Source organism: Halomonas sp. AOP5-B2-8 (assembly GCF_052376475.1).
GTDB classification, from domain to species: domain Bacteria; phylum Pseudomonadota; class Gammaproteobacteria; order Pseudomonadales; family Halomonadaceae; genus Vreelandella; species Vreelandella casei.
The window spans coordinates 115,344-173,014 of record NZ_JBQSVS010000001.1; the positions used below are offsets into that span (position 1 = coordinate 115,344).

Here is a 57,671-nt window from a genome sequence, read left to right on the forward strand (position 1 = left end):
CAGCACATCCCGCAGGTGCTGCAATGAAAAGTCATCTTTAAGGATCTTCGCGGTGGACACACCTAACGCATCCATTTGGCCAGCCACCCAGGCACGGTTCCCCGCCAATACAGCAAAACTATTAACACCAGGCTGCTGCTCTTCCCGCTGGTAGCGACGCACAAGCGCATCCATCGCAGAGCGAAATGAAGGCGGCGCAGGCAAGGTACCTTTACGGGCAGGGTGAGAAGCTTGTACCCAAGCTAATCGTTCAGGTTTCAGAAGAAAATCACAAAAAGAGGGGATAACAAGCTCACTCATCGGTAAAGCCGTAGCAAATAGAAACAAGGAGGGAAAAGAGGGCCGATATTAAACCACTAAATAATCGGGAAAAATCCAGCCCTAAATATTTACAGCTAATGTGTTGCTAATGCGGAATATATTTTGGGAAATTTTTCAAAAAGATCATCAGAATAATTTCTCATTGGGTCATTGCTGCGAATAATGTCCAACAACACTTGATCTGACGGATCCACGTTTTTTAAAAGCAAAGAGCGTGTTGAAAAAAGCGCCCTACTCTCAGCACAACCATTAAAACACCAGTGCCATGGTTCAAAAATCACCCCAAAAATATTATCTTTTTTATAAGACTCATAAAAACCATACGTATGCGCATGCTTCTTAAGCCACTTATAAGAGTCTGAACGAGATAAACGCCCGCCCGCCATTTGCTTTGGCAAACGAATATCAATTGCAAAGCCAGTATGATGTTCACTATGGCCAGGTAAAGCAACTCTGGTAAGAGTTTTAACAGTACCTAGCTCTTTTTTCAAACGATAGTATTCAAAAGTTCTGGTTTGACGCTTGTAAGAGCGATAGCCAATCTTAATAATAACTGGAGCAACGCCATCTCTATGCATAGCATTGCTCATTTCTAGAAAAGCAGAGGCAGCATGTTTATGTAGCCAGACACCATCATTCAAACAAACTAAGTTTTCAGTAGCCACCTCTTGGTAACGAAGATGACCAAAGCGAATTGATGAGTCACTCAAGTCGAATTGTTCAAGGCCTTCGCTATCAATAACGCTTGATTGGATCATACTTAAAGGGCCTTTAAACTCGCAGTTTCAAGAATCGACATAACCAAAGTATCAAAATCTGTGCCCGCATGATTAGCCGCTTGAGGAACTAAACTACGCTCTGTCATACCTGGGCAGGTATTGATTTCAATGAGCCATGGCATACCTGAATCGTCGATAATAACATCAACACGACCCCAGCCTTCACAGCCAATCATATCGTATGCTTTTCTGGATAGAACTTTGAGACGATCTTCTGCTGTTGAATCAAGACCACAGGGTAAGTTGTAAATAGTACCAGATGACAGGTATTTCGCTTCGTAATCATAGAAATCATTGAAAGGCACCATACCTATCACTGGTAATGCCTCACCAGAGACAACAGCAACCGTATACTCATTACCCTTAACAAACTCCTCCACCATTACAAGCTTATCGTATTGCACGGCATCATTATAAGCCTCCAGCAGCTCATTCTGATTTTTTGCTTTTACAATACCGATACTAGAGCCTTCATGGATTGGTTTAACCATCACAGGGAAAGTGAAGGTATCACATACTTTCTCCAGCTCTTCTTTTGAGTGAAGAAGCGTAGATTTAGGCGTATACAAGCCCCCCATTGACCAGACTTGTTTGGTCTTATATTTATCCATGCCAATAGCTGAAGCCATAACACCACTACCAGTGTAAGGCTTACCAAGCCACTCCAAAACTCCTTGGATACAGCCATCTTCACCACCACGGCCGTGCAACGCAACAAACGCCACATCAAACTCAGCACCTAGTAGCTGCTGTACAGCATTACTCTGCAGGTCAATACCAAAAGCGTCAACACCTGACCGTAGCAAGGCATTTAAAATAGCGGTACCACTTTTAAGGGACACTTCTCTTTCAGCAGAGATTCCGCCCATCAACACAGCAACTTTTCTTTTTTTTAGTATCGAATAAATACTCATAATTTATTTTCCATATTTTTTAACAATAAAACTAACTAATTTATTTAACCCAACTCCATTAGAAGATTTAAAAAGCACATTATCATTATTTTCAAGATCTCTTCTCAGGACTGGAAGGATTTGTCTATAGGATGTGAAAGCAGCTCCTCGAAGTTCAGTTTGAATCTCAGGCCACAAGTGTGCCATATTCTCCCCAACAAGGTATACTCTGTCAAAACCTAGAGAATTTATTTTTTCTGATAGATCTTTATGACGAGAGAGCGAGTTTTCTCCTAGCTCCAGCATATCTCCTAAAACTAAAACTTTCCTTCCAGCGGAAATTTCTCGCAAAGAAAAACTCTCAATAGATGATCGCATTGAGAGTGGATTCGCATTATAGCTTTCGTTAATAATCTTAATCTCTGCCTTTGGCAACTGAACAATGTGCTCATCCCCTCGTCCTCTAGGAGGAGAAAGTTTTTTTAAAAATGGAATACACTTTTCAAGCTCAATCCCCAGAGACGCACTGACAGCCAAGGCACCAATTAAGTTAATAGCATTATGCCTACCTAAAAGAGAAGTATTAAAAGTGCATTTTTTCCCCTCCAGTGTTGCATAGATGGTTCCAGTTTTAGCATCGTAGTTATCTAACCTATAATCAGAGCCTGGTGACTCACCGTAAGTAACAATTTTCACTTCACTACCAACCAAACTCTTTACTCTAGAGAAATAAGGAATGTCTCTATTTACAATAGCAGTTCCGCCCAAATTAATATTCCCGAATATTCTAGCCTTAATATCAAAAACACTGCTGACGTCTCCATACTCTTCTAAGTGGCCTTCCCCGACAGAGGTTAAGATAGCAACGTCAGGTCTAACGATAAATCTTGAAGCACTCAAAGCCTGTCCAGAAATTTCAAACACTCCATAATCATATCCACTTGATAAAAAAATCTTTTTTAAAATAGGATATGATATATTCCCAGATGAAACTTCAATAGTGCCAAAGTTCTTCAATATTGAACCCAAAACTCTCTTTGTTGTTGTCTTCCCCACAGTTCCAGTTATAGCTACTAATTTCCCTTTTTCTTTCTCAGATTTGTAATTAGAAATTTTTACTACTGAATCAAAAACAGAATCAACCACAATTTTATCAAAACCTTCTAACAAATTAGCATCAAAATCTGTATCAATAAGAAAGACGCACTTTTCCTTATCATCTAAATCAGAAATTTCAACTCCACCTCTTTTGCCGTCAAAAAAAGTCGTAACACCAGTCGGGACTACGAGCTTTTTACTTTCTCTAGGCAACTTATCATAGGTTTCTTTATCAAATCCAACAGCAAATATACTTTCGTTTGAAACAAAATCGATAAAGCATCCTTCACCCAAAAATCTCTTAAGAGCACCTGAGCTAGAGAAATTCATTAGAGCACCTCTCTTAGTTTGTTAAACTTTTCAAAGTTTTTACCTAGGATAAGGTCATCAAGTAGGCGTCTTCTAGCTTTTATAAATTCTTTACCAAGCCTGAAATCATATTCCTTATTAAATTTATCCCACTGACCAGGTCTAGGTGTAAACTCTCCTAATATCATCCCACTTTCCCCTTTTAGCATATCTATTCGCATATAAGGGGCAGGAATATTTAGACTAATATCTTCAACATATTTTACTTCTTCTTCTGTTACACCATCCCCTACCCAAGTCTCGTTTTCAAAATGACCTGTATTCTTTAAATGCTGCCCATCCCGTGACCAGAAACAATGCCTAACATTACTTCCTCGAACAATTTCAAGAATAGCAAAAACTCTACCGTAGAAAGTATAAAATTTTAGATCCCTTGCGGGGGTTTTATTTTCGATATCTTCAAGAACAAACTCTTCAATTGACCACTTTCCCTTTATTCCAAAAATATTGCCTTTATTGTATAAAACCTTATCGTTTACGTAAGATACCATTTCATCCCAAGAAGAAAATTTAACATCCTCTCGAAGGAGAACAACTTCACTAGAAGAATAGTAGAATATAACACCTCGCGAGCCCGTTCCAGCAGCAGGCTTTATTACTGCAGGTTTCTTCGGCTCTTCAATTTCATGAAATGAAAACATACGACCATCATTATTAGGTCGCTTTATACCTATGAGATCTGCAAATCTGTATGCTTTTTTCTTATCATCAAGCTCCCAAGAATAATCTGGAATCCCAAAACGTCTTTCTGCTGATCCTTGCATCATCAAGGTATGGAATGATACTGACCTCTCCAAAAGCATTTTTCTTTTTTCGATGTGCCGTAACATGCCATGAGTTATATGATCCGGATTTGCACATGAAATAAGTTGGTTAACCTTATCTTTGCTATAGCGATTTGTACCTAGCATTTTCCCTCTAGTAATACGTGTCCGATAGAACTCTCGCGAAGACTTGTTAAGTTTTTCTTGTATAATAGCAGGCACTCTATCAGAAAGGTCTTTATTACTGGGATTCTCCATTAGCTTTTCAAACATTAAGGATATTTCTTTATAATCATGAGACTCTTGCTCCTCGCCTTCCCCTCCCCTCTCCTCTACCACTGCCACATTAAAGTTTGTTAACTGATTATCCGACATTATATCTTTTGTTAGAAACTCTAGTTTTTTTTGTTTTAAATTCACACTAACAACTGAGCTAAAAGGCCTTACGCCTTTAGAAGCGTATCGTCCAGGTGAGTTAAAAACAAAGTTACCTATCGAGAAGTAAATTTTCTTTCCAGAGCACTCTTCAACTTCATCTTTTTTATGAGATCCATGAGCTACTATTGTATCAGCACCAGCATTAATTACATCACGACACCACTGTTTTTTTATTTCATCTACCTCTTGATAATCAACACCTTGCCAATGTGGACATACCACCACTATAGCCTTGGGATCAATTTCTTTAATTTTTTGGATCTGCTTTTTAACTGCAGAAAGACTAGTGTTAGCAATCCCTGGTTTTTCTTTTTCTGCAAAAAAACCATATTCTCGGTAACGCTTTCCTGATCGCATGCAATTAAATATATACACCTTCTCTCCCGACTCAGGCACAGTGATAATATAAGGCTTTCTAGCTTCATATATATTGCGACCAGCCCCTATTGTTGCTATTCCATTAGCATGCAACAAGTCTATCATTTCAATAAGTTTATCTTCACCAAAATCCATAGCATGGTTATTGGCCAGTGTTACTGCTGTCGTGCCTAATTTTTTTAAAACTTCAATTGTAACATCGGGATCATCAAACCCTGGATACTCCTTTCCCTCAATAGGCGCGCCGGGGTTATTAGTCAATACAGTCTCTAAATTAATAATTACTTCGTCACTATCCTCTAACAAGGGAGCGACTCCTTCAAAAAAAGAGAACGGATCATTTTGCAAGCGCGAATATGCTTCAGAATATTTATTCTTGCTTTTTTCCAGATAGTAATAACCGAGACTAGTATCGCCACAGAACGTAATTTTGAAAGGCTTCGTCATTTTAAATTAACTCCATTCGTCAAATTTTATTGGCAAGTAACACTAGTGGGCACTTCATTTATGCCCAAGCCATTTGCATAAATCCACGTTAGACTAGCAAGCGCCCAAGTAGGCCCACTTAGCTCGAAGTGGACTCGCCCAGTCACTTCATCTAACTCATCAAGTTTCAATGCAAGCTCTAATACATTAGCAACGTCGGTTAGCTCCTGCTTTAACCGCTGCCCGTTACTTACGCCTGAAAGCTCGACGTGTATCGTGGCTTCCTTTGATAAGTCAGGCATGTTGCACTCTGCTACCTGCTCTAAAATTGCTTGCGTGGTATCAAAATGATCGCCGATGAGTTTGTAGCATTTAAGGTGTTCAGAAAGTGCGATGACCACATGATTATCATCGCTGGCAGGTTCAGCGTGGTTGTTAACGATTAAATCAACACGCAAAAAGTCCATTCCCTGCAGTACCTTTGCCACCTTACGGCCGACTGCTTTGTAGCTTTCATGGATATCAGCGCTTTGCTGCCATTGCTTGGCACCGGCAGGCTTGGTCAGTGCCGCCACAACTTTACCAAACGCCACAATAAGCCGTAGCTGCTGACCTTCCTGCTGTTTTTCAACCATATAGCGCACGCTTAACGGCAGGAACTTACGGCCGTGCTCGTCTATGTGGTCTTCTGAAAGCCGTGTCATGGCATAAGGCGATGCAGACAAATCACTGGCTTTTTGCTTTTTAAGCTCACGAGACTGTCTGAAAAGAAATTCCAGCTCAGCATCGTTTTTAATATCTTTGATGTACTCTTCAAATAACGTATTGCGTATGACAGGCTTAAGCACAACAGGGTAGCCAATTTTTCGTGCGTAACGAATATGGTCACGTATTGAGCGGCCCGAAAACGATGCAGCTTTTACAACCTTAACCCCTGATCGTTCTAGCCTGGCACGCCATGCGCGAATATCCTGGCAAAAATTAACTTCGGGCAACAAGTTACGGCCACTTACACCACATACATAACCGCTTGGCTTAATGTTTTCTGCCCCTGCTTCTGGCGTGGGTATTTGCTGGTAATAATAGGCCAGCTGACGGGGCAGCAGTAGTGATTGCGCGCTGTTGGGCATACGCATAGCGTGTACTAGCAACCCTTCCCGCGTAATGCCGGGCAGCTTGCCAAGTAGATCGGTGAAGTTATTGAGACTTGCATCCATCACGGGTTAGCCTTCAGGGAATTAGAGTGAATTCATCATAGTGGGTTACATCGAGATGCGTTGTACGAACCGAGGTTGGCAACGCTTCAGATGGCCCTCGAATACACGCGGTTGTTAGCGCGGTGATTCCCACTAGCGATCCTTGCAGCACCGCTTCCACTTGCCTTGGCCCGATGTTTTTCACGTAACCTGTTAGGCCGCTACGCTGCGCATGACGGGCAAACCATTTACGATAGCCAACGCCGGTTACTTTGCCGCGGATGTTCACCTGTACGGCAATATTGTCTTCAGGTAATGGCGTAAGCGGTAACTTATTCTTGATCAGCACTTCTTCAATGGCATCTCTTGGCACGTTTACCGGTTCACCAAACATGGTGTAACAGGCGGTACCAATAGCGGCGTGTGCATTTAGCTCACAGATACCTATATCGGTTTCACCAACGGGCTTACGGTGGTCTTCGATCAAGAAATCAATACCGCAATAATCCAGCCCAGGAACCGCTTTTACAGCGTCTTCCGCTACCTTGATAATGCTCGGGTGCATTTCATGCAGAATATTAACGCTATCGCCCCCTTGGGAGAGGTTACAAGAGCCGGAAAGTATGACCTGCTTGCCCGCCGTAGGTACGCTATGTAGCGTTAGCCCCTGTTTATCCAGCTGATATCGGGTAGCTTCACTGAATACAATGGGCCGTGATTTCAGGTGCGGGATATTTTGGCGGTAACGGTTTTTGATCAGTATTAATTCGGCAATATTGTGCTTACCATCGCCGGTTACGTTGGCTGGCGCCCTTAGTGTCGCAGCACGCACCGTGCCACCAATCACCATAATGCGGTAATCTTCACCGAATATATGTTTTTCTACGATAAAATCATCGTGGCCTAGCTTACTGCTCTCAAGCACATGAAAAGCACTTTTTAGCTCTGTATCGCTAGTAATGTTTGGTACTACACCAATACCACGCACCCCGGTCGCTGGTTTTACAACAACAGGATAACCAATCAAGTTGGCAAATTTTGTAGCGTTCTCGTAGTCACCTGCAGGGAACATTCTCCCACGGGGAACCGGAAAGCCTAGTGGCGCTAAAAATTCACGCGTCGCTTCTTTGTGAGTACATAGTGAAATAGCATCAATACTCACCAACGGCGAACGACTTAATTTGAAATAGAATCGCTGGCCATTGTTATCCGCTGTAAAAACGCCTTTACCAGTACGCAGGATGTTGTAGCCCTGGCGTACGCACTCACGCTCCATTAAGTGGCTTTTTGCGTCCATCGTTCCTAACGGAAGCATAAGCACGGTGTCGTTAGAACTGTTGGGTGATAGCGGCTCTGAAGGGGTCTGAGGCTTACCCTTGATAGTGGGTTGATAGGTATACGTTGGCGGCTCTGCTTCGGGCAGATAGAGAACATTTTCTGCCCTATGGAACAGAGCCTCAACCAGTGTAGTATCGGAGGCAGCTTTTTCAGCCGCCTCTTGTTGTGCTAACGCTTCAAACACCTTTTCTAACAGGTGGTAAGTGCCAGTCACCGCAGACTGTATTTTGCCCCACTGGCGCTTATCACTAAGTCCAGCGTTATCAATCAAGCCATCGGTAGCCTCTACCCATTTCCTTGCATCACTGGGCACGCTACCGCTGTGTAATATTTCCGCCGTTAACTGGCTACCCATCAAACGCGATGCGACGGTCTCAAGATAGTCCCAGTAGCGGGCTGCCATCGGTTTACCGTTGCGCTGCCCCAGTCCCCCTTCAATAGCCGCTACGCGCTCCTCACCCGCACCAGTAACGACCACTTTCAGGTAGAAGTTGATCTGTTTGCCACCATTTGTCGGAACATTATGTGCAACAGGCTCATTATAGGGCTTGTCATAGGCAATTAGCTCAATGCGTGTAACATAAAAGAGGTCTGGCGACATTTACAACACCATTAATGATTCGAGTTGAGGGTGGCTTCTAGCGCTTTGTCAGAGTAACTGTAGCGCTCTTGTTCGGCTAGATCGCGGTTAATGAACCGATCATCATAGGTACTTTCGAGCAGCGCTTTACGTACTTCGCGCTTGCTGGTGCGGCCTTTGTCACTATACGCAAAAAGCTCGATTGAACGCTTACGCACCCCTGAACGGCACAGGTTAGTTGCAAAACCTGGCCCTTCTGGGATTTGAAGCTTGCTATTCTCAAGCGTAACGCATGGGTACACTAAACGCGTTTTGCCCTCTTTCTTAAACGAGGTTGAGAAATAGCGATTAAAGCGCATGGCACTCGCCAACGATACCATAGCGATGGTATTGAGGTTTGTGGTGCCATTAACACCGGCTAGGAAAATGCCACCTTTAAAGCCATGCTGCTCTGCTTCTTTTTCGGCCTCCAGCACTTCGTGGTAACCGCCTGCTTTTTGGGGAGTAATTTTAAGCTCAACATGCGGTAGGTAAAGAGCGAGGCGGCTAATAGATTCACGGCCCCATACTGGCTTGGATAGCATAATACTGACTGGCGTGCCTTCCATTTTGGCGAATGCTTGCTGATAAAAAGCATCGGCTGCTTCTTGGAAGGGATCTTCGACGATAATTTTCACATTTTGCTTAGCTGCCAAGCCAGTAAGGGCTACTTCAGCGCAGAAGTTGTTCCACTCGTCTGTTGACCAACGCTGCCCAGCATTAAGAATAATGCCGTTAAGATCATGAGTATTATTAGAAAGAGCGAATAGTAGTGAGTTCACTAGAGCACTGGCATCTTTTCCGGTGATGCGCTTACCACGACGAATCCAGCCACTCACTTGTTTTCCTTTAGCGATAGAGCGTATCAATCGCTCAGGATTCTTGAGAGGATCATTGTATACATTGCGCTCAACAGCGACCGGTTTATCTGAACTAGTTAACTGTGCAACGCTAATACCACGCTTTTTGGCAATCAAATCTAGCAGTGCACATTCAGTTGCAAAACAAACAGTAGGACTTGGGCGTTGCTGACTTGCGCCATTGCCACTAATGCCAAAAATATCGCCGATGACATTTTGGACGATATCATTAACGTGTTCGATAGGCGCTTGGGATGTAAAGTCTAGCTGCTTGCCGATGAGGCGTCTTGCCATTTTGCGAGCATAGCGCAGTGTGCTGTTTAGCGATTCGCCGCTGGCTCTTGTTGGCCGTGCTTCACCCAAGCCTATTAAAGGAGCTCCGTCATACTCTCCTGTTATTCTTATAAAAATCGAGTAATCGTCTGGCTTGCGTGCCTGTGCTTCTTGTGTTTCTTGTGCTTCTTGTGTGCTTTTCTCACGTTCGGAACGACTTAGCGGTTTATTTTTTAAAAGGACTACTTCTGTATTACTAATTTTCATGCTACCACCTTTAATAAAATTGGAGATCACACTTAATCAGAAGCCGACAATATCAATCAACTCCACAACTATTGGATGATATTATATTTAGCGTATAGCTCAGCAACCTGATAGTTACTGAACAATGGCTCGTGCATCTGAAAAAGTCTTACTTGGCTATAACTATTCCCTTCTAACACAACAAAATCTTTGTCTTGAAGTATTAGATCAAAGCCGCAGTACTTTAAGTACGGCAACTTATTAAACAAGGCCAGTAGTTTATTTTTATGTATTCGCCAATTAGGAATATGAGCGCCCGTGATTTTTTCGCCAGTATCAGGGTGCGTCGTCCACCGCCTGCCGGTAAACCGACCGGCTGCCGCTACCGCATGGCCTAACTCCCCACTATCTTTATTTATTTCTATACTTAACCCACCCAGTGAAAAGTTATCAATGGGGTAAGATTCACTATTACCTACTCTCAATACAGCACGCACTATACATGGCTCCCCATTGGTTGGGTTACGAACCACTAGCGCACGCACGGTATTAACAGTAAGTGGATAAAGCCGCTTCGAAAAGTCTCCTTGCTGTACATATTCATTGATAATAAAGGGCACCCGCTGGCGACTAAATACTTCGCCAAGTTCTTCTGTTTTAACGTTAAAGCGTGGAGTAATGGCATCATTCGTTTCCACTGCTGCATGGCGTTTATCGATACGTATGAAGTACACACTGCCGCCACCGCCACCACCTAAAGGTTTGGCCACTAACATTAACGGGCCTGCCCGACCAGCTTCGATTTCTTGCCATAGGTCCGTATGAGGAATCACCCGGCCCTGTCGGCATACCGCCACCGTACGTGGCACATTGCAATATTGGCCAAATACTTGGTCAAACAGTATTTTGTTGTTAAAAACAACGCTATAGGGGCCATTCACAAGGCGGGTAAGCCAGCGCTGAACATCGCTTAGGTAAGTGTCGATATTGTCGCGGTTAAGTCCATATAACCTTGCTTTTTCAGGTAGAAAGCCACGTTCATAAAAAAACTGAGCTTCTTCCGGGCTTAGTTTTTCCAGGTCTGGGTCGGCATGGAAGTCAAGCGTAAAGCGTTTTAGTAACGCTAGCTGTTCCGTTTCCTTAAGGCTTTCCATCAAACGTTTGTGGTGGTCTTTCGGTAGCATTGTGTCACTAGTAGCTACAGAAGCTTGATCAGTAGAAAGGATCTTGGACGACTGTTTGGGGGCCCAGAAGGTGGTGTTAGGGTTCATATTCCAAACTCACGCATGAAGTCGATGGCTGTTTGGGTTTGCATTAGCGGGCCATGTACTTGAAAGTCTTCTACCGAAGGAGTGGCAGTTAAGCGAATCAACCTTGGCTTCGGTGTAGAGATATCGATATCGACTTGAATAAATGAGTAAAGCGATTCTTTTTGAATAGGGAAAATAATGTTCTTCTGGGCTTGTTGCCATGCTGCTTTATAGTCATATCGCTTCCAGGGAATAGGCTTGCTAGGGCCTACAACAACACCACTGGTGTTAAAGCGGACCACGCTACGGGTACGGCCGCTGTTGGGCGATAGCTCCATGCTTAAGGCCATGCCTACGCTAGCAGCAGTGGCTTTTTTGGTAGCCACTACTGAAAGCGGTACCAATCCGGCCCCCGCCGGGTCTAGCATTAAAATGACTTTAAGTATCGCGCCTGTGGGTTGCTCTTGTTTCGCCATCATAGGTAGGCGGTGGTTGTAAAGCTGCCACTGGAGCTCTGTGTCTTCCAGCACGGGCTGCATAGGGCCATTCGTCTGGGCTAGGAGGTTAACCTGCAAATCGCTGATATAGGCATCTACCCGTGTACCAGGCAACTTATAGAGCCTTTTTCGACTAGGTAGAAAACCACGATTATGTAGGTACTCGGCCTCTTGCTGGATGAGTTTTCCTTGCTGCGCCCTAAAGGCTAGGCTAAATTCTCGCCATGCCTCGACGCTATTTTGGTTATCCAGTCTTTTAATGCGGCCAATGTGGCTTAGATCTGCGCTTCTGCGTGTTTTGTAAATAACTCGATGGTGCTGAGCACTGCCCTGGCTGTACAGCATGCTTTGTACTCCCCCTAAAAAGGGGGTCGACCTACGGTCTTCATGGCGACCAAAGCGTAAATAATGCAGCAGTGGATTACTTGAAGCTTCCCGGACATCGTCGTACTCATCCAGGTACCACTGAGTATGAAACCCAGGCCCAGGGTTGTGCATTTGCGATATACCAGCCGCCAAGAAATAGCCTAACGGATCCTTTACGGCACTTGGTTCGTTCAGCAGCTCAGGGTAATTAGCCAGATACCATTCTGAATGAAAGTATCCGCTTTGCTCAATTTCTGCCCGAATCTTAGCCTCCTGGTAGCCTAGCTTCTCTTTAAGGCGCCATTGAAGCGTTTTGAATAGTGTTGCAATTAGTTGCGCAGGCATAGCTAACCACTGACCTTATTCACATGGTCGGCAATGCCGGGGTGCTCAAGTAGTGGTTGGTGCATTTGATGTGCCGCCATTGCATCCGTGTTGGTTCCAAAAAAAGATAACCCTGTCTCAGTTACTACAAAGCTTAAACTGCAAATGTGCAAGTATGATGACTCATCAAAAAATTTAAGCAGCGCTGCTTTAATAGCCTCCCAATTTGGCAAGTACTCACCTATTAGGGACTGGCCTGTTTCGGGATGTTGTAAACAGCTTTCTACTTTATGTTGTTGCGCAAGTGTAAGGCATGCCGTTATAAGCCCTGTTTGAGGAGTAATGCTGGCGCTAAGCGCACCATCTTCCACTTTCGCCGGAGAGCTGGCGTGGGTTTCACTATTTCCTATCGTCAAGCTGGCAGCCGCTATTTCAGGAAGGCCATCGTTCGATTCGCGCACCAGTAATACATGAAGCAAATGATAGCCGTAAGGGCTTACCGCGGTTAGCCAGCGATGCTGCGTAGGTGCAGCAGCAATGATTAATGTCTCGTCAGTTTCTTGCGCTTCGCTAGCTAACTGTTCAATGAATGTTTTTTGAAATTCTAGAGAGCTACTATGCTTGCTTAATTTGACTGTCCTATAGGGCCCGTAGCTACCCGGATCTAAAGAGTGTATCTGCACTGTCTCTGGAAATGTGGTTTCGTCTTTCCACCATGGTGGCTCTAACCACTGGACCCCACTTTTTGTGATAAGGCAGTAGTTCTTTTCCACTTCAAAGTAATTTGCCATTACATGGCTACATAAAACTCTGTTTGACAGAACCGTTTGATATGTTTTATTTATCGATTGAAGTCTATGTATCTGGTAGTCGCTTAAATAGGCGTTAAGGTCATTTTCCGTTAAGTCGTACAGGGCTGCTCGGCTTCTGTAGAACCCATTGTGAAACAGCTGACGGCTCTGCTCTTCGTTGTGAGTTGGCGCATTTTCTTCCCAGAACCTGAGAGTGAAGTTTTTCCAAGCGTGTAGAGAGGCGATGTCATCGGCGTGCGCAATACTGTCTTTATGTGTTGGGAGCATGTTTAATAGCCATCTGTAAAAAATTCATTCGTCGTCGTTGGCTTCTTGAAGAGCTTTAAGTGCTGCCTTATGTGTCCGTAATATTTTAAGCTTGGCATTCACATCACGTTTTAATTCAATTAACTCTTTGGGTGGCACGCCGTTGCTTTCACTGGCTTCTTTATAAATTGCTTTGGCTGCCCTGAAATTTTTCCTAGCGGTGAGCAGGTCTTGTCGCGTTTGCTTAAGTTTTTCAGACTCTCCCAAACCATATGCCTGGTGGTAGGCTTCAATTGCATCGTCGATTTTGTCAAACCAAGTGGCTTCGCCCTTGTTGATAAAGATGCCTGCCTGGCATAGCTCCCTAAGTATTCCCTCGCTATGCGAGACCATAATCAGACTGGCTTTTCCGGTCTTTTCTCGAAAGGCGGCTTTTGCTTTGGCTTTAAAGTTTTTATCGCCCACCGCAGTGGCTTCATCTGAGATGTAAACGTCAAAATCAAACGCTAGCGATAGTCCAAATGAGATACGAGCGCGCATCCCCGATGAAAATGTTCTTACTGGCTCATCAAAGGCTTTGCCTATCTCAGCGAAGTCTTCAACATATTTGATAACGCGTTTTACATCTTCACTGGAGCTGCCATGAACACGGGCCACAAACTTTACGTTTTGCCTGGCAGTCATGTTTTGCTGCATGCCTCCTGAAAGCCCAACTGGCCAGGAAACTTTGGTATGGCGAATCACCTCACCTCTTTCAGGCTTATCCATACCTGCTATTAAGCGCAGCAAGGTCGACTTGCCTGCACCGTTTGCACCTATCAGGCCAACGCTGACCTTGGGTGGGATGGTGAGATTGATATCTTTCAATACCCAGTCGCTACCGTGATGGTTATGGTAGCGCTTGTAGAGACTGCGAATTTCAATCATTTGCATTCTTAGTGATGGCTAGGGGATGAACGCTGCGCCTGTTAGGAGTGACCTTCATTTCTAACACTTAACACCTCACCGTCACACTCCTGCCTTTTCGCTGATAGAGGCTTTCGAGCTCTTCTTTGAGTGCTGCGCGGGCGGTTTGTTCACCGTGTACTAGGCGGATAGTGTGGGGCCAACGGCGCATACGCTTTACGAAGTCGAGCAGATTCTTTTGGTCTGCATGGGCGGAGTAACCACTGACCGAGGCAACGCCGGCTCTTATATCAATGCGTTGCCCATCGATATCGACCCACCCGCCTTGCGGGCCGTATTTCTGAATATCGCGCCCTGGAGTACCTGTGCCTTGATATCCAACAAACAACACTTGGTGGCGTACATCACCTAGCATGGCTTTCAGGTAATTCATAATGCGCCCGCCTGCACACATACCACTAGCAGCAATCACCACTGCTGGCCGGCCTGTTTTGGCTAAGTACTCGACAGTTTGCTCATGTTCTGCGTGACTATCAACGGTGTAGAGATTCGCAAAGTTAAGCGGGTGACGACCACTGCGCAGGCGGCGTTGGGCTTCTTTATCCCAGTAAGGTTTTAGCTCACGATATACCTTGGTAAAGCGTGCAGCTAGCGGCGAGTCCACAATGATTTCTAGTGAGGCCCAGCGCGATGAGTGCGCATGATGAATAATGGTTTCTAACTCATAGAGAAGCTCTTGCGTGCGGCCTATGCTGAAAGCTGGCACCATCACGGTACCGCCGTTAACGAGCGCGGTTTCTATCGCATTCTTTAATACCGCCTGGCGCTGGCGGCGATCAGGGTGAGTGCGGTTACCGTAGGTGCTTTCTAGCACTAGCTGATCACAACCGTAAGGCGATTGTGGCGCAGGCAACAATGGCGCATGAGGCGCACCCAAGTCACCAGAGAATACAACGCGCTCTTTTTCACCGGTAACGGCATCCTGATAAGCCACTTCAGCGTAACAAGAGCCTAAAATGTGCCCTGCCCGCTTCAGCTTTACGCGCGTTATTCCTACATTGTCAAAGGCAACACTGTGCCACTTGCCATAGGGCACGCTAACAACCTGCTGCCTTAACTGTTCCTGAAAGCGATTGATCAGTTTCGCATCGCGGGTAAAGCCTATTTTTAGCGCATCTTCAATCACAAGGGGCAATAGCGTGGCAGAAGGCTCTGAGCAAATAATCGGACCTGTGAAACCAGCCGCTAGTAAATAGGGCAGTCGCCCTACATGATCAATATGCACATGGGTGATGATCAGGGCTTTAACCGTTGAGATATCGAATTCAATTTTTAGCTGTTCGAAGCTATCTTTAGCGGCATCTTTTCCCTGAAAGAGACCACAATCAACAAGGAGAGAGTGTTCGTTATTCAGTATTAACTGGTGGCAGCTACCGGTCACACCGATAGCGCCACCATGATGAAGAATATCGAGCATGAGGCTACGAAAGATCGCTCCTTTTTAGTCTCGGTGATCTTTAATAATCATGAGCAGCATACTGAAGATAAAGGCAAGGAAGATGGCAATGATGGCGAAGACGCTGCTGTTGTAGAGCCGGTTTGGTTCTGTGGGATATTCCGGCAGCAGTGGGCTTTGCAGTACGCTTACCTGCTTAAGCTGGCGAGCGGCTTCTAAGCGAGTATTTTCTAGCGCAGCAAGTGCGCTGGAGTAGGTTTCCTGAGCAAACTGTGCTTGCAGTTCTAGCGTTTCATATTCAGCAGAAACACTGTTCAGCGAGCCACCCGATGCCTGTGCTATACGATCACGTTGTTCAATAATTTGGTCGCGTAGCGCGGTGATATTACGCTCAACTTGGCGCAACTCTGGTGATTGTTCGCTTTGGAAACTGGCGAGTGCGTTACGCTGCGCCTGGAAGCGTGCCAAGTCAGCTTCAAGTGTTGACACCACCTGATTAATACTTGCCACGGTATCAGTGGGCGAGACTAGACCAAACTCATTTTGGTACGCCAGCAAGGCGGCACGGGTTTCTTTAAAGCGCTCATCGAGTCGCACCATTTGCTGCTCTAAAAAGTGGACCTGCTCTTCGGCTAGACGATGACCCATTTCATTCATATGGTCTTCGCCAGCTTGCAGTAGCAGCGTGGTCATTTGATGGGCAAACTCTGGTGTATAACCCTGTACAGAAATATTAAGAACACCTGCGTACTCATCGAGCTCTATATTTACGCGGCGTAGATAGTATTTATGCAGGTCTTCAATCGGCGCGTCTCGATCATATAGCCTTGCGAAAATATCGCCGTGTTCGGTGTAGTGCTCTCGGATGTTTAGGTCTTCGTCTAGGAGGCGCAGCATATCCACTGACAATAAGTGCTCACGCAGCAACAAGAGATCTTTAGTATTACCAGCGCCGCCTCCCATTATTGATGACAGGCTAATTTCAGGGGCCGCCACTTGCGGGCTTTCCAGCACCACCGTGGCACGCGAAACATAACGCTCCTCTGCCCATACAAACCAGTAAAACGAAACTAAAATAATGGCGATAGCAGCCACGGCCCAGTGCGGCGACTTTTTTACAAAACTACCTATAGAACGTTGCATGGATTATTTTGCCTTTAAGCGATCAATAAAGCGCAGGTGCATTAACAGCCCCAGGGCAATAAGGGTGAATGTAAACAGCCAGAAATAGAGCATGCTAGTTCCGTGAACCACTTGATAATCCTCAAAAAAACCAAGACGAAGAGTTTCTAAACCATGGGGAATAGGGTTCAGCATGAGGTATTTTAGCAGCCAGTGAGGAAGACTATTGAGTGGCATAATCACCCCAGATAAAATCATTAGCGGCAGCGAGAGCATACGAATCACTTTGCCCACTTCTGGCACTAGAGTTGCTGCAACAGAGGTGACGAGCCCCAAACCCAAACCTAAACTCCAAAGTGATAACCAAGCTGCCAAGACTCTTATGGCATTATCGGGATACATATCCAACCCCAACATTAGCCCACCGCCAATAAAAATGAGGAATACAAAACTTCGTAACGCCCCTTCAAGAAAGCCACGTACCAGGACTGGATCGATGGGCTGCACTTGACGATAAGCAAATAATGATTTGTTGCCATCTATCGCGCCCATACCACGCATCATGCCCTCACGTACCAACCCAAACCCAAGCAGGCCAGCAATTAGCCAGGGTATAAACTCAGCATTAACAACAAGCCGGTCACCACGTATAAAACTTCGTACAGCAATCATAATACCGACGAATGCGACTGGCTCAAAAATCATCCAAAACCATCCCATGCGGTCACCCATCGTTCTGGAAAGGGCTTCACGCACGAACATGGCATACCACACACTACGGGTTACTTGCCACGGTGTGCGGGCACGCCGTGGCTCACTGCTTATATTTTCCATAGCGCTACTTTGTAAAGGAGTGAGGTGTGAGGTGTGAGGTGTGAGGTGTGAGGTGTGAGGTATTGACTCCCTCACACCTCACTATTTCCTTTTTTACAGATCTAAAGCGACTCGAGTTGTCACAGCGATTTGGAAAAGTATTCGGGTTAGCGTAGCCGCTAGCTGCAGATTATGTATGGGTGCGGCAGGCATCACCAAAATCTCATCACCCGGCCGTAGCGGTGAATTGCTGGCATGCTCGACTGCACCGTTCTGGCGGACCAATAAAATTTGGTCTTCATCAGCGCGCACAGTAAAGCCGCCAGCGCCTTGGACGTAATCGATCACGCTCATGCCGGGACGGTAAACAACGGCTTGGGGCACCAGGATTTCACCACTGATAAGTACGGAATCACTTATTTCAGGAATGGTAATGACATCACCATCCTGCAGGCGTATATCAGAGATACCGTCACTGTTAGCTACAACCAGTCGGCCGCTGGGCTCTAGGTCGCGAGCCCTTGAGATAAAACGCTCTATCAATTCGGCTTCTTGCAGGCGGATTTTCGCCTCTTCATCGGTCCGCGACTCTGCGCCCAAGTAGGTAGTTTCTAAGCGCCGTAAGCTGTCTTCAAGGGCCTCGGCTTGCTGCTGGCGCACGCTTTCACGCTGTAGAGAAACACTTTCTACTGCGGTCATGTTTTCCGGCACAGCTATAGCGTCCAGTAACTCACTTAAACGCGCATTGCGTGGCAGTGCATAGCGTGATGGCCCGTAGTAGCTGCCTTCCACTTCCACAACGATAGTCTCGCTACGCTGGTCTGCGCTGAATAGCACTTCATCGCCACTACGAATCATTTGGCCGTAGAACATGTCGATGGGGAAGTACTGAGCAATGGGCCCATCTTCACGGTCGCCGCGGAGTAGTACGTGGGAAACGCCGCTTTTAAGTCGTGCCAAATTAATTAGCTCAGCACCGCTTAGCTGATTGCCGACCAACTCATAACGGTGGGCACGATGCACGTCACCGCCTACTGCAATCGCGGGGCCACGCTCTTCTACCACAATGGTGTCGCCATCTTGGAACTGCGGGCGGGCAATGATGCCATCGATTAGAAAGTCATATAGGTCAACGGTTGCAACGGTGCGGTCATCACGCACCACCCTCACTTGGCGATAGCTACCAAGGTCTTGGTCAATCCCCCCGGACTGATCAAGGAAATACAGCAACGAGTCGTTGGGCGTACCTGCATAGCGGCCAGGATTTTCTACATAGCCCGTTACGTATACCGCAACTGGCTGCACGCCTTGCAGATTTGTATAGACCTCTACGTTATCCGGATAGACGGAGGTAATAGCACTGCGGACGCTGTTATCCACTTCCTGGCTGCTTTGCCCTTCTACATTTATCGGGCCAGAACCAGGAATAAAGATATTGCCCTGAGCATCTACCGGTAGCACGCGGTCAAACTCAAACGCCCCCCAGGCACGGACGGTGACTTGGTCGCCGGGTTTAATGCGGTAGTCTGGGTTAAGGCCATCGCCCATGGCGCCACGAAAGCCGCCAGTAAATAGATTAGCGCCAAATGGCGGCAAAGTATCGGTATCTTGCAGCGGCAACGTCACAGGGCCATAAGTACCGCTGCGCCAATCTGCACGAGGCGTATCGTTCACTTCGTCTTGCTGCTGTGCCCCCCCTTGCTGACTACTCTCAGACGGTAAAATAGTATCGGACAGGCTAAGAGACTGCGCCCAGGCTGCGCCGCCCATGACCGCGCTTAAAAAAGTAATAGACACGATTGCTGCGGTTTGCTTGAACATTAATAGCGCCCTTCAACTGTTTGCATGCCTATCTGCGTCACTACGCGTTGATTTACCCAGCCGTTGGGCGTTGCACAGACAAGAGCGCTGTTAGCACTGCCTCCTGCTGCAACTACGCGAAGCTTACGGCATTCACGCCCGCTGGCAGCTAAGTAAGACTCATCAGCAATAATCTCGACGTTATCACCCCACGGGCTGCGCGCCACGTTAAGAACTCCACTGGCCGGTGCTTGCGAGAGAAAATTATTGAGGCTTTCGTTTTCTAATAACGTCGCCGCATCATTATTCAGGACGTATCGCGCTTCTTGCTGATTACTACCAGAAGGGTAGCTTGTAGCACAGCCACTTATAGCGACCACACTCAGTGCTGTCAGCAGCATGCGCGCTGGCGATACAAATGAACGTTGGGATATTGGCATAATTGATTCCAGATGAAAGGCACGCTACCGCCCAGGGATTGAAACGGGCATATTCCCTTGCCCTACTCGATCTGTGCGGTTGAATGGGGTGGTGCACTATGTTCACACCAGGCTACCATTGTAGAGGATTACTGCCACCGCCTCCACATCGACAGCAGTTGTACTGACACTCATTTAAATTATGAAAACACTAACCCTTCAGAGAAAGAAAAACCGACCATTTTTCAATGATCGGCTGTCTATGGCCTGCTGAATAGGAACGCTTTCTTTACGAATGGTTCTCTTTCATTGGTAAGCGCCTTAGCCTTCCTGAATGAATACCCCACAAAATTGCCAACAAAAAGGCATATATCATGACGCCGCTATTATGGGTCATAAACACCTGCGACAAACCAAAATCGATATATGTTACGGGCAATAATACACCCGCCGTTGCTAACGCTCGGTCTGATAAACCATTCGCAGTGAGCCCTTTTGAAAACAGCCTTAACGGGATTAAATAAAGCGCAATCAGGACTGCCAGCCCTAGCAGGCCACGCTTAGCAAAAGCATCAATGAACTCATTGTGTGCATGGCCATACTCACCTATTTCACGTGATATGAAGCCTTGGTCGGATAATGCTAGCATCTCGTTCTTGTAGCCGTTGTATCCCCAACCAAGTAGCGGCTTTTCTTGGATAAGATGCGCCGCCCCACGCCACATTTCAAAACGCGCGCCTACTGATGTCGTGCGGTTCTCACCGGAAATATAAAGACTGACATCATTAAATGCTTCGTGAACACGCCCTTGCACACCTATTTGCGGCACGGCATACACAACGATAGCGCCTACAATAACAGCCGCTACCACCGCCGTTTTTAGCCTGACGGACAGATTTCTGCCATAGGCGCGGTAAAGCACTAATAAAACAATAGGGAAACCCACCCAGCCGCCTCGGCTACCTGAGAACAAAGATCCAAGAATGCCTGCTAGCGCCCCTAGCATTAAAAAGCACACCCACACGTGGCGATGTCGCTGCACAGTGGCCCACCCAAGTCCTGCTAAGCACATGACGCCAAGCAGCATGCTAAGGTTGCCAAATTGAATTACATACGTGTATCCCTGGGCCCGATCCACGCCTTCAAATAACTTTTGCCATCCTGCCCAGCTACCCGCGGCAATGGCACCAACAGCAAGACCACTCCATAGAAAAGCTCGCCTAGGCGGGAAGCGCAGCACCCACCAAAGCGCAGGTATCGCTAAAATAAAACGACTTGGCTTATCTAGCCCTCGACTACCCTGGCCATCCCACCAAACCTCTGCTAACGCAACGAGCGCATAGGCCAAAACAGCGCCCACTATCCAAGCATCTCCCTTTGAGAAACGCGGAACGCGCATGGTAAACAGCAGACCAAGCCCGCCTAACAGCAGCAACACTGCTCCCACTGAATAACCGCTAGGAATGACCAGCGCGATCGCACCGAACAGGAAAACGGCAACGCTAGTGTAAAACTCAGGAAAACGCGCTTGTACACTCATCGTAGAGGCACTCATGGATGGTCTCTCATCAAAATTCCTTACGGTACATACCAACAAGCAATCACAGCCAAAACTTAGCTGCCTTGCTATGCCTTATTTGAGAATTGCTGCCAACGCCACGTATCGATCATCATATCCTCGAGCGTTTTAACGGGTCGCCATCCTAAATCACGCTCGACTTTGCTGGCACTAGCCCAAAAAGCTGCTAAATCGCCTTCTCGCCGAGGAGCGTAGCGATGAGGGACTTCAACGCCTGTTGAGGCTACAAAGGCATCCACCATTTGCTTAACCGATATACCGCTTCCCGCGCCGAGGTTGTAACAATGAACGCCTGGGCTATCTAGCACCTTTAAAGCCACTCTATGCCCTATGGCTAAATCGACTACATGTAAATAGTCACGCACACAGGTACCATCATCAGTGGCATAGTCATCACCATAGATTGAGAGTTCCGGCAATGTTCCCGCCGCGACCTGGCTAATATAGGGCATTAAATTATTAGGAGTGCCCTGGGGAAGCTCACCGATATAGCCCGAAGGGTGCGCCCCAATAGGATTGAAATAGCGCAAAAGGCCCACCGACCACTGAGGGTCACTCGCGGAAAGATCTTCCAGCAACTGTTCCACCATGCCCTTGGAGGTGCCATAGGGGCTACTCGAAACGCCCCTTGCCATTGTTTCGATATAAGGTGGCTCAGCATCTACACCATAAACAGTCGCAGAAGAACTAAATAAGAGCCGCTTAACTCCTGCTTTCTGCATAGCGGAACATAAACAAATACTGCCGTAAACATTTACGTCATAGTAAGCTAAAGGGTTTTTAACACTCTCGCCAACTGCTTTTAATCCTGCACAGTGAATCACTGATTCAATAAGGTGATTTTGAAATATAGAATCTAACAGAGAAACATCACGTATATCACCATGATAGAAAAGGACATCGCGCTGCGTGATATTCTTAATGCGACCAATCACAGATTCGTTGCTGTTAGACAGGTCGTCCAAAATCACCACTTCATGACCAGCCTGAAGCAGCTCTACTGCTATGTGCGAACCGATATAACCGGTACCGCCTGTTAATAAAATCATATAACCCGCTCGTCAGTAAGCATTTGAGTGCTTAAAGCCTTTGAAAACAGTCATAAAAATAATTCTTACATCAAACCACAGCGACCAGTTATCGATATACCACAGATCATATTCAACTCGACGCTGCATTTTTTCTAGGGTCTCGGTCTCACCTCGCAACCCATTTACTTGCGCCCAGCCTGTGATACCAGGTTTGACTTTATGTCTACGCATATAGGACTCAACAAGCTCCTTATAATATTCATTGTGCGCTAGCGCGTGGGGCCGGGGGCCTACAATAGACATACGACCTTGTAAAACATTATAAAACTGAGGAAGCTCATCTAGAGATGTCCTTCGCAAAAAAGCACCAATCGGCGTTATACGATCATCGCTCTTTCGAGCCTGAGTAACCGACCCGCCCTCCTCTTGATGCACTTTCATAGACCTGAATTTATAGACTTTAAACACCTTACCATTTGAGCCTGTTCTATACTGCTTAAAGAGAACGGGGCCTGGCGAGGTAACTTTTATCATCAAGACAATAAGTAAGCAGATAGGTAAAATCATCAGCGTAATCGCAGCACCGAAAAGAATATCCTCCGTACGCTTGACGACTCGCGCCACACCGTTAATGGGCGAAACGCTCAAGTCAATCGCCAAGTGACCAGCCACTTCGCTGGTACGATGATTAAGCAGCCGCATATCTTTAAAGTCAGGAATTAAGCGTATCTCCTCGGTGTGATTCCTTAACACATAAAAGATATTATGCACCATCTCGCCCATTTCCAAAGGTGCACAGATCCAAACTTCAGAAGCGCTAGAAGCACTGATTCGTTCAGCTATCTTTTCAAGCTGCGCCATAGTCGGTATACCGTGTAAGCGCTCAACGCCGGCGATGGAATGCCCCTCCCAAGAGGCCGAACGCATTCCTTTAGCAACATGAAGTACATTGCTGCCGGGGCCAATCAAAAAAATGGGACGACGGGCACCACCTCTAATGCGAATTCTACGCAGCCCATACTGCACGAGCGAGCGCGCACCAGCCGCCAATAAGAAAGAAAGAACGAGCGTGAGCCCTACCCACAACCTTGAATAGCGGTCAGCCGCATGTGCAAAATAAATCAGAGAAGCGGAAATAACACCTACCACTAACCAAACCATTAACAACTTGCTAACAATGTGAAACGTAGACGATACACGCCATCTTTTATAGCTACCGGTCGAGCTATTGATCACGACAATCATCAACGATATGCAGGCGAGTGCTAATACATATCGCTCGTGCAGCTCAAAGGTGCCAAATCTTGAAACGTAAGCAACTGAGCCTGATAGGATAACGGTAAGTATATCCAGGATAGGGAAAATTATTTGGGGAGGATATCGTTCTGAAAAAATGATCCCCTTTTTGACGTAACTCTTCTTAAAAGTCATTTTCGCGCTACTCCGCTTATATATAACTTTTTAGCATAGGCAAATGGTTGGATCGTAATTACTCCTTTCGCATGCAAGGGCGCGGAACGCAGAAGAAGAAAAGCAACAGAGTATACGAAAAGGAAATTAACAATATTAGTGGATTTCGTCGTATAAGACTCTGTCAGGTTCGAAAACAAGAAAAGCATGATAAACGTAAACGCAGTGGCATACTCTGCAAAGCTCAACTTAGAGCCGAATAAACTTTTTATCACGAGAATGAAAATAGACAAATATAGGGCAATACCAATACCCCCACCCTGAACCAATACATCTATATAACCGTTATGGCTATCCTCAGGATAAAAATCGCCCATGCCTTCCATAGGTCCGATCAAAGAAAATCTTTCAAAAGTCCAGAAATTGTCAAGCCCATAACCAAACCAGAAATGCACGCCCTTGGCATGCTCTATTACAAAATCCCAAATCGTCAGGCGACCAGTTAGAGAAAAGAAATTTCCAAAAATACTTACACCATCCTCATTGGTATATAAATCGACAACCTCCATGTTGGAAACAACCAAATAAAAGCATAACAGCATCTCTAAAAAGAGAAGCATTACAAAAACTTTTTTATGAACAAAATTATCGTTGAGAACATAATAGACGAGATAGAATAAAATCGACAGCAGCGCCACAAGCACACCTGTTGCCAAGCCTGTGCGAGAACCAGCATTAATAGCCACCATAACAGCCGATATCAACACTAATCCAGTATAGATTCGAACGCTTTTATCTTTACTGCATAGCATGAGCAGTATTGACGACGCAATTAACAAAGAGGAAAGCCGACCCAAGGCATTTTTCTGATCAAAAATACCTTTCCAATCACCCCTAAACTTACCTAGCTCCAAGCCTATCCCTGGAAAAAATGACGAAACAACGATGTTAGCAATAAGCAACAAGAACAGCGCAATAACTAGTGTTTCAACAAATTCAATTACAGTAAGCTTATTAGCTATAAAACAAGCCATCATTACGACAAGAGTAAAAACCACCACCTTTACGACACTGCCGCCCCCGCCACCAAAGAAGAGATTTACTAAATAAATATATAAGAAAAAAGCAGGAAAAAGCAGCATTCCAATATGAAAGCTAATGCCACTAAAGAAAACACATATTGCAAAAAACAACAGAATTACTAACATGGCCGAGTATAGCTGGATAGAGCTTAGCACTCTATCATCCAAATTACCTCCGCTTAGAAAAAACCAACATCCTAAAAAAATTAGGATAACATTGAAAGCTTTCATCTCAACCTTCCTGGGTTAGCCACGATTTACAGTTCCAGCGCAATAGACGATTATTTATCAACACTTGTTATTCAACAGCAATTACTTCAACAGTCTTCTTTTTAATTTCTCGATGAAGCCCATCTCCCACCCCTTCCCCCAATGATGAATTAGATAAGTTTCCTCCTCTATATAAGAGTACATTAACTGTTTTCTATCGTGCGACTTAGCATAAGGGTTATACGGATAAAAATACTGCCATGGCAGCTGGTTAATTCCTTCTGCATTTTTCTTGACACACGTATTTGCTACTTCTGGCGCTATTAGAAAGGGTTTATTATCGTTATGACGCTGCTCTATCAATTCGATAGCATTATTAAAAAAATGATGCCCTGCAATACCGCCTACAACAGCAGTATTAAGCCTATCTTTGTCTTCATAACCCAAAAAGCATTGATTATCGAGCAGGGGCTCGAGTGACTTTACCACCTCCATATCGACATCTAGATAGATACCACCATGGTCTCGCAATACAATCATGCGTACGTAATCAGATAAGAAAGCCCATCGCTTCTTATCAATACAGTATTTAATATATGTATTATTTGTATCAATATTTTGCTCATTCCATTCAATCACTTCAAAGTCCGGCATATGTACTCGCCAGCTTTTCAGACACTCTTTGTATAGGAAAGTCATTTCATTCCCACCAAACCAACAAAAATGTATTTTTTTAGGAATCATAACTCACCGAATTTTGTTACCAAATTTAATTAAATAATATGGATAGTCTTTAAAATACCGTTTTGATAACCGACGGGGCTCCTTAAATATTCTGTAAAGCCACCTTAAGTGCAGCTTATTCACAAGTTCCGGGTAATAATCCAGCCCCTTCGCTTCTACAAGTTGATCTAAGTAACCGCCACACGTAAAGCCAGTACCTTTCCAGCCACTCTCCCTCATATCAAGAAGCACCCGTTCCTGCTTACCAGCCCCCATACCAACAATTAGGATATCAGTAGAATTTGATTGCTTAAGAAATAATTTATATTCATCGTCGCTATTAAAATAACCTGATCGAGCTAGCACTACCTGCAAACCTGGATACTTGATTTCTAAAAGCATTTTGGCTTTCTGGATATTATCTTCAGTGCCACCCACTAATGTTACCGTGGAGTTCTGCTGCAACGCATGATTGAACACAACAGGAGCAAGTGACGTATCATCAAAGCTAGTGCGCGTTATTTTTTTATTTTTGAAGAGACGCGCATAAATAACAATTGCGATTCCATCCGCGTAAAACTTTATCTTTGCGCACTCTTCGCTACTCAACTCCTGAGCAACCACTCCCAAAGAAAAAGGATTGATAAAACTACAATCAACCCCCTTCTCTTGTTGAAACTCCCTTTCTAACTTAACCATCATTCTTCACCGCATGTATTTTAGAAACTAAAGATGTTAACTATTAAACTTAACAGCCTCTCTCCAGTCGATGACTAAAAAGCCGAATTTCTTATTGACAACATACAATGCCACCACATTTTGTATCAACAAGCATAGTAGTAATGACAGCGCAGCACCATTAGCATTATACATGGGAATGAGCAACAGCGATGCTAGCCCGCCAATCACTACAGACCAAATGAGAATATTCCTTGCGGATTTTTGTTCACCCGCCATTAGCAGCAGTAATATGATAGACCCGGTCATAACATTTATCAATTGAGCAACCACCAAGATCCTTAGTACGCTACTTGCACCGCTGTAATCCGATCCAAATAGCCCCAGCACGGCTTCTGGCCACACAAGAAATACTGCCGCAGGTATGAATGCGGCACACGTCATTTGAAAAGCACTTTTCTGAGCTAACTCTCTTAGATTTTTTTGATCATTCTCATGCTGCAGTCTGGCAAATCTTGGCCCAAGAATACTATCGTAGACCGTTAAAATGAAACCAATAATCATTGCCAGCCTCAGCCCTAGGCTAAATATCGCAACATCGCGTTCATCGTGAAAAAAGCCTAGTACGATTCCAGCTCCCCACTGTGTATAGTAAAAAATGATGCCTACAAGTAAAAAATCGGGGAGACTTTTGTAAAAGCCTCTTGAAAAGCTCACTTTTTCTAGCGATACGAAGCGGCAGTCCTTGTATATTTTCAACACATACCATACAGCCAATAGTAAATAAAAAAACAAGATATACCCTAACGCCAAAACAAGCTCAAGAGCATTAAATTTATAATCAAATAGGCTACCAAGCATTACGAGAATACTCAGTATAATTGAAATACAGCCTATCTCAAAAAAACATGAAATATTTGCCCTTCCCCAACCTTTCATAAGAAAATTACATAAATAAATAACGCTATAAAGCGGAGATATGATAGCCGTTACTTTCAAACTTTCAACACCACTCTCAACTGAAGAGAATAGTACTTGAGCAATCGCAGGGGAAAAAAACCAGAGTAAAATTGAAAACAAGCAGCCTACTAAAATATTAACGAACATTGAGCGCTGATAAATCCACTTTATCTCTTCTTTATTACCATTAGAGGTTGCTATCCCCATAAACTTAAGAGTAGCTCTATCTGTTCCGAGGCTGGTAAACACTTGCCCCCCTATCATCACAGACAGGCACAGCATAAATGCGCCAAATGCTTGAACGGTTACAAATGTAGCCAAGACATAAGAGAGTAAAAAAGTCCCTCCAGCCGCGATACCCCTGGCAGAAAAGGTAGTTAGCAGCTGGCTTTTCATGACTTTTTTGACAAGCATTCTACATTTCTCTTCTAGATTTAAAAAACTAAGTATAATATATTTCGGAGATGTTTTTAGGGCTGAATCATACCTGTTTGTTTAGAAGCATGTAACACGTAACTTCTCATCACGTCACTTAACCCATTTTCGAGTAATTTATACCTAGCTATTGCGTGATGTATCAAGATGGGTTCGAAAAAAAAGCTCTCGCTGTCACGGCGAGAGCTTACATTAAGCAGACTATCTCATTGATCTACATATTATATACGAACATCATATTTTTACTCAAAAAAGATAACGCGCTCCTGCCAGCCAATACGTTCTATCAGGCAGGCTTTGGTGCCGTATGCTAGGTGCATCGCTATCAGCCAGCTCTACAAACACATCAAACGCGCTAGACACCTTATAGTACGCACCTGCTGCCCAGGCATTGCTTTCTTTACCTTTATCCCTGTCTACGTTGTAGTAGTCTGCTGCAAATGCCCAAGGGCCGACGGTATAAGTGGCGCCAACGCCTGCAGTGTCGAACCCTCCTCCGTAGGTGTCACTATCCGCTTGCGTTTCCACCCCAAGGCGTGCAGACAACTGATCAGTGATGTCATAGGCCCCTATTAAGCCATAGAGCATTTCACCATTACCACCGCCGCGCACGGCATTTTCTACCGCACCCAGCCCGACTTTAAACGGGCCATGCTGATAGCGAACACCGCCCTGTGCAGCAACGACGTCACCCTCACTGCGCTGCTCTGCGCTCACCAGACCTCGCTCACTGTAGTGCTTCAATTGTAGGAAGCCAGTGAAGCCGCTCAACTCTGGCGTGTTATAACCTATGGCGTCCCCCCTTGATTGCAGGCCAGTTGAGTTAAAGAGCAAGCCCCGGTCTAGATATACGTCAAAGGGCGCCGACACAAATTGGTAGTAGAGGCTATCGAAGTTACCAGCCTGCAGGGTTCCATAACGTTTGCTTGCTAATCCAATATAGCTCTGACGAGTCTCCTTAAAACCGCTATCGCGCTCATCGCCCGAGAACCGCCACTCTAGACGCCCGAAAGCAGTTAGATCCGATGTCACCGCATGGCTCATTCGAAACCCTAGGCGTGAATAGACGTCCACAAATTCAATGCCGTTATTTATCTTGTTACCTGCAAGATCAAACTCAGGGCCGCCACCTGCAATCCCCATGGCAATACGACCATAGATATCTAGCTGTGTACCGTCTTGATTATAAAGTGGTGTGGCTTGAGCTGCCGAGATCCAAAAACTGCCGCTGACTACAACGGCTAACAGCCTCTTTTTCATTATCACTATCCCTTACCTTTATTTTATGAGCATTTTTTAATATTTTTGCATAAAAGCAATGTTATATTATTTCTTAAAATACAGAAAGATGCTATAGATTTCCGACCATCACTAACATCTACTTTACAGCCTTTCATATATACAAAAAAACCGGCCTCATAAGAGGCCGGTTCTATTGGTTCTGCTAGGCAGCTACCCTTAAAGCAAGGTGGTTAAACCAAGCTTAGAAGTGGTAACGAGCGCCTGTCAGCCAGTATACGTCGTCAGTCAGGTCGCCAACTACGTCACCTAGATTGGTGTTGCTGTTGATGCGGTTAGATGCATCAGCATCAGCGACTTCTAGGAATACGTCGAAGCTGCTAGAAACGTTGTAATAGCTACCCAGTGCCCAGGATTTGCTGGTTTCTTCACCGTCACGCTCGACGTTGTAGAAATCACCAGTGAATGCCCAAGGACCGGTGGTGAAAGTACCACCTAGGCCAACTTTGTCGTAGCCATTTTCGTCGCTAGCGCCACGAAGATCGTAACCGCTGTTGTTTTCACGAGTTTCATAACCAAGACGTGCAGAGAACTGGTCAGTGAAGTCGTAAGAGCCGATCAGGCCGTACAGCATTTCGCCGTTACCGCCGCCACGCTTCACATCTTCAACGAAGCCTAGACCAACAGTCACAGGACCTTGTGCGTAGCGAACACCACCTTGTGGTGCAACTACTGAACCTTCGTCAGAAACTTCACCGATCTGTACGCCGTCTACTACTTGGTTTTCAAGCAGGCCGCGCTCGCTGTAGTGTTTCAGCTGCAAGAAGGCAGTGAAACCGCTCAGGTCAGGCGTGTAGTAACCGATAGAGTCGCCACGTGACTGTTTCGGATGACCAGCAAATTCTAGGCCACGGTCGATGTAAACATCGAACGGCAGAGAAACGAACTGGTTGTAGAAGCTGTCAAAGTTACCCGCTTGGAAAGTACCGAACTGGTCACTTTGCAAACCTAGGTACGCTTGACGAGTTTCCGAGAATGCATCGAAGTTGTTACCGTTGCGGTTACCAGACTCATCAGCACGGAAACGCCACTCAAGACGACCGAAAGCAGTCAGGTCACGAGAAACTTCGTGGCTCATGCGTAGACCAAGACGAGAGAAAACGTCTACGAATTCAGCGCCATCATCAATACGCTGACCAGCGCTGTTGAATTCAGGGCCGCCACCAGCGATACCCATGGCGATGCGGCCGTAGATATCCAGTTTAGTACCGTCTTGGTCGTATACAGTTGCTGCTTGTGCTGCAGCAGAGGCACCCAAGGCACCAACGATAGCAGTCGCTAAAAGTGTTTTTTTCATGATGTAAGTTCCTTAACTCGTATACTGTTTCGATCGTTGCTGCTCGGCTCTTAATAAGCCGGCAGGTGGCTTTTGCGGGCCATGCTCTTTTCCCATCCGCCGGTTTTTCCCGGAGGTATGCGGCATGTCCTCAACTAAGCCTTGTTATAGTCCAATGCTCGCAGGACAAACTCTATACCGGGATTCCTATGAACGCAATAGAAAAAAACAGTGTTTCTTTACTATTTGCACTTTTTTATGGAACCCCTACACCGTCACCCGGTCTCAGCCGCCCTTGAACTTCTGCTGTAAACCTAGCAATTTGTCTTCCATGCTAAGCGAGCTACGGGACTCATTGTTTTCCACATCAGGCTGCTTAGCCACCTTCTGGCGGCTTTCTTCAGCTGCCAGAGAGGGCTTTTTAGCTTGAGCTTGCTTTGGCGACTTACTTACTTTCGGCTTACCATCTTGCGACGCACTACCTTGCGGCTCACCGCGTTTTTCTGATGCATGCAATGCTGCTTGTTTATCCACATTTCCCGCAGGTTGCCCATCTAAATCAACCCGTTCAGCGCCAGCTCGGACTGCTTTGATATAGCGCGGCAGATTAACATAGTTAGCCAGGGCACGCCGTACAAGCTTGCTCGGCCATGCTTCGCGCTCAGCTAAATCTTGATGAATCCCCACTTTCAGAGGCTTAGTATGGCCTTTGAAGAACGCTTTCGGGTAGCGCTCGTACCATTCATTAAGTAGCGCGTGTGGAGAAGGTGCTTGCGGCGCTACGACAGCAGGCTGCAGTGCCAATGATTCATTTTTGTGCGTTTCATCTGGGCCTTCACTGCTTACTCGCTCTTCAGACGAATCACTAGATGACGCTTCAGCGGGATTTTCAACTTCTTCAGCTTCAGCTTCAGCTTCTTCAATTATCGCACTGCCTTCGGTGGCAGCGACTGCTTCGGCTGCAGGAGAGTTCTGGGACGTTGCCGCACTTGGCTCGCCCTGCGGTAGCACATTGTTGCCTACTAACTGCTTTAAGCGCTGATTTTCCTCACGCAGGGCCTGTAGCTCAGCTTGGGTGCTCTCAAGACGCTGTTCTAAATCATCTAGCATAGTTATTAAGCTGGCGGCCATAGCCTTCTCCTTTGACCTTATCAGTCGGCAGTGCGCTCGTAGACGACGAAATCGTAATTTGGTTGCCCTTCCGCTGGCTGCCCCGCTACGCGCTGTACTTCGCGCCACACCCGGCCATCAATTTCCGGAAACGTGGCATCACCCTCTACGTCACAATCCACTTCTGTTATATAGAGCCTCTGAGCAAAGGGTAACGCCTGGCGATAAATCTCGCCGCCCCCCATCACCATAATCTCTTCTGCTGCCTCAATGGTGGCATGCTGGTCGGCTAGTGCAAGTGCTGCTGGAAGATCATGACAAACACGCACGCCTTCGTGAACAAACTCAGCATTACGTGTTACCACAACATTGAGCCGATTCGGCAGCGCTTTGCCAATCGATGTAAACGTTTTGCGTCCCATCACCAACGGCTTTGCCTGTGTCATACGTTTGAAGAATTTTAAATCTTCAGGCAAATACCATGGCAGTTTCCCCTCTACGCCAATGACCCTATTTCGCGCCATAGCGACAATCATAGCCACCGGCACTAATGGGTCGACGTTATTGCTCATACCGCCACCTTCGCTTTGATGTGAGGGTGCGCCTCGTATGCGTCAATTTGGATATCTTCAAACCGGAACGCAAACAAGTCGTTTATCTCTGGATTAAGCACCAGCTGCGGCGCTGCCTTCGGCGTGCGGGCCAGCTGTTCTTGTGCCTGCTCCATATGATTACTGTACAGGTGAGCGTCGCCCAGCGTATGAATAAACTCACCAGGCTGAAGGCCAGCCACCTGAGCCACCATCGTTAGCAGCAGCGCATAGCTGGCGATATTGAACGGAACACCTAAGAAAATATCGGCGCTGCGCTGATAGAGCTGGCACGACAGTTTTCCGTTAGCCACATAAAATTGGAAAAGACAGTGGCACGGCGGCAGCTGCATTTCATCTACCTGAGCAGGGTTCCAGGCAGACACAATCAACCTGCGCGACTGAGGCGTCGTGCGGATTTGTTCCAGCACCTTAGCGATTTGGTCAACGCTACCGCCCTTAGGGTCAGGCCAGCTACGCCATTGATAGCCGTAAACGGGGCCCAGATCACCGTTTTCATCTGCCCAGTCGTCCCATATCCGCACGCCGTGATCTTTTAGATAAGCGATATTAGTGTCACCTTTCAAGAACCACAGCAGCTCATGGATAATAGAGCGCAGGTGCAGCTTTTTAGTCGTCAGCAGCGGAAAGCCACGCGACAAATCAAAGCGCATCTGATGGCCAAACACGGAGCGAGTGCCCACGCCGGTGCGGTCATGGCGGTCAACGCCATGCTCTAAAACGGTCTGCATCAAGTCTAAATAGGGTTGCTCTAGCGCGGGCGTTGTAGCAGTCACAGAATTTCCAAATTAACAGGCGATGTAGCGGTTCATTTTAGGCGGAGAGGTCATAGGGGGCAATGTGTAGATCGCCCCCCGCCTGCACTCAACCTACTAATACTTACCCATTGGTACTTTGTAGTTGAACATCAACTGGCTGAGAGCGTGACCAGGCGATAATTAATAGGCCTAACGCCATCATCGGCAGCGTTAACAGCATGCCCATCGTGACCCAATCGAAAGCAATAAACCCAATATGGGCATCCGGCAGGCGAACAAACTCGACCATAAAGCGGAAAACGCCGTAGCAGACTAAGAACATGCCTGAGATAAATCCGCGTGCGGTTGGCTTGGCAGAAATCCACCACAAAATGGCGAAGAGCACCGCTCCTTCCAGTAGCGCCTCATAAAGCGCAGAGGGGTGACGCGGTTCAGGCCCCATACCTGGAAATGGCATGCCCCAGGGCAGCGACGTTAAACGCCCAGGCAGCTCATGATTAATAAAATTACCGATACGCCCCGCACCTAAACCAATCGGCACTAGCGGCGCGATAAAGTCTGTCAGCGTTAGAAATGCCATTTTTTTTCGTCTTGCGAATATCCAGGCCGCGAGCAATACGCCGAGCAGCCCGCCGTGAAAACTCATCCCGCCATCCCACACGCGGAAAATCCACAGAAGATCGGCTGACCACTGCCCCAATCCATAAAATAACGCGTAGCCCAAACGTCCACCCGCGACGACACCTATCGCACAATAGAAAAGCAAGTCGCCGATATCATCATTATTGAGACCTAAGCGTGATGCGCGCCGGCAGCCAAGCCACCAGGCCGCTACAAAACCTACTACATACATCAAGCCATACCAATGGACTTGCAGTGGGCCCAAGGAGATAGCCACTGGGTCAATCGTCGGGTAGTTAATCATTTACACTCTCTAAGCTGACTAAAAGGATCAATTATTGAGGGCCGTTCATATACCAGACAGGGCAGCACGGCTACCCCAGTGAAACCGGCAGCCAGGGCTCATGTAGAAGCATCCACTTTTATCGTGCCAGGAAACCAGTGCACGATCATATTGAGCAGTGTTTCTGGCTGGTACGGCTTGGCTAGCAGGTCATCCATACCGGCTGCTAGGCAGGCTTCGCGCCCTGCATTGTCGGCATTAGCCGTTAGCGCTACCAGCACACTTCTACCGTACTCATGTGTACGCTCATAATCGCGCCAGAGCTGGCTCGTTTCGAGCCCATCTAGCGTAGGCATAAAAATATCCATAAATACTAAATCAAACATAGTGCTTTGCTGGCGCTCAAGCGCCTCTTCCCCACTGCTTACGCCTTCCACCTGCAACCCTTGGGCCTCCAGCATTTGACTCGCCAACATCAAATTAACCGGCCCATCATCGACAACTAGCACGCGCAAATGTCGCTGCGGCGCATCAGTATCAAGCATAGGCTGACTACCCTGCTGGCCACTTTTATCATTGTCAGCATTTTGAAGCGCCAGACTAGCGAGCAGTGACCGAATATCTGAAAGGCGCTCACCCACATCAAACACCCACTGTCGGCAGCCATTCGTCAAATCCTGCTCAGCGGTCGTATTCAGATACTCGAATAGCTTATCAGTCTCATTCTGCAGCAGCGCTAAGTAGCCAGACTTTAACCGCGATTCTTCGCGCGCCCGCTCACGTCCTGTCATTAGATGCTTCAACTGGCGCTGCTGATGCTGAATATCGTCCAATAGCGACTGCTCATGCTCTTGCTGTGCCTGTTGAGCGGCGGCACTGGCGGTTTGTGAGCAGACAATACAGGGTTCAATCTCGGCTAATACCACATTAACGCTGGCCAAGCGCTGAAGCGGGAGTTGAGACTCGTCGGCAGCCTTAAGTGGCGCGCGCCGATGTTCTGGCAGCGAACGTGACGCCGTAGCTAATAGCGCCTGACTGTGCCGCTCAAGTTCAGCAAGCTCTTGCATAAAGCGGCTATCTTTACGCCGTGCACGGGTTTTAATCAGCATCAGGAAAGCACCGACATTCAAACTACTGCCGATCAGCATTGCCAATGCCAGCCAGAGCATAGTGCTCCATGACACGTAGCTTGGCGACATCCACCACACCATCGACGCCACGGCGAGGCACAGGAATATTAGCGCTGCTTGTAAAAACAACAGTGGCCAAAGGAACGGCCATATAATGGCTTCCCAAAAATGCTCCCTTTGATAGCGTTGCGTCATCTCGCCTTCCTGATGGCCATACGGCCTGTGATAATGATACCGGCCTAAGTGTACGTCTACACTTCGTTACTGTCATGCAGGCCGTTGACTGAACGCTTTTTACTTTCTGATCTGTGAGTTTACGCTATGTGCTTAATTACGTTCGCCTGGCAACCCAGCACCTCCATGCCGTTACGTCTCATCGGCAATCGCGATGAGCTCCACGCGCGACCCACCGCACCGCTTGGCTACTGGGAAGCAAGCGCTGACGTTGTAGGCGGGCGCGATTTAGAGGCTGGCGGCTCGTGGCTGGCGGCCAAGCGAGGCGGTGTCGTGGCCGCACTGACCAATGTCCGCGACCCTCAGCTCGTCGTACCGCCCGGCGCACCAAGTAGAGGTGAGTTAGTAGCGGATGCCCTGAAATGTAATGATATTGACGAGTGGCTAACAGTGCTCAGCCAAGGCGATGCTTTACGCTATGCGGGATTTAATTTGCTCGTAGCAACACCGCAGCGCCTTTGGCTCCTGCATCGTAGCCAAGAGCACCTTACGCTCAATGAAGTGCCCCCTGGCGTGCACGGCTTATCCAACGCCAACCTTAACTCACCGTGGCCTAAGCTATTGCATGTACGCAGCGCACTTGAAAGCGCACTTGAAAGCGCATTTGAAAATGCACTTGAAAACGGTTCCTCTGAAGATTGGCCCATCGCCGTTCAACAAGCGATGCAAAATCCGCAGGAAGCCGCTAACGAAGAACTGCCCGATACGGGGATAGGCCTTGCACTAGAACGCCAACTCTCCGCGGCGTTTATTGTTGGCGAGCGCTACGGCACACGCGCCACATCGTGGCTCACGCTTGATGCCCAAGGCAATATCGACATCACTGAGCAGCGCTTTGGGCCGCTGGGGCGCAATGAAGGTAAAACCTCCCTAGCACTACGCAGCAGCGTGTGATGAAGCCCTGTCTAGTCTCGCGGCGGCATCAGGTGCGACAACTGCCATTCGTCTAGACGGCTCTCAAGATGCGCATGCACCAAGGCAGGCGTATCCAACGTCATGACTTCTTTGAGCAACTGCTGGGCATCCGACAGCGGCACTCGACGGATGGCTGCGCGCACTTTAGGCAGGCTGGGCGCATTCATTGAAAGACTAGTAAAGCCCATCGCCATCAGCAGCAGCGCCCCGGCCGGGTCCCCGGCCAACTCACCGCATAGCGAAATAGGTTTATTGAGCCGCTGAGCATCGTGGGAAAGCTCCTGCAAGGCGCCCAGCAGCGCTGGATGCAGCGCATCGTAAAGGCTGGATACTCGTGGATTATTGCGGTCCACCGCCAGCAAATACTGAGTAAGGTCGTTGCTACCCACGGAGAAGAAGTCGATACGCTTGGCCAAGGCGTCCATTTGATAAATGGTCGCAGGCACTTCGATCATTACCCCCACTTGAGGCCGGATGACGCTGATACCTTCCTCGCCTAGCTCCAAAATAGCGCGGTCCAGCAGGCGCAACGCCTCATCCACTTCTTCTACGTTGGTGATCATCGGAAACAGAACGTAGAGATTATCCAGATCGACCGATGCTTTTAGCATGGCGCGCAGCTGCACCATCAGCACTTCCGGGTGATCCAGCGTGACGCGCATACCGCGCCAGCCAAGAAACGGATTAGCCTCTTCAATCGGGAAGTAGGGCAAATCTTTATCGCCACCGATATCCAGCGTACGCATAACGACTGGCAGCGGCGCAAAGCCTTCTAACTGATCGCGGTAAAGGCGAGTCTGTTCTTTTTCGCCGGGGAAGCGCTCGGTAATCATAAAAGGCACTTCGGTACGATAAAGGCCTACGCCGCCTATGCGACTTTTCAGCAGCGCGGTGGCATCTACCGCAAGCCCGGTATTGACCATTAGCGGCATGGTATAGCCGTCGGGCGTTACGCTGGGCAAATCCTGCTCATGTTCCAGAAACTCGCTAAGCGCTTTCTCTTCAGCAATCAGGCTTGCGTAGCGCGCGGTCAGCTCGGGCGCTGGGCGTACAAACAAGCGGCCGCGATGGCCATCTAGCACTACGGGCGCTCCGCCTAGACGCGGCAGCGGCAAATCCACCATACCTAGCACGGTCGGGATACCCATCGCACGGGCGACAATTGCCACATGAGAGGTGCTGGAGCCACGCACTGACACCAACCCTTTAAGCTTATCGCGAGGGACTTCACCCAGCATAGCAACGCTAATTTCATCGCCCACTAAAATGGCGTTATCGGGATAGGTTTCCGGCGTAGAGGGCGTATCTTCCTGCAGATGTGCAAGCACGCGGCGGCCTAGGTCACGAATATCTGCCGCGCGCTCACGCAGGTAGTTATCGTCAACTCGCTCTAAATACTGCACGTGACGACGCACTACATCGGCCAGAGCACCGGGCGCCCACTGCCCTTCACGAATACGCTTTTCAACTTCATCGGCTAGCGCTGCTTCGCCAAGCATCTGCTGATAAACATCAAATAGCGCCAATTCTTGAACCGATATGCGGCTTGCTAAACGCTCGGCCGCCGCGCGAATTTCGCTCCGGGTTTTGCCAATGGCCTCTTTCAGGCGAGCGACTTCGTAATCCTGATCGCTAGGGACGAGATCCGGCACGCTATTCAGATCAGCTGGCGGAGTAATGACCACCGCTTCACCCATGGCCATGCCTGGCGATGCCGCAACGCCTTTAAACATTGCCTGGCCACCCGCAAGCGCCGGGCGCATTAGATTACCGGTTGCCAAGGCATGCGCCAGCACGCCGGCCAACTGGGCGGCCATCGTGACCAGAAAGGCTTCATCTTCATCATCATAACTACGTTTTTCAGCCTGCTGAACGACCAATACGCCCAGCATATGACGCTGGTGAATGATCGGCACGCCTAAGAAACTTGAATAGCGCTCTTCACCTGTGGACTCAAAATAGCGAAACTGCGGGTGAGCATGGGCATCTTCAAGATTAAGCGGCTCGCTGCGCTTGGCCACTAAACCAACCAGGCCTTCACCTAACGGCAATACGACGCGCCCCACTGCCTGAGTGCGCAGGCCAATAGTTTCCATCAATACCAGTGAATCCAGCGCTTTATCATAAAGGTAGAAGGAGCACACATCGGTCTGCATCGCTTTACGGATTCGACGTACCATCGTAGACAACGCGGCATCAAGGGTACGCGCGCCATTCACTTCCTGAATAACACGGCGCAGCACCTCAAGCATGGACGTTTTACCTTTCACTGTTATTTGCCTCGCTGAGGAATTTCTTGGCAGACTCGCGCCGCCCTAGTGTGGCAGCCAGCAGTCGCCCCATTCTTCATCCTGTGCCAGGCGCTGAACGCGGGGAGATAGCTCCCTCAGCGCACGCCGATAGACCTCTCGCTTAAAAGGCACCACTTGCCCTAGCGGATACCAATAGCTGACCCAGCGCCAACCATCAAATTCGGGCGTTGGGGTAGCCGTCATGCATATTTGGCTTTCCTGGCAACGAATTTTAAGTAAAAACCACTTCTGCTTCTGGCCTATACAGACCGGACGCGAATGTGTGCGAATCATACGTCGTGGCAGACGGTAGCGTAGCCAGCCCCGGGTGCAAGCAACAATGTCAACATCGTCGGCGGTTAAACCGATTTCCTCAAAAAGCTCACGAAAAAGCGCTTGTTGTGGTGTCTCGCTTGCATTGATGCCCCCCTGGGGAAATTGCCACGCATTCTGTCCTACCCGACGTGCCCAAAGCAGCTGCCCCTGGCTATTGGCAATGATAATGCCAACATTGGGGCGAAAGCCGTCAGCGTCGATCACGGACATCACCTTATAAATTTTCAGTTACCCCCATTTTTCCACAAGGGTGACAAGCGTATCAATACATTATAACGCCATGCGGTGAATGCTTATGCTGCGCGGGTGGGAAAGCCTGGGCGACTCTGCGATAATTCGCCCCTTTACAGACCAATACCAAGCACTTATAACCACTGATTAAAAAGGGTGAGCATCGTGAGTCTGGCCATTTTCGATTTGGATAATACGCTGCTATCCACCGACAGCGATCATGCGTGGGGTGAGTTTTTACTCGAACAAGGCGCCGTTGACCCCATTGCTTACCACGAAGCCAATGAACGCTTTATGGCCGACTACAATGCGGGCAAGCTGGATATGGCGGCCTTTTTGGAAGTGGCACTTAAACCGCTGGCCGATAATTTGCCCGAACAGCTTTCTGCTTGGCATCAGCAGTTTATGGCTAGCAAAATTGAGCCACATATTTTACCCAAAGCAGAGGAGCTGCTGGCGCGTCACCGCACCCAAGGCGACACGCTGTTGATCATTACCGCCACCAACCGCTTTATTACTGCGCCAATCGCCGAGCGACTGGGTGTGGATAACTTGATCGCCGTGAACCCTGAAGTAAAAGAGGGCCGCTACACAGGGCGTGTTTCCGGCATTCCCAGCTTTCGTGAAGGCAAAGTGACTCGCTTGAATCAGTGGCTTGAACAGCAGGATCTTTCGATGGACGGCGCTTGGTTTTACAGCGACTCGCACAATGACCTGCCTCTGCTTGAGAAAGTAGATCACCCTGTCGCGGTAGACCCCGACGACACCCTGCGCCAAGTGGCAGAAGAACGCCAATGGCGGATTATGAGTTTGCGGGACTAATATCAGCAGCCGGTAGTGACGAGTAGTCATTAACAAGCGTGGTCATTAGCAAGCGTTGCTCAGTAGCAAATACTAATAAAAAACCCCACAAGCATGGCCTGTGGGGTTCGCGTAACTTGCGCCCATATATAAGCGGCAGCTAACGGGTTTAGCCGAGCAGGTGCTCAACCGCTGCACGTTCTTCGCGCAGTTCTTTCTCGCTCGCTTTCATCTTCTCTTGGCTGAATTCGTTCAGCTCAAAGCCTTGAACGATTTCATACTTGCCACCCTGGCAACGCACTGGGTAGGAGTAGATGATACCTTCTTCGATGCCGTAGCTGCCGTCAGACGGAATCGCCATGCTGACGATACCTTTAGAACCCAGCGCCCAGTCGTGCATATGGTCGATGGCTGAAGAAGCGGCAGAGGCGGCAGAAGAGGCGCCACGTGCTTTGATGATCGCCGCGCCGCGCTGTTGCACGGTAGGGATAAAGTCGTTTTCGTACCAGTCGCGCTCAACCAAATCAGATGCCGCTTTACCGTCAACCTTGCACTGGGCAATGTCGGGGTATTGGGTGGCACTGTGGTTGCCCCAGATGATCATGTTTTCAACATCTGTCACGTGCTTGCCGGTTTTCTGTGCCAGCTGGGCCAGAGCGCGGTTGTGATCCAAACGCGTCATCGCGGTGAACTGACCGGCCTTGAGATCCGGCGCGTTGCAAGAAGCAATCAGCGCGTTAGTGTTGGCGGGGTTACCCACCACTAGTACTTTAACGTCACGGCTAGCGTGGTCGTTCAGTGCTTTACCCTGGACAGAGAAGATCGCTGCATTAGCTTCCAGCAGGTCTTTACGTTCCATGCCCGGGCCACGCGGACGTGCGCCAACCAGCAGAGCGAAGTCGGCGTCTTTAAACGCGACGTTCGGGTCATCGGTCGCGACGATGTCTTTCACCAGCGGAAAGGCACAGTCGTTAACTTCCATAACCACGCCGTTCAGAGCGTCCATTGCCTGAGGAATTTCCAGAAGCTGGAGAATGACAGGCTGATCCGGCCCCAGCATGTCGCCAGCGGCGATGCGGAAAATAAGAGAGTAGCTGATCTGGCCGGCACCGCCGGTAATCGCAATACGTACTGGATCTTTCATCATTGCTCCTTGATTGGTTCGCCTAGGGATGGTTCTCGCCTGAGGAGTGGTTCAACAGAACTCAAGACGCCAAGATGGTATGCCCAGCCGGGCAAAAACTCAATCAGACATGCGACTACGACCTATTTAACCAACGCACCGTTCCCCCTCGGCTTGCTACTCGCTGAAAACACCGAGTTGCGTTATGGTGTCATCGTCTTAACGCCCTACCTGCTTGTTGCTAAGCTTTTTTTGTTACGTTGTTTGTTAAGCTTTTTATTAAGGACATGGACGCCCCCATGCGAAGAATCCCCTTTTCTTATGCCCTGGCTAGCCTACTGGTGCTGGCGCTGGTGATATGGCTCGCGTTTGGTAATTTCCAGCGTTTCCAAACAACGCCGCCAGATGCCCCCGCGCGCAGCCAAACAGGCCCGCGCGTTGAAGTGATAGAACAGCAAAGCACACCGTTTATTCCGCAGCAGATCATCCAAGGCCAGCTAACCGCCGAACGTGAAACCACTCTGCGTGCCAACTTAGCGGGCTTTGTGGCGGAGAAGCCGGTGACTCAAGGCAGTCGTGTCCAGGCGGGTGACACCTTGCTAGTGCTGGATAACGATGCTCTACCCGAGCAGTTGCAGCAAGCTCGCGACGAACTGGCAGTGGCCGAAGCGGAATACAGCGGTGCGCGCAACCTGCGCCAGCGAGAGTTAATCTCACAGCCGGAACTGTTGCGCTTACAGAGTGCGCTCAGCGCCAGCGCCGCGTCGGTGGCACAGCTACAGAAACAACTCAATGATAGTCGCCCCACTGCGCCGTTTGATGGTGTACTGGATCGCGTGCAGGTAGAGGTGGGTGATCTATTGCAGCCCGGTGAAGAGTGGGCCCAGCTAGTGGATGACCGCCGTTTGAAGGGCGCAGCCTGGGTATCTCAACAGCAGGTAGGCGATTTGACCGAGGGTTTGCCGGTCACCGCACGGCTGCTGAATGGCGACCACCTAGAAGGCGAGCTGACCTTTATAAGTCACCGTGCCGAAGAAGCCACACGCAGCTTTTACATTGAGGCCACGTTGGATAACCCGGCCGGTAAGCGCCTAGCAGGCGCCAGTGCGGAGCTCACGATTATTCTGCCGCCTCGCCAAGTTCACACGCTCTCGCCTGCGCTACTTAGCCTAAACGGCGAAGGCCAACTGGCCGTTAAACATTTAGATGCTAACGACCAAGTGCAGCAAACCGCTGTGCAGTTGGTCAGCGCCGACATACAGCGTGCTTACGTTGCGGGCTTACCTGATCCGCTGCGCCTGATTACGCTTGGCGCTGGCATGGTGGACATCGGCGAAACAGTGACGCCGGTACCTGCTGAAGACCCCATTATTTCGCAACCGCAAGTCGGGCAGGATAGCGTTCATGCGCCAGTTGATTAATGCGGCGCTAGAGCACACCCGCACCACGCTACTGTTATTGGTGAGCCTGCTTTTGGCGGGTACCGTCGCTTGGCAGATGATTCCTAAAGAAGCCAACCCTGACGTTACGATCCCGATGATTTATGTCTCTCTGTCGCTGGAAGGCGTTAGCCCAGAAGACGGAGAACGGCTGCTCATTCGGCCCATGGAGCAAGAGCTTCGCGGCATTGAGGGGCTACGCAAGTTCACCGCTCAATCCAGCGAAGGGCATGGCTCCATCACTCTGGAGTTTGATCCTGGCTTTGACCCAGACACCGCGCTGACTGACGTTCGCGACCGGGTAGATATTGCCCGTAGCGAACTACCTTCAGAAGCCGATGAACCGCGGGTAATGGAGGTCAACGTTTCAGAATTCCCGGTGTTAACGATTGGGCTTTCCGGGCAGTTGGATACCCGCGAACGCATTACCGTTGCCAGGCGCTTGCAAGAGGAAATTGAAGGCATCGCCGATGTGCTAGAAGTCGATATTGCCGGCGACCGTGAAGACCTGCTGGAAATAGTCGTTGATCCGCTAGTGCTCGAAAGCTACGGCGTCGATTTTGATGCTCTGTTTAATCAGGTGTCGCGTAATAATCGCTTGGTCGCTGCAGGTAGTATTGATACCGGCGCCGGGCGCTTAGCGCTCAAAGTGCCGGGCATCATTGAGTCCCTTGAAGACGTCATGAATATGCCGGTCAAGGTCGAGAATGACCAGGTCGTCACTTTTGGCGACGTGGCATGGATTCAGCCTACCTATAAATCCCCCGAGGGCTTTGCCCGTATAGATGGCCAGCCAGCGGTGGTGCTAGAAGTTTCCAAGCGCGCCGGGGCGAACATCATCGCAACGATTAGCGCGGTGCGTGAGCGTTTGGCTCAAGCCGGTGATTTACTGCCCGAACAACTGAGCTTCACCACTATTTTGGATGAGTCGACCACCGTTGCCAATATGCTCTCCGAGCTATTAAACAACGTACTGACCGCCGTCGTGCTGGTGCTGATTGTGGTGGTCGCGGTGATGGGATGGCGCATGGCGCTGCTAGTCGGCCTGACGATACCAGGTGCCTTTTTAACCGGCATACTGCTGGTGTGGGCGTTTGGCTTTACGCTCAACATTGTGGTGCTGTTCGCGCTGATTTTGGTGGCCGGCATGCTGGTGGACGGCGCGATCGTGGTGAGCGAGCTTGCCGACCGCTACTTACGGGATGGCCAAACACCTCACCAAGCGTGGCTCAACGCCGCGTCACGCATGAGCTGGCCGGTGATCGCCTCTACCGCTACCACGCTCGCAGTATTTATCCCCTTACTGTTCTGGCCAGGCGTGGTGGGTCAATTTATGAAGTACCTGCCCGCTACGGTGATTTTGTGCCTACTGGCATCGCTGGCCATGGCGTTGATATTTTTACCTACGCTGGGCCGATTGTTTACCCGCTCCGCTGCGAATCAAACAGATGCTAGCCTTGAGCCCGCCGCCACCTCATTAGGCCGCGGCTACCGGCATGTGCTCGCCCGCTTACTCAAGCATCCGGCGTGGGTGCTGCTGGTCACCGTGTTGCTGATGGTGCTGCTGTATACCGGCTATGCACGCTTTAATCACGGCGTCGATTTTTTCCCTAACGTTGAGCCTGACAGTGCCCAGGTGCTTATCCGCGCCCGCGGTGATTTCTCCGCAGAAGAGACCGACGCCATTGTCCAGCGAGTGGAAGCCAGGCTCTCGGGCCTGAGCGAAGTGAGAGCACTCTATGCGCGCTCCTTTGCGCTACCCAACGAGCAGATAGGCAATGATGTAATTGGCATGCTCCAATTCCAGTTTATAGACTGGCATGAGCGCCGCCCTGCCCGGGCTATTTTAGCCGACATGGCCGATCGCGCCCGCGACATTCCTGGCATTACGCTTGAATTTCAGGAACAAGAATCGGGCCCCGGCGGCGGTAAGCCGATTGTGCTAGAAGTAAGTGCCACCAACCCCGATGTCGCCGACGCAGGGGTTGGCCAGCTCACCCAGCTAATGCGCGAGCTGGGTGGCTTTGTCGATATTCAGGACAATCGCAGCTTGCCGGGGGTCGAATGGCAGGTGAACGTGGACCGCGAGGCCGCCGCGCGCATGGGCACCGACATCACCACGATTGGTAGCGCGGTGCAACTGCTCACCACTGGCCTTCAGGTAGCGAGCTACCGGCCGCCGGAAGTCAGCGATGAGGTCGATATTCGCGTGCGCCTACCGCAACACTGGCGCTCGTTGGATCAGCTAGAGCGCCTGACCATCAACACTCAGCGTGGACAGGTGCCGATCTCGCATTTCGTGACGCTAGAGCCCGCGCCTAAAGTGGGCACGCTTAGCCGTATTGATGGCCGCCGCGCCATTACGGTTGACGCTGACCTAGCCCCGGGCTACCTCGCCGACGAACGCCTGCGCGCCCTGCTCGACGCCAGCCGCGACAGCCTACCCGATGGGCTAATGGTGAACGTTGCTGGCGAGCAGGAAGATCAGCAGGAGTCGATGCAGTTTCTGGTCAGCGCATTCTTAATCGCTATCGGCCTGATGGCGATTATTTTGGTGACCCAGTTCAACAGTTTCTATCAGGCGGGTCTGGTACTGTCAGCGATCGTTTTCTCAACCGCCGGTGTACTGATGGGCCTGCTCATAACCGGTCAGGCGTTTGGCATTGTGATGGTGGGCATGGGCGTCATTGCCCTGGCAGGCATCGTCGTCAACAACAATATTGTCTTGATTGACACCTATAACGAGCTGCGTGGCGAAGGCATGGCGCCGAGCGAGGCGGCCCTGGAAGCTGGCTGCTTGCGCTTACGCCCGGTACTGCTAACGGCGATCACCACGGTGCTGGGGCTGATGCCGATGGTACTGGGTATCAACGTCGACCTATTTACCCCTGCGCTCGGCTTTAATGCGCCTTCTGCTCAGTGGTGGACACAGATGTCCAGCGCGATTGCGGGTGGCCTCACCTTCGCCACCGCGCTCACGCTACTGCTCACCCCTTGTATGCTGGTGATTGGCGGCAAATTGCGTCGTGAATCACGAGTAGCCAGCAGCGAACGATAAGCAAGGGAGCAACAAAACGCCACGACGACAAAAGCGCCGCATGGCGGCGCCTATTAGATTGTCTGCGTTAGCTTATATAAGTGAAATTAAGCAGGTGCTTTGGCGTTCTGCGGGCTGTTAGCGGCATGCAAGCGCGCAATCAACTGGTCTTCGAGCGCGAAGCGCTCCGTCAGGCCTCGGGCCAAACGGTCAATCCAGGCGGGCAAACGGGCAATATTCTGCTCGCAGCTGAGCGTAGAGCCAAAGTCAGCATCAAACTCCAGCACCATTTCGGTCGACATCTCTAAGCGCTCCAGTAATTTAGCCGCGATGACTAACGCTGCCTCATCGCCAAACGCCTGCGCCTCTTCCGAAAGCTGAGGGTAAATTTCAAAATGACCGGCGCTGATGTAGTCCATCAACTGCTCACTGAAGGTATCGATAGGCGCTTTGCTCACCGCTTCTAGCTCAGCATCACACGCCTCTTTTAGCTCAATGAAGCTTATTAACAGCTGGCGACGCTGATCTAGCCAGCGGTCGATCAAGGTGTGCACGCCCCCCCAGCGCTCCAGGGCATTTTTGCAATCTTCGAGCATGGAGCTCTCTCCTTAACGGTGCATAACTCTTTATAATTACGCGTGACGCTCTGCATAATCCTATACGTAAGTATTTACTTAACGGCTCGTTTAACCGCGATTAGCATTGAATAGGCTTAGATTCACTTCTCTCTCCACCCCTGTCAATCCCAGCCAGTACGGTTTCCATAGCACTAAAGACTCAACCACCATAACACTTTCTTCTATGGCCGATGGCAAGCGCCCCCAAGCAGCAGGCCGTGGCGTGGTTTTAACTTTTTTATGCTCTCACCTTCCGGTGTCTTTTGCGAGCAAAGCACGTAGTAGCAGGTCTTTTGAAAATATATTTTAAACCTAAACATTTTATGCTTGAATTTTATTGCTTCTTTTTCTATCTTCAGAAAAGAGTGTGTTTCCCTGTGGAGAACAAAAATGAGAATCGCCTGCCTCGGTGGAGGGCCAGCCGGCCTTTATTTTGCCATCAGCATGAAACTGCAGGACCCTTCCCATGACATCGTAGTCATCGAGCGCAACCGTGCAGACGATACGTTCGGCTGGGGCGTGGTTTTATCAGACGAAACCTTAGATAACCTTGCAGCCAATGACCCAGTGAGTGCAGCGCGTATTCGCGAACATTTCGCTTATTGGGATGATGTGGCGGTCGTCCATAAAGGCGTTAAAACCGTTTCCACCGGCCACGGCTTTTGTGGCATTGGTCGGCGTCAGCTATTGATTCTATTACAGGCACGCGCTCGTGAACTGGGCGTTGAGATGTGCTTTGAAACCGATGCCACGCAAGCCAGCATCGACCGTTATCGGCACGAGTACGATTTGGTACTGGCCGCCGATGGCCTTAACTCTCGTACTCGCCAAACCTACGCGGAACATTTCAAACCGGACATCGATGTCCGGGCGTGCAAGTTTGTCTGGCTAGGAACGCACCAAACCTTTAACGATGCCTTCACCTTTATCTTCGAAAAGACCGAACATGGCTGGGTCTGGGCGCACGCCTATCAGTTTGATAACGACACAGCGACCTTTATCGTCGAATGCAGTGAAGCCACCTGGCAGGCGTTTGGCTTCGGCGAGCTGAGCCAGCAGGCATCTATTGACGTCTGCGAACGCATTTTTGCCAAGCACTTAGGTGGGCACCCGCTGATGACCAATGCCCACCATGTGCGCGGTTCGGCGTGGATCAACTTCCCGCGCGTGCTGTGTGAACAGTGGCGCTATGAAAACGTCGTGCTCATGGGCGATGCCGCCGCGACGGCGCATTTCTCGATTGGTTCGGGCTCCAAGCTCGCGCTAGAAAGCGCCATTGCCCTGGCTAACTGCCTGCACAGTGAGAGCAGCATCGCCACGGCGGTTGCCCGCTATGAAGAAGATCGTCGTTTCGAGGTACTGCGCTTACAGTCAGCCGCCCGCAACTCTACCGAATGGTTTGAAGAAGTAGAGCGCTATTTAGATCTCGACCCGGTGCAGTTCAACTATTCGCTATTGACGCGCTCCCAGCGCATTAGCCATGAAAATCTGCGCGTGCGCGACCCGCAATGGTTAGAAAGCGCTGAGCGCTGGTTTCAAACCCAAGCAGGCAACCCTGGCAGCGCTCGTGCGCCGATGTTCGCGCCTTACCAGCTGCGTGATATGACGCTGACCAATCGCGTCGTGGTCTCACCCATGGCGCAGTATAAGGCCATTGATGGCTGCCCTACCGATTGGCATTTTAGCCATTACGCTGAGCGCGCTAAAGGCGGCGCAGGCTTGGTGTATACCGAAATGACCTGTGTTAGCCCCACCGGCCGGATTACCCCAGGTTGCCCGGGGCTGTACGCCCCCGAACACGAGGCGGCGTGGCGCAGGCTGTGTGATTTTGTACACGCAGAAACCAAGGCCAAACTGTGCGCGCAGCTGGGCCACTCCGGGGCTAAAGGCTCCACTCAGCTGGGCTGGGAAGAGATGGATGCCCCGCTTGCCGACGGCAACTGGCCGCTGCTTTCAGCCTCTGCTGTGCCGTGGGCCGCGCGTAACCAAGTACCCAAAGCGATGGACCGCGACGATATGGACCGCGTGCGCGATGCGTTTGTCAGCGCCGCGCAGATGGCTGATCGTGCGGGCTTTGACATGATTGAGATTCATGCGGCACACGGCTATTTGCTCTCTTCATTTATTACCCCGCTGACCAACCACCGCGACGATGAGTACGGCGGTAGCCTTGATAACCGACTCCGCTACCCGCTGGAAGTAATTAACGCCGTGCGCAGCGTTTGGCCGGCCCATAAGCCGCTGTCGGTGCGTATTTCCGCCAACGACTGGTGCGGCGAAGAAGGCATTACTCCCGATGATGCCGTTGAGATTGCCAAGCGTCTGCGCGATGCCCAGGTCGATATCATCGATGTTTCAGCCGGGCAAACGTCGCCACAGGCTAAGCCGGTGTATGGGCGCATGTTCCAAACGCCGTTTTCTGACCGCATACGCAACGAGACACCGATTGCCACTATGGCCGTGGGCAATATTTACCAAGCCGACCACGTGAACTCGATTCTGATGGCCGGTCGCGCCGATCTAGTCTGTATCGCCCGCCCTCATCTTGCTGACCCTTACTGGCTTCTTCACGTAGCGGCAGGGCTAGGCGACAGCGACGTTGAGTGGCCCGCGCCCTACCGAGCAGGTGCCGATCAGCTACAGCGTTTGGCAGAACGTGGCGAGGGCTGGGTATGAGCCTGACCGGCAAGCGAGCGGTAATTACCGGCGGCGGTAGCGGTATCGGCGCCGACATGGCGCTGGCTTTTGCGAATGCAGGGGCTGAGGTGACGATTATCGGGCGTCGCGAAGCGGCTCTTAAAGCCGTCGCTGACCAGCATCGTGGTATTCATTTAGCAGTCGTTGATGTCACCGACGAAGCAGCCATGGTGGCTTTTTTTGCACAGCTTGGCAGGGTCGACATTGTGGTTGCAAACGCGGGTGCGGCAGAAAGCGCATCCTTCGCAAAAACATCGTTTGAACAGTGGCAGCGCATGCTCAACGTTAATCTTAGCGGCGTGTTTCTCACGCTACGCGAAGGCCTGAAGCAGTTGAACGACGGCGGCCGCCTGATTGCCGTCGCGTCAACTGCAGGCCTTAAAGGCTATGCCTATGTAGGCGCTTACTGCGCGGCAAAGCATGGCGTGGTCGGCCTGGTACGTGCCTTGGCTATCGAAACCGCCACGCGCAACATTACCGTAAATGCACTGTGCCCCGGCTTTACCGACACGCCGTTATTGGCTGCCAGCGTTGACACCATTGTGGCTAAAACAGGCCAGTCAGCCGAGCAGGCAACCTCGCACTTTGCATCGACTAACCCGACCGGGCGATTGGTCACACCGGCGGAAGTCAGTGCTACGGCCCTTTGGCTATGTGGCCCCAACAGCAGCGCGATAACCGGGCAGGCAATCTCTATTTCGGGCGGTGAAGTATGACGGACGAACGTTTAACCAAAGAGCGCCTGCGCTTGTGGCTGCGCATGCTGCGCGTTACCCGCCAGGTGGAGTCCGCGCTGCGTGAGCGCCTGCGCACGGAATATGACTCTACGCTGCCGCGCTTTGACGTCATGGCCGCTTTATCTGCCAATGCAGAAGGCCTGAAAATGAATGAGCTATCTCGCCGCCTGCGGGTTTCCAACGGCAACGTCACCGGCATTATTGATCGTTTGGTGGAAGATGGCTTCGTGCAGCGCATTGCGATTGAAGGCGACCGTCGTGCCACCCGCGTGTGCCTTACCGAGACAGGCCAGGAAAGCTTTAACGGCATGGCCGCTGCCCATGAGCGCTGGGTGAATGCACTGTTTGAAGAAGTCACCGAAGCGGATGCCCATCATATAGGCGAGCTGCTTCACCGCTTACCTACCGATACGAGAACAATAAAATGAAAAGCATGAAGGAATTAGTCCCCGAGCACTTTATCTGGGAAATGAAAGGTGACGTCGCGGTTATTCGGCTGAATCGCCCGGAACGTAAAAACCCGCTGACCTTCGAAAGCTACGCTGAGCTTCGCGATACCTTTCGCGACCTTGCCTACGCTTCGGATGTTCACGCGGTGGTGTTCACCGCTAACGGCGATAACTTCTGCTCGGGCGGCGATGTGCATGAAATTATCGGCCCTCTGGTAGGCCGCGACATGAAAGGGCTGCTCGAATTCACCCGTATGACCGGCGACTTGGTCAAAGCGATGCTGAATTGCGGCAAACCGATTATCGCCGCCGTCGACGGCATTTGCGTCGGTGCCGGGGCGATTATCGCCATGGCCTCGGATATCCGCTTTGCCACCCCCCGCGCCAGCACCGCATTTCTGTTTACTCGCGTGGGGCTGGCGGGTTGCGACATGGGCGCCTGCGCGATACTACCGCGCATTATCGGCCAAGGCCGAGCGGCGGATTTGCTCTACAGCGGGCGCAGCATGAGCGCCGAGGAAGGCCTGCAGTGGGGCTTTTATAACCGCGTAGTGGCCCCTGAGTCGCTCATTGACGACGCCCTTGCTTACGCCACCCGCCTGGCTCAAGGGCCTACCTTCGGCCACAGCATTACCAAAACACAGCTTAACCAGGAGTGGTCGATGAGCCTAGAGCAGGCCATTGAATCAGAAGCGCAGGCGCAGGCTATCTGCATGCAAACCAATGACTTTGAACGCGCCTACCACGCCTTTGTAGCCAAACAAAAACCTGAGTTCAAGGGGGACTGATGAGCGACAAGAGCTTCCTAGCATGGCCCTTCTTTGAGGCTAAGCACCGCGAGCTTTCTGAGCAGCTTGAAGCGTGGTGCCAAGCACAGCTGCCCCGCGACCATAGCGATGTGGATGCGACCTGCGTGCAGCTTGTGCACGACCTGGGCGCGGCGGGCTTCTTACAAGGTACCTCGGGCGAGCATATCGACGTGCGCAGCCTGTGCCTGATTCGCGAAACGCTGGCTCGCCACGATGGATTGGCCGACTTTGCCTTTGCCATGCAGGGGCTGGGCACCGGCGCAATCAATCAATACGGCAGCGATGAACAGAAAAAGTGGCTGGATAAAACCCGCCGCGGCGAAGCGCTTTCGGCGTTTGCTCTCAGCGAGCCTCGCTCTGGCTCAGACGTGGCCCAGCTGGACACCACGGCTGAGCGCGACGGCGACAGCTACCGTATCAATGGCGAAAAAACCTGGATTTCCAACGGCGGCATTGCTGATATTTACACGGTATTCGCTCGCACCGGTGAAGGCCCAGGCGCCAAAGGGCTTTCCGCCTTTCTAGTGCCCGCCGATACCCCAGGGCTGGAAATTCGTGAGCGCCTGGAGTCTGTAGCGCCTCATCCGTTAGCGCGGCTGGGCTTTAACGATATGCTGCTGCCGGCCAGCGCGCTGATCGGCCAAGCCGGGCAAGGTTTTCGCATTGCCATGTCGGTACTGGATGTCTTCCGCTCAACGGTAGGTGCCGCGGCCCTCGGTTTCGCACGCAGGGCGCTCGATGAGTCGTTGTCTCGCAGCCGCTCTCGCGAGCTATTCGGCGCCACGCTTTCTGATCTGCAGATGGTGCAGGGCCACTTAGCCGATATGGCACTGAACGTCGATGCCGCCGCCCTATTGGTGTATCGCGCCGCCTGGACCAAAGACCAAGGCGCTGAACGTGTTACCCGTGAAGCGGCGATGGCCAAGCTTTTTGCCACCGATCAAGCACAGCTCGTGATTGATCAGGCCGTTCAGCTGCATGGCGGTGACGGCGTACGTAAAGGCCATATCATCGAAAGCCTCTACCGGGAAATCCGCGCGCTGCGTATTTATGAAGGCGCGTCCGACGTACAAAAAATAGTGATCGCCCGCAGCATGCTCGCCGAGGAATAAGCAGACAAATAAACAGCCAGAAGCCACACCGCTTGAGTAAGTTTTATCCAAAACAATAAAACATTACGCCAGACACCGTATCCCTGCCCACGGCGCACTTAAGACGTATTTAAGACGTATTTAAGACAGAGCCAGGACGTGGGCAGGAATAAACAACGACACCGAATACGGAGGTTGGTCATGTACATCCAGTCAGCCCATGCTGATACTTTTGCGCGGGATAACCTGCCACCCATTGATTGCCAACCCGCGTTTTTGCTCGCAGGCTGCGATTATCCTCAACGGCTCAATGCCGGCGTGGAACTCTGCGACCGGCTGCTATCCCAAGGCTTTGGTGAACACATTGCCTTAGCGGGCAACGGCCGTCGCCGCACCTATCGCGAGCTCACCGAATGGACCAACCGGCTGGCGCACGTATTGGTAGAAGACTTAGGCATCATGCCCGGCCAGCGAGTGCTGATTCGCTCAGCGAATAACCCGGCCATGGTCGCCTGCTGGCTAGCCGCCACCAAGGCCGGTGCCGTAGTGGTTAACACTATGCCCATGCTGCGCACGAAAGAGCTGAGCCAGGTGATTGATAAGGCAGATATTAGCCTGGCCTTATGCGATACACGCCTGCTCGACGAACTGCTGGAATGCCAGCAACAGTGCCCGGTTCTGAAACGCATCGTGGGCTTTGATGGCACCGCCAATCATGATGCGGAACTTGACCGTTTAGCACTAGGCAAACCCGCCACGTTTGACGCGGTAGATACCGCAGCCGACGACGTCGCGCTGCTAGGCTTTACTTCCGGCACCACCGGCCCACCAAAAGCCACCATGCATTTTCATCGCGACCTGCTGGCGGTTGCTGACGGTTACGCCAAAGAAGTCCTGCAGGTCACGCCAGAGGATGTCTTCGTCGGCTCTCCTCCGCTGGCCTTCACTTTCGGCCTGGGTGGGCTGGCAATATTCCCACTCCGCTTTGGCGCTACGGCCGTGTTACTTGAACACGCCTCGCCGCCTAATATGATGGATATTATCCGCGAGTATCGGGCCACGGTGGTATTTACAGCGCCAACGGCTTACCGGGCAATGCTCTCGGCACCCACTACTCAAGCGGACCTAAGCAGCCTGCGGGTGGCTATTTCGGCGGGCGAAACGCTGCCTGCACCGATTTATCATGACTGGATAAAGCAAACGGGCACACCGATTCTTGACGGTATCGGGGCGACGGAAATGCTGCATATCTTCATCTCTAATCGGCTGGACGACCACCGCCCTAACTGCACGGGCAAACCGGTAACTGGCTACGAGGCACGCATCGTGGATGATGCAATGCACGATGTACCCCGCGGCACGGTCGGCAAACTGGCGGTACGCGGCCCGACCGGCTGCCGCTATTTAGCCGACCAGCGCCAGCGCAGGTATGTCACTGATGGTTGGAATATCACCGGCGATGCGTTTTATCAGGATGAAGATGGCTACTTCCATTTCGCCGCTCGCAACGACGACATGATCATCTCGGCAGGCTATAACATTGCCGGCCCAGAGGTCGAAGCGGCATTGCTCGCCCATCCCGCGGTGAAAGAATGTGCGGTGATCGGGGCGCCTAACCAGGCCCGCGGCCAAATTGTCGAAGCTTTTGTGGTTTTAAACGATGGATTTCAGCAAGATGAAGCTTGTCAGCAAATGCTACAAGACTTCGTAAAGCAGACCATTGCACCGTATAAGTATCCTCGTTCCATACGTTTCATTGAAGCTCTGCCAAAAACAACAACGGGAAAGGTTCAGCGTTTTCGCTTGAGCCAAGAGCACTACCCCAGCGCTGACTCTCCTGGCACTAACACAAGCAACAAAACGATTTAATAATGAGGGAATTGCTATGAAACAGATAACTCGCTTGGGCCTTGGCTTACTGCTCTCTTCAAGCTTGGCGACAGCGCACGCTGATGACGTCAAAATTGGCATGATCACGACCCTGTCAGGGGGCGGCTCGCACTTAGGTGTAGATGTTCGCGATGGCTTTATGCTGGCGCTTGAACAGTCGGGCCGTGACGATGTTGAGGTCTTAATTCAAGACGATGCTAATCGCCCGGACCTCGCGCGCAGCTTAGCCAATGAGTTTATGCAGCGTGATGAAGTCGACATTCTGACCGGCATCATCTGGTCTAATTTGGCAATGGCCGTGGTGCCTGCCGTCGTGCGCCAGGGCACCTTCTATCTTTCTCCCAACGCAGGGCCTTCCGATTTAGCGGGCCGCATGTGCCACGAGAACTACTTCAACGTCGCGTATCAGAATGACAACCTGCACGGCGCCATGGGCGCTTACATGCGCGAACAAGGCTATGAGCGGCCAATCATCATGGCGCCTAACTACCCGGCAGGCACCGATGCCTTAGCGGGCTTTAAACACCTTTATGAAGGCGAGGTTGTTGACGAGCTTTACACCCAGATGGGCCAAACCGACTACGCCGCTGAAATTGCCCAAATTCGTGCCAGCGATGCCGATAGCCTGTTCTTCTTCTTACCCGGCGGAATGGGCATTTCGTTCATGAAGCAATGGGAAGGATCTGGGGTCGACATGCCGATCTTTGGCGCGGCGTTCTCGTTTGATGAAATCCTAATCAAAGCGGTAGGCAGTGCGGCGATTGGTGCACGCAACACGTCACTGTGGGCTTACGACTTAGAGAATGACGCCAATGAGCGCTTTGTCGAAGGCTTCCGAGAAGCCTATGACCGCACGCCAACGCTCTATGCCGCTCAAGGGTATGACACGGCTAATTTAATCCTTAGCGCGCTTGAGGTCGCTCATCCTGATGATAAAGACGCCTTCCGCGAAGCGCTGCGCGCAGCAGACTTTGACAGCGTGCGCGGAGATTTCCGCTTTGGCCCTAACCAACACCCGATCCAAGACATTTACGTTCGCGAAGTCGTAGAAGGTGACGATGGCCAGCCCACCAATCGCTTGCTGGGTATCGCCATTGAAGATATTCAAGACGTCTACTTTGAAGAGTGCCAGATGTAATATCGCCGCGGCTGGGTGCTATCACCCAGCCTTTACTCTCTTCCTTCGCAAAGGTTAACTAACGTGTCCGTGACACTGCTAATCGAGCAAATACTCAACGGCGTACAGCTTGGCACGATGCTGTTTCTGATGGCCAGCGGCCTCACTCTGGTATTCGGGGTGATGGGGCTGATCAATCTCGCCCACGGTTCTTTTTACATGGTGGGCGCCTACGCCACTGCGGCGGTGACGGCGTCAACGGGCTCTTTTCTGATGGGGCTGGCAGCGGGCATGACGGCAGCAGCCTTGGTCGGTGCGCTGGTTGAACTGTTGGTCATACGCAGGCTTTATCATCGCCCTCACCTCGACCAGGTATTGGCAACGTTTGCGCTTATTTTGATTTTTTCGGAAGGGACACGTTGGATTTTTGGCTCGTCGCCCATGCGACTAAGCCCGCCATCTTGGCTAACCGGATTCGTCACCCTGCCGGGCGACACCCGCTACCCGCTTTATCGGCTAATGCTGATTGGCGTCGGCATTGTTATTTCAATCGCGCTTTACTTCCTGATCTCTAAAACACGCTTAGGCATGCGCATTCGAGCCGGTGAAAGCGACCGCGAAATGATTGGCGCACTCGGCGTGAATATTTCAAAGCTGTATACCGTCGTGTTTGCCTTAGGCGCCGCGCTAGCGGGGTTAGCCGGCGCCCTGGTGGGCGCGCTGCAGTCGGTGCAGGTGGGCATGGGTGAGCCGGTGCTTATTCTGGCCTTTGTGGTCATCGTGATTGGCGGTATTGGCTCGATAAAAGGCGCGCTACTCGGTGCGCTGCTAGTCGGGCTTGTGGATACGCTTGGGCGCGTCTATTTGCCGATTTTCTTCCGTGCGTTCATGCCTCCTTCTGAGGCCAGCGGGGTTGGCGCGGCGCTGGCGGCAATGCTGATTTATATCCTCATGGCCGTGATACTCGCCTTTAAGCCAAAAGGACTGTTTGCCGCCCATGACTAATAACATTCCTACCTCTGACGTATCGTCTACCTCTAACAGCGATCGCGCTTTTATTCCGAAGCACTCCTCAGGCGGCTCAGGCGCTGCGCCAGCTAATCAGGCAGACAGCCACTTTGGCCGCAAAGGGCTGGTGCAAATTGCGTTGCTTGGGCTGCTGTTGTTATTGCCCGTGGCGGCGTATTTTTTTGGCCACCTCTACTACGTTAATTTAGCCTCGCGCATCACCATTATTGCCATGGCGGCGGTCGGACTTAATCTGGCCATTGGCTATGGTGGCATGGTCAGCTTTGGCCATGCGGCGTATTTCGGCCTGGGGGGCTACGTGGCAGGCATCAGCGCTTATCATGCGTTTGATTTCACGCCGTTTATGACCTGGCCTATGAGCATTCCGGGCAGCGACAGCTTACTAGTAGTGTGGCTAGCCGCTGCCCTGCTATGCGCACTGCTGGCACTGGCGATCGGCGCTATATCGCTGCGTACGACCGGGGTGTACTTCATTATGATCACCCTCGCCTTTGCTCAGATGATTTATTACTTTGCTAACTCCTGGCCCACCTACGGTGGTGAAGACGGCCTGCCCATCTACATACGCAATAGCCTGCCACTGGTCGATACCACCAATGCGTTGACCTATTTTCTGATCTGCTTTGGTGGCCTGGTCATGGCAATGGCGATTACCTCCCGGCTGATGAAGTCGCGCTTTGGCGCGGCGCTCACCATGGCGCGCTTAAACGACGTGCGCCTAGCTACTGCAGGCGTCAGCCCCTACCCGATTCGCCTGATGGCGTTTGTAATTTCTGCCGCCATTACCGGGCTGGCGGGCGCACTCTATGCAGATCTTAATGGTTTTGTTAGCCCGTCAGTGCTGAGCTGGCATTTCTCGGGAGAGCTGATGGTAATTGTGATTTTAGGCGGCGTAGGGCGTCTTTACGGCCCCCTAGCCGGGGCGATTTTGTTTGTAATGATGGAAACCTTCCTGGGCGGTATCACGCAGTACTGGCAGCTCTTTCTAGGGCTCGTGCTACTGGGCGTCGTGCTATTTGCCAAGCACGGGATCATGGGCTGGCTGGCAGGGAGAGAACGCAATGAGTGATAGCGTCCTTTCACTGCAAAATCTGCATAAACGCTTTGGCGCTCTGCAGGCGACGAACGATGTCTCGCTGGAGCTTAAGCGTGGGGAAATTCATGCGCTGATTGGCCCTAACGGCGCGGGAAAATCAACGCTGATTGGGCAAATTGCCGGCAATATACGCCCGGATGAAGGACACGTTTATTTAGCCGATACCGAGATTACCGGCATGAGCATTGCCCAGCGCGCTCGTCTAGGGCTAGGACGTAGCTTTCAGGTGTCTTCACTGGCTGAGCCGCTATCGGTAATGCGTAACGTGATGATGGGCGTTCAAGCGCTACAAAGTCACAGCTTTCGTTTCTGGCGCCCGGTTGCCAGCGACCAGCGCCTGCTTGAACCCGCTTATGAGGCGCTGGAGCGCATGCAGTTAAGCCACCGTGCCTGGACGCCGGTATTTGAGCTTTCTCACGGCGAGCGCCGCCAAGTAGAAGTGGCCTGCGCTCTGGCACTGAAGCCGCGCGCCCTGCTGTTGGACGAACCCATGGCAGGTTTAGGCCCAGAGGGCTCTGCCAAGCTCA

Annotated in this window: 49 protein-coding genes (2 of these 49 cut by a window edge); 14 read left to right on the forward strand and 35 right to left on the reverse strand. The window is 50.2% G+C overall.

All coding sequences use genetic code 11. The features are described 5' to 3' along the window. The 31 genes from ACT3RP_RS00485 to ACT3RP_RS00635 form a co-directional block, all read right to left on the reverse strand. Positions 1–300: the 5' end (the start) of an ATP-grasp fold amidoligase family protein gene (locus tag ACT3RP_RS00485; protein ID WP_483393030.1), read on the reverse strand. It extends 588 nt beyond the left edge of the window; the window shows 300 of its 888 coding nt (coding positions 1–300); it begins with the start codon at positions 298–300; its stop codon lies beyond the left edge, outside the window. A gap of 95 nt (positions 301–395) precedes the next feature. Then, entirely contained in the window at positions 396–1,079 is a 684-nt protein-coding gene (locus ACT3RP_RS00490) for a M15 family metallopeptidase (RefSeq protein WP_483393031.1), read from the reverse strand. Positions 1,080–1,081: 2 nt separating this feature from the next. After that, complete coding sequence (locus ACT3RP_RS00495; protein ID WP_483393032.1) at positions 1,082–2,014, reverse strand: D-alanine--D-alanine ligase; 933 nt, start codon at positions 2,012–2,014, stop codon at positions 1,082–1,084. Between the two features lie 3 nt (positions 2,015–2,017). Beyond that, a complete protein-coding gene (locus ACT3RP_RS00500) occupies positions 2,018–3,421 on the reverse strand; it encodes a Mur ligase family protein (RefSeq protein WP_483393033.1) in 1,404 nt (467 codons plus the stop codon). After that, positions 3,421–5,487: a CapA family protein gene (locus tag ACT3RP_RS00505; protein ID WP_483393034.1), complete on the reverse strand. Its 2,067-nt coding sequence runs from the start codon at positions 5,485–5,487 to the stop codon at positions 3,421–3,423. The genes ACT3RP_RS00500 and ACT3RP_RS00505 overlap by 1 nt, the downstream gene beginning before the upstream one ends. A 26-nt stretch (positions 5,488–5,513) precedes the next feature. Beyond that, positions 5,514–6,686 (reverse strand): ATP-grasp domain-containing protein, encoded by a 1,173-nt coding sequence (locus ACT3RP_RS00510; protein ID WP_483393035.1) that lies wholly within the window; start codon positions 6,684–6,686, stop codon positions 5,514–5,516. 10 nt (positions 6,687–6,696) lie between these two features. Next, the gene (locus tag ACT3RP_RS00515; RefSeq protein WP_483393036.1) at positions 6,697–8,601 is read right to left on the reverse strand and encodes an acylphosphatase; all 1,905 of its coding nucleotides are present in this window, start codon (positions 8,599–8,601) and stop codon (positions 6,697–6,699) included. 11 nt (positions 8,602–8,612) lie between these two features. Next, positions 8,613–10,049, reverse strand: a complete 1,437-nt coding sequence (locus tag ACT3RP_RS00520; RefSeq protein WP_483393037.1) for a hypothetical protein — start codon at positions 10,047–10,049, stop codon at positions 8,613–8,615. A gap of 38 nt (positions 10,050–10,087) precedes the next feature. Then, positions 10,088–11,269 (reverse strand): sugar-transfer associated ATP-grasp domain-containing protein, encoded by a 1,182-nt coding sequence (locus ACT3RP_RS00525; RefSeq protein WP_483393038.1) that lies wholly within the window; start codon positions 11,267–11,269, stop codon positions 10,088–10,090. Next, positions 11,266–12,456 (reverse strand): hypothetical protein, encoded by a 1,191-nt coding sequence (locus tag ACT3RP_RS00530; protein WP_483393039.1) that lies wholly within the window; start codon positions 12,454–12,456, stop codon positions 11,266–11,268. Before ACT3RP_RS00530 ends, ACT3RP_RS00525 begins: the two co-directional genes overlap by 4 nt. 2 nt (positions 12,457–12,458) lie before the next feature. Further along, a complete protein-coding gene (locus ACT3RP_RS00535; RefSeq protein ID WP_444624323.1) occupies positions 12,459–13,514 on the reverse strand; it encodes a sugar-transfer associated ATP-grasp domain-containing protein in 1,056 nt (351 codons plus the stop codon). Between the two features lie 24 nt (positions 13,515–13,538). After that, positions 13,539–14,420: an ABC transporter ATP-binding protein gene (locus ACT3RP_RS00540; protein WP_444624324.1), complete on the reverse strand. Its 882-nt coding sequence runs from the start codon at positions 14,418–14,420 to the stop codon at positions 13,539–13,541. A gap of 67 nt (positions 14,421–14,487) precedes the next feature. Next, positions 14,488–15,876, reverse strand: a complete 1,389-nt coding sequence (locus ACT3RP_RS00545; RefSeq protein WP_444671672.1) for an MBL fold metallo-hydrolase — start codon at positions 15,874–15,876, stop codon at positions 14,488–14,490. Between the two features lie 24 nt (positions 15,877–15,900). After that, positions 15,901–16,998 (reverse strand): KpsE/RkpR family capsule polysaccharide export protein, encoded by a 1,098-nt coding sequence (locus ACT3RP_RS00550; RefSeq protein WP_193062332.1) that lies wholly within the window; start codon positions 16,996–16,998, stop codon positions 15,901–15,903. Positions 16,999–17,001: 3 nt separating this feature from the next. Then, the gene (locus ACT3RP_RS00555; protein WP_193062330.1) at positions 17,002–17,811 is read right to left on the reverse strand and encodes an ABC transporter permease; all 810 of its coding nucleotides are present in this window, start codon (positions 17,809–17,811) and stop codon (positions 17,002–17,004) included. 93 nt (positions 17,812–17,904) lie between these two features. Next, a complete protein-coding gene (locus ACT3RP_RS00560) occupies positions 17,905–19,560 on the reverse strand; it encodes a polysaccharide biosynthesis/export family protein (RefSeq protein WP_444671770.1) in 1,656 nt (551 codons plus the stop codon). A 50-nt stretch (positions 19,561–19,610) separates the two neighbouring features. Beyond that, positions 19,611–20,030 carry an RT0821/Lpp0805 family surface protein gene (locus ACT3RP_RS00565; RefSeq protein ID WP_192535862.1) on the reverse strand — a complete coding sequence of 140 codons (420 nt, stop codon included), beginning with the start codon at positions 20,028–20,030 and terminating at the stop codon, positions 19,611–19,613. Between the two features lie 268 nt (positions 20,031–20,298). Then, the gene (locus ACT3RP_RS00570) at positions 20,299–21,564 is read right to left on the reverse strand and encodes an O-antigen ligase family protein (protein WP_192535861.1); all 1,266 of its coding nucleotides are present in this window, start codon (positions 21,562–21,564) and stop codon (positions 20,299–20,301) included. A 71-nt stretch (positions 21,565–21,635) separates the two neighbouring features. Beyond that, a complete protein-coding gene (galE, locus tag ACT3RP_RS00575) occupies positions 21,636–22,637 on the reverse strand; it encodes a UDP-glucose 4-epimerase GalE (protein WP_192535860.1) in 1,002 nt (333 codons plus the stop codon). Positions 22,638–22,649: 12 nt separating this feature from the next. Beyond that, the gene (locus ACT3RP_RS00580) at positions 22,650–24,050 is read right to left on the reverse strand and encodes an undecaprenyl-phosphate glucose phosphotransferase (RefSeq protein ID WP_192535859.1); all 1,401 of its coding nucleotides are present in this window, start codon (positions 24,048–24,050) and stop codon (positions 22,650–22,652) included. Continuing rightward, the gene (locus tag ACT3RP_RS00585) at positions 24,047–25,342 is read right to left on the reverse strand and encodes an O-antigen ligase family protein (protein ID WP_193062328.1); all 1,296 of its coding nucleotides are present in this window, start codon (positions 25,340–25,342) and stop codon (positions 24,047–24,049) included. The genes ACT3RP_RS00580 and ACT3RP_RS00585 overlap by 4 nt, the downstream gene beginning before the upstream one ends. An 81-nt stretch (positions 25,343–25,423) precedes the next feature. Next, complete coding sequence (locus ACT3RP_RS00590; RefSeq protein ID WP_193062326.1) at positions 25,424–26,065, reverse strand: glycosyltransferase family 32 protein; 642 nt, start codon at positions 26,063–26,065, stop codon at positions 25,424–25,426. A gap of 3 nt (positions 26,066–26,068) precedes the next feature. Next, a complete protein-coding gene (locus ACT3RP_RS00595; RefSeq protein WP_193062324.1) occupies positions 26,069–26,746 on the reverse strand; it encodes a WecB/TagA/CpsF family glycosyltransferase in 678 nt (225 codons plus the stop codon). A gap of 33 nt (positions 26,747–26,779) precedes the next feature. Further along, the gene (locus ACT3RP_RS00600; RefSeq protein WP_193062322.1) at positions 26,780–28,096 is read right to left on the reverse strand and encodes an oligosaccharide flippase family protein; all 1,317 of its coding nucleotides are present in this window, start codon (positions 28,094–28,096) and stop codon (positions 26,780–26,782) included. A 267-nt stretch (positions 28,097–28,363) separates the two neighbouring features. After that, a complete protein-coding gene (locus ACT3RP_RS00605) occupies positions 28,364–29,377 on the reverse strand; it encodes a porin (protein ID WP_483393040.1) in 1,014 nt (337 codons plus the stop codon). A gap of 223 nt (positions 29,378–29,600) precedes the next feature. Beyond that, the gene (locus ACT3RP_RS00610) at positions 29,601–30,713 is read right to left on the reverse strand and encodes a porin (protein WP_483393041.1); all 1,113 of its coding nucleotides are present in this window, start codon (positions 30,711–30,713) and stop codon (positions 29,601–29,603) included. A gap of 264 nt (positions 30,714–30,977) precedes the next feature. Further along, a complete protein-coding gene (locus ACT3RP_RS00615; RefSeq protein ID WP_193062316.1) occupies positions 30,978–31,823 on the reverse strand; it encodes a ProQ/FINO family protein in 846 nt (281 codons plus the stop codon). A gap of 20 nt (positions 31,824–31,843) precedes the next feature. Then, entirely contained in the window at positions 31,844–32,374 is a 531-nt protein-coding gene (locus ACT3RP_RS00620; protein ID WP_444671667.1) for a dihydrofolate reductase, read from the reverse strand. Then, on the reverse strand, positions 32,371–33,189 hold the full coding sequence (locus ACT3RP_RS00625; RefSeq protein ID WP_444624700.1) for a thymidylate synthase: 819 nt from the start codon (positions 33,187–33,189) through the stop codon (positions 32,371–32,373). Before ACT3RP_RS00625 ends, ACT3RP_RS00620 begins: the two co-directional genes overlap by 4 nt. Positions 33,190–33,292: 103 nt before the next feature. Next, positions 33,293–34,096, reverse strand: a complete 804-nt coding sequence (gene lgt / locus ACT3RP_RS00630) for a prolipoprotein diacylglyceryl transferase (RefSeq protein WP_483393042.1) — start codon at positions 34,094–34,096, stop codon at positions 33,293–33,295. 98 nt (positions 34,097–34,194) lie between these two features. Continuing rightward, positions 34,195–35,400 carry a response regulator gene (locus ACT3RP_RS00635; RefSeq protein WP_483393043.1) on the reverse strand — a complete coding sequence of 402 codons (1,206 nt, stop codon included), beginning with the start codon at positions 35,398–35,400 and terminating at the stop codon, positions 34,195–34,197. A 126-nt stretch (positions 35,401–35,526) separates the two neighbouring features. Between ACT3RP_RS00635 and ACT3RP_RS00640 the strand changes: the two genes are divergently transcribed. After that, positions 35,527–36,333, forward strand: coding sequence for an NRDE family protein (locus tag ACT3RP_RS00640; RefSeq protein ID WP_483393044.1), 807 nt, complete (start codon positions 35,527–35,529; stop codon positions 36,331–36,333). An 11-nt stretch (positions 36,334–36,344) separates the two neighbouring features. Here ACT3RP_RS00640 and ptsP read toward each other — a convergent pair whose 3' ends face one another. Together ptsP and rppH are read right to left on the reverse strand one after the other, a co-directional pair. Then, positions 36,345–38,606 carry a phosphoenolpyruvate--protein phosphotransferase gene (gene ptsP / locus ACT3RP_RS00645; protein ID WP_483393349.1) on the reverse strand — a complete coding sequence of 754 codons (2,262 nt, stop codon included), beginning with the start codon at positions 38,604–38,606 and terminating at the stop codon, positions 36,345–36,347. Between the two features lie 63 nt (positions 38,607–38,669). Continuing rightward, on the reverse strand, positions 38,670–39,185 hold the full coding sequence (rppH, locus tag ACT3RP_RS00650) for an RNA pyrophosphohydrolase (RefSeq protein ID WP_096281226.1): 516 nt from the start codon (positions 39,183–39,185) through the stop codon (positions 38,670–38,672). A 192-nt stretch (positions 39,186–39,377) separates the two neighbouring features. Here rppH and ACT3RP_RS00655 point away from each other — a divergent pair, with 192 nt between their 5' ends. Then, positions 39,378–40,034, forward strand: a complete 657-nt coding sequence (locus ACT3RP_RS00655; RefSeq protein ID WP_483393045.1) for a histidinol-phosphatase — start codon at positions 39,378–39,380, stop codon at positions 40,032–40,034. Between the two features lie 148 nt (positions 40,035–40,182). On the opposite strand, the gene ACT3RP_RS00660 is transcribed toward ACT3RP_RS00655, so the two are convergent. Further along, entirely contained in the window at positions 40,183–41,157 is a 975-nt protein-coding gene (locus ACT3RP_RS00660) for a malate dehydrogenase (RefSeq protein ID WP_483393046.1), read from the reverse strand. A gap of 278 nt (positions 41,158–41,435) precedes the next feature. On the opposite strand from ACT3RP_RS00660, the gene ACT3RP_RS00665 reads away from it, so the two are divergent. Together ACT3RP_RS00665 and ACT3RP_RS00670 are read left to right on the forward strand one after the other, a co-directional pair. Continuing rightward, the gene (locus tag ACT3RP_RS00665; protein ID WP_192536137.1) at positions 41,436–42,557 is read left to right on the forward strand and encodes an efflux RND transporter periplasmic adaptor subunit; all 1,122 of its coding nucleotides are present in this window, start codon (positions 41,436–41,438) and stop codon (positions 42,555–42,557) included. Then, positions 42,541–45,633, forward strand: coding sequence for an efflux RND transporter permease subunit (locus tag ACT3RP_RS00670; protein WP_192536138.1), 3,093 nt, complete (start codon positions 42,541–42,543; stop codon positions 45,631–45,633). The genes ACT3RP_RS00665 and ACT3RP_RS00670 overlap by 17 nt, the downstream gene beginning before the upstream one ends. A gap of 86 nt (positions 45,634–45,719) precedes the next feature. On the opposite strand, the gene rsd is transcribed toward ACT3RP_RS00670, so the two are convergent. After that, on the reverse strand, positions 45,720–46,208 hold the full coding sequence (rsd, locus tag ACT3RP_RS00675; RefSeq protein WP_193062299.1) for a sigma D regulator: 489 nt from the start codon (positions 46,206–46,208) through the stop codon (positions 45,720–45,722). A gap of 411 nt (positions 46,209–46,619) precedes the next feature. On the opposite strand from rsd, the gene ACT3RP_RS00680 reads away from it, so the two are divergent. The 10 genes from ACT3RP_RS00680 to ACT3RP_RS00725 form a co-directional block, all read left to right on the forward strand. Next, the gene (locus tag ACT3RP_RS00680; protein WP_483393047.1) at positions 46,620–48,905 is read left to right on the forward strand and encodes a bifunctional salicylyl-CoA 5-hydroxylase/oxidoreductase; all 2,286 of its coding nucleotides are present in this window, start codon (positions 46,620–46,622) and stop codon (positions 48,903–48,905) included. Further along, positions 48,902–49,642 (forward strand): SDR family NAD(P)-dependent oxidoreductase, encoded by a 741-nt coding sequence (locus ACT3RP_RS00685; RefSeq protein WP_483393048.1) that lies wholly within the window; start codon positions 48,902–48,904, stop codon positions 49,640–49,642. Before ACT3RP_RS00680 ends, ACT3RP_RS00685 begins: the two co-directional genes overlap by 4 nt. Continuing rightward, complete coding sequence (locus ACT3RP_RS00690; RefSeq protein WP_193062295.1) at positions 49,639–50,091, forward strand: MarR family winged helix-turn-helix transcriptional regulator; 453 nt, start codon at positions 49,639–49,641, stop codon at positions 50,089–50,091. The genes ACT3RP_RS00685 and ACT3RP_RS00690 overlap by 4 nt, the downstream gene beginning before the upstream one ends. Then, positions 50,088–50,900: an enoyl-CoA hydratase family protein gene (locus tag ACT3RP_RS00695; protein ID WP_192536143.1), complete on the forward strand. Its 813-nt coding sequence runs from the start codon at positions 50,088–50,090 to the stop codon at positions 50,898–50,900. The genes ACT3RP_RS00690 and ACT3RP_RS00695 overlap by 4 nt, the downstream gene beginning before the upstream one ends. Continuing rightward, positions 50,900–52,033: an acyl-CoA dehydrogenase family protein gene (locus tag ACT3RP_RS00700; RefSeq protein ID WP_444671657.1), complete on the forward strand. Its 1,134-nt coding sequence runs from the start codon at positions 50,900–50,902 to the stop codon at positions 52,031–52,033. Before ACT3RP_RS00695 ends, ACT3RP_RS00700 begins: the two co-directional genes overlap by 1 nt. 180 nt (positions 52,034–52,213) lie before the next feature. Further along, positions 52,214–53,881 carry an AMP-binding protein gene (locus ACT3RP_RS00705; RefSeq protein WP_483393049.1) on the forward strand — a complete coding sequence of 556 codons (1,668 nt, stop codon included), beginning with the start codon at positions 52,214–52,216 and terminating at the stop codon, positions 53,879–53,881. Between the two features lie 16 nt (positions 53,882–53,897). Further along, positions 53,898–55,040, forward strand: coding sequence for an ABC transporter substrate-binding protein (locus ACT3RP_RS00710; protein ID WP_096281252.1), 1,143 nt, complete (start codon positions 53,898–53,900; stop codon positions 55,038–55,040). A 63-nt stretch (positions 55,041–55,103) separates the two neighbouring features. Continuing rightward, complete coding sequence (locus ACT3RP_RS00715; protein ID WP_096281254.1) at positions 55,104–56,024, forward strand: branched-chain amino acid ABC transporter permease; 921 nt, start codon at positions 55,104–55,106, stop codon at positions 56,022–56,024. Next, a complete protein-coding gene (locus tag ACT3RP_RS00720; protein ID WP_483393050.1) occupies positions 56,017–57,117 on the forward strand; it encodes a branched-chain amino acid ABC transporter permease in 1,101 nt (366 codons plus the stop codon). The genes ACT3RP_RS00715 and ACT3RP_RS00720 overlap by 8 nt, the downstream gene beginning before the upstream one ends. Continuing rightward, positions 57,110–57,671: the 5' portion of an ABC transporter ATP-binding protein gene (locus ACT3RP_RS00725; protein ID WP_192536146.1), read on the forward strand. The gene runs 191 nt beyond the window's last position; 562 of the gene's 753 nt are visible here — the first part of the coding sequence; its start codon is at positions 57,110–57,112; the stop codon falls past the right edge of the window. The genes ACT3RP_RS00720 and ACT3RP_RS00725 overlap by 8 nt, the downstream gene beginning before the upstream one ends.

Excerpts from the sequence above, each read along its gene's own strand:
- ACT3RP_RS00710 (WP_096281252.1), top strand. The coding sequence starts at position 53,898 with ATGAAACAGATAACTCGCTTGGGCCTTGGCTTACTGCTCTCTTCAAGC.
- ACT3RP_RS00570 (WP_192535861.1), bottom strand. The coding sequence starts at position 21,564 with ATGAGTGCCTCTACGATGAGTGTACAAGCGCGTTTTCCTGAGTTTTAC.
- galE (WP_192535860.1), bottom strand. The coding sequence starts at position 22,637 with ATGATTTTATTAACAGGCGGTACCGGTTATATCGGTTCGCACATAGCA.
- lgt (WP_483393042.1), bottom strand. The coding sequence starts at position 34,096 with ATGATTAACTACCCGACGATTGACCCAGTGGCTATCTCCTTGGGCCCA.
- ACT3RP_RS00610 (WP_483393041.1), bottom strand. The coding sequence starts at position 30,713 with ATGAAAAAAACACTTTTAGCGACTGCTATCGTTGGTGCCTTGGGTGCC.
- ACT3RP_RS00505 (WP_483393034.1), bottom strand. The coding sequence starts at position 5,487 with ATGACGAAGCCTTTCAAAATTACGTTCTGTGGCGATACTAGTCTCGGT.
- ACT3RP_RS00640 (WP_483393044.1), top strand. The coding sequence starts at position 35,527 with ATGTGCTTAATTACGTTCGCCTGGCAACCCAGCACCTCCATGCCGTTA.
- ACT3RP_RS00690 (WP_193062295.1), top strand. The coding sequence starts at position 49,639 with ATGACGGACGAACGTTTAACCAAAGAGCGCCTGCGCTTGTGGCTGCGC.
- ACT3RP_RS00695 (WP_192536143.1), top strand. The coding sequence starts at position 50,088 with ATGAAAAGCATGAAGGAATTAGTCCCCGAGCACTTTATCTGGGAAATG.
- ACT3RP_RS00585 (WP_193062328.1), bottom strand. The coding sequence starts at position 25,342 with ATGAAAGCTTTCAATGTTATCCTAATTTTTTTAGGATGTTGGTTTTTT.
- ACT3RP_RS00535 (WP_444624323.1), bottom strand. The coding sequence starts at position 13,514 with ATGCTCCCAACACATAAAGACAGTATTGCGCACGCCGATGACATCGCC.
- ACT3RP_RS00600 (WP_193062322.1), bottom strand. The coding sequence starts at position 28,096 with ATGCTTGTCAAAAAAGTCATGAAAAGCCAGCTGCTAACTACCTTTTCT.
- ACT3RP_RS00515 (WP_483393036.1), bottom strand. The coding sequence starts at position 8,601 with ATGTCGCCAGACCTCTTTTATGTTACACGCATTGAGCTAATTGCCTAT.
- ACT3RP_RS00495 (WP_483393032.1), bottom strand. The coding sequence starts at position 2,014 with ATGAGTATTTATTCGATACTAAAAAAAAGAAAAGTTGCTGTGTTGATG.
- ACT3RP_RS00665 (WP_192536137.1), top strand. The coding sequence starts at position 41,436 with ATGCGAAGAATCCCCTTTTCTTATGCCCTGGCTAGCCTACTGGTGCTG.
- ACT3RP_RS00580 (WP_192535859.1), bottom strand. The coding sequence starts at position 24,050 with ATGACTTTTAAGAAGAGTTACGTCAAAAAGGGGATCATTTTTTCAGAA.
- ACT3RP_RS00500 (WP_483393033.1), bottom strand. The coding sequence starts at position 3,421 with ATGAATTTCTCTAGCTCAGGTGCTCTTAAGAGATTTTTGGGTGAAGGA.
- ACT3RP_RS00560 (WP_444671770.1), bottom strand. The coding sequence starts at position 19,560 with ATGGGCGGCGCAGCCTGGGCGCAGTCTCTTAGCCTGTCCGATACTATT.
- ACT3RP_RS00660 (WP_483393046.1), bottom strand. The coding sequence starts at position 41,157 with ATGAAAGATCCAGTACGTATTGCGATTACCGGCGGTGCCGGCCAGATC.
- ACT3RP_RS00550 (WP_193062332.1), bottom strand. The coding sequence starts at position 16,998 with ATGCAACGTTCTATAGGTAGTTTTGTAAAAAAGTCGCCGCACTGGGCC.
- ACT3RP_RS00670 (WP_192536138.1), top strand. The coding sequence starts at position 42,541 with ATGCGCCAGTTGATTAATGCGGCGCTAGAGCACACCCGCACCACGCTA.
- ptsP (WP_483393349.1), bottom strand. The coding sequence starts at position 38,606 with ATGCTTGAGGTGCTGCGCCGTGTTATTCAGGAAGTGAATGGCGCGCGT.
- ACT3RP_RS00555 (WP_193062330.1), bottom strand. The coding sequence starts at position 17,811 with ATGGAAAATATAAGCAGTGAGCCACGGCGTGCCCGCACACCGTGGCAA.
- rsd (WP_193062299.1), bottom strand. The coding sequence starts at position 46,208 with ATGCTCGAAGATTGCAAAAATGCCCTGGAGCGCTGGGGGGGCGTGCAC.
- ACT3RP_RS00700 (WP_444671657.1), top strand. The coding sequence starts at position 50,900 with ATGAGCGACAAGAGCTTCCTAGCATGGCCCTTCTTTGAGGCTAAGCAC.
- ACT3RP_RS00705 (WP_483393049.1), top strand. The coding sequence starts at position 52,214 with ATGTACATCCAGTCAGCCCATGCTGATACTTTTGCGCGGGATAACCTG.
- ACT3RP_RS00565 (WP_192535862.1), bottom strand. The coding sequence starts at position 20,030 with ATGCCAATATCCCAACGTTCATTTGTATCGCCAGCGCGCATGCTGCTG.
- ACT3RP_RS00530 (WP_483393039.1), bottom strand. The coding sequence starts at position 12,456 with ATGCCTGCGCAACTAATTGCAACACTATTCAAAACGCTTCAATGGCGC.
- ACT3RP_RS00590 (WP_193062326.1), bottom strand. The coding sequence starts at position 26,065 with ATGATTCCTAAAAAAATACATTTTTGTTGGTTTGGTGGGAATGAAATG.
- ACT3RP_RS00540 (WP_444624324.1), bottom strand. The coding sequence starts at position 14,420 with ATGATTGAAATTCGCAGTCTCTACAAGCGCTACCATAACCATCACGGT.
- ACT3RP_RS00615 (WP_193062316.1), bottom strand. The coding sequence starts at position 31,823 with ATGGCCGCCAGCTTAATAACTATGCTAGATGATTTAGAACAGCGTCTT.
- ACT3RP_RS00635 (WP_483393043.1), bottom strand. The coding sequence starts at position 35,400 with ATGACGCAACGCTATCAAAGGGAGCATTTTTGGGAAGCCATTATATGG.
- ACT3RP_RS00490 (WP_483393031.1), bottom strand. The coding sequence starts at position 1,079 with ATGATCCAATCAAGCGTTATTGATAGCGAAGGCCTTGAACAATTCGAC.
- ACT3RP_RS00620 (WP_444671667.1), bottom strand. The coding sequence starts at position 32,374 with ATGAGCAATAACGTCGACCCATTAGTGCCGGTGGCTATGATTGTCGCT.
- ACT3RP_RS00595 (WP_193062324.1), bottom strand. The coding sequence starts at position 26,746 with ATGATGGTTAAGTTAGAAAGGGAGTTTCAACAAGAGAAGGGGGTTGAT.
- ACT3RP_RS00545 (WP_444671672.1), bottom strand. The coding sequence starts at position 15,876 with ATGCTCGATATTCTTCATCATGGTGGCGCTATCGGTGTGACCGGTAGC.
- ACT3RP_RS00525 (WP_483393038.1), bottom strand. The coding sequence starts at position 11,269 with ATGAACCCTAACACCACCTTCTGGGCCCCCAAACAGTCGTCCAAGATC.
- ACT3RP_RS00685 (WP_483393048.1), top strand. The coding sequence starts at position 48,902 with ATGAGCCTGACCGGCAAGCGAGCGGTAATTACCGGCGGCGGTAGCGGT.
- ACT3RP_RS00605 (WP_483393040.1), bottom strand. The coding sequence starts at position 29,377 with ATGAAAAAGAGGCTGTTAGCCGTTGTAGTCAGCGGCAGTTTTTGGATC.
- ACT3RP_RS00680 (WP_483393047.1), top strand. The coding sequence starts at position 46,620 with ATGAGAATCGCCTGCCTCGGTGGAGGGCCAGCCGGCCTTTATTTTGCC.
- ACT3RP_RS00720 (WP_483393050.1), top strand. The coding sequence starts at position 56,017 with ATGACTAATAACATTCCTACCTCTGACGTATCGTCTACCTCTAACAGC.